Raw genomic sequence first — 47,393 nt, 5'->3', positions numbered from 1 at the left:
CCGTCGGGGGTGATGGTACGGCCGGCAACCCCGCGGCGGTTCTTACCCGCCAGTTCGGGGTTGCTCTTAATGAGGGAGCGGACTCCGTCGGCAATATTTGCGGAGGGAGAGGCGGCGGTTGCCTGCTGCTCCTCGGTGGTTTCTGCGGAGTTGGTTTTGTCCTCGGAGGAGCCCCAAGCGTACTTGTCCTTGAGGGACTTAATGTTGAAGATGCCCATCAAAAAGCCTTTTCTAATTGACGTACCCAACAGTGAACAGGGAAGCCGGAAGTGTCGGGTTGGTTGAATGAATAGTATCTATCATACCGAGTTACTTGCACCTTCAACGGTTCCTTTTCCTGTGTGTGGCGAATAACCCTACAAGTCAGTGGAAGAGCCGCAGCGTTCGTAGAAACTTCTGTTTAAAAATGACCTAAAGTACAGAAAACTCTCCAAAGCTAAAGAAAGCTTGCATGCTAGAATTATGCCTAGACTCTACTCATCACTCCTCAATTACATGGGCCCGTCTGCAATTTGTGACGGGTCGAGAAAGGCATCATGAACCTTCTCTCAAAAATCCGCTCAGAATTGGGTCAGCTTAGTTATTCCTTTAAACGGCGAAACACCCCTAAACTCTGGCGAGATCAGGTTGAAGCCATTCGTTTTCTCAAAGTCCATAACCTTCCTGCACCGCATCTTAAAGGTCCTCGTCAGGAAGTGTGGGCTGTTTCTGTCGTTAAGAACGAGCTAGATATTTTGCCCTCTGTGCTCGACCATTTTTTTGCTCAGGGAATTGATCGGATTATTGTTGCCGACAACCTCTCGACTGATGGTACTCGTGAGTACTTGCGTCAGCGAGCAAACGAGGATTCGCGACTTATCTTTGCTGAAGATAACTGCGACCGACATATTCAGTCTGAGAAGATAACCTATCTTTCGCACTTGGCTTGGCGTAGTGGTGCTCGCTGGATTATTCCTTTTGACGGTGACGAATTCTGGTACGCGGAGGATGAGAAGCTTGGTGATTTCCTACGTAATGCACCCGATAACATGGGCATCTACTATGCCGGATTCCACCACACTGTGCCTACCGTTGATTCGCCAGAGAACATCGTCGACACCGAATTGGTGATGGACGCTTCCTATCCCTTCCCGGGTAAGTGCGCTTTCCGTTCCCACCCCTTTGCCGTGGTAATCCCCGGCAACCATGATGTGTGCCGCCTCGGTGATATTGAGCAGCGACTTGAGATTGTTCACCTGCAGTACCGAGGTATTGCTCAGATTGCGCGTAAGGTACGTGTGGGAACCGAGACCTCCCGTCGTACTGGTGAGGACCTGAGCTACTTTGCACCTCACTGGGAGGCGGGTAGCAAGCTCAGCGATGCTGAAATTGCTGAGGTATGGGAGAACATTTCGCATGGCCGCCCCGATGAGCGAATCAAGTTCGTAGCGGAAGGCCCGATTGTTCATGGTAAGTTCCTGAAATGGAACTACTGGAATGAAGACGGGTCAATCCCCAAGGGAGACGCCTAATGGCGGCGCCCGCACGACCCTCCTCCAGGATTATGCTAGATTCGCTGACCGCGGTGCGCGGTCCCGCAGCACTTCTCGTGTTCGGTTACCACGTTATCCACGGTACGCAGTGGGCTAACTGGATTCCGGGCGCGCGTCTCGGTTACGTGGGCGTTTCGCTCTTCTTTATTCTTTCTGGATTCGTGCTGGCATGGTCGTACAACAAGAATGCCGGTGCAAAGAGTTTCTACCTTCGTCGCTTTGCGAGGGTATACCCCCTGCACTTCTTCTTCTACTGCGTGGCGTTGATGGGTCTTCTGCTGTTTGGGGTGTCTAACTCTGCTGGAAACCTCAACCCGCTAAGCGCTTTGCTGAACCTAGTTCTGCTACAAGCGTGGGTGCCCTCTTGGGAGGTTATCTTCTCGAATAACGCGGTGAGCTGGTCTCTCTCCTGCGAGGCGTTCTTCTACCTCATGACCCCGTTCGTGTTGAACCGTTTGGATGGTATGCGCTACCGTGTGAAAGCTGCTCTACTGGGTGGTTGGTTCCTGCTGATGGCAACGGTCTCCTACATTCTGGCCGCCCAGTCGAACTTCATGGACGTGGTGGTGTATGCCAACCCGCTTCTGCGTTCAGGCGAGTTCGCACTCGGCCTGGCTCTGGGCCTCTTTGCTCTCATGGTGCGTGATGGTTACCGCGTTCCTGTGATTCGTGGCTACCACTGTTTGGCGATGATTACTCTGGCTCTTGGGGCCATGTATGTCAGCTCAAAGTTCTACTTGCTTCAGACGGCTCATGGCCTGTTGCTGGCACCGGTTTGGGCGGTATTGATTCTTGTACTGGCTCTCTGGGATATTCGGCGTTCTACCATGCCTCGTGAAAAGAACCTGTTCTGGAAGGCTGCCGTTATTGCCGGTGAGGCGAGCTTCGCTTTTTACCTGGTGCATGAGCTGGTGCTGGCATACGTGCGATCGGCACCTTTGGCTGCCTCCGCTCACGGCGGTATAACGGGTCTGCTGTATGTCGTAATTTCTCTTATCATCGCGAGCATTCTCGCGCTTCTGGCTCATTATTTTATTGAGCGTCCGGCTCATCGATTTATTGTGAAAAAATATTCACAGAAGGTATAGGTCTTATTGTGAAGAGTGTTTACTCTAAAATTCGGGTTTTTTTCCCGGGCAAAAAGTTTAGGCTCCTGGTACTAAACGTTTTGGGTCTCTTTGCGGTATCGCTTTTTGAGATGCTTGGTGTGGCTCTCGTACTTCCTCTGGTGAACCTCGCCATGGGAACCCCACGTGAAGGCTTCATCCTGAAAGTTTCTAACTTCTTCGGCGATCCGGATACCCCCACCCTAATCGTTATCTTCGGCGTGGCTCTCGTCGCAGCGTTTGTTTTCAAGGGTGTCTTCTCCCTAATTATTCGTCGCTGGAGCCTCGGCTTTATCGCCACCCAGCAGAGCGCCGTTTCAGTGACTCTGCTAAACCGCTACATGCGTGAGCCCTACCTGGACCACCGTAAGCGCGGTACCGCCCCGGTGCTGAACTCCGTAAATGATGTGGTGGGCCAGGCCTACGGCACCTTCGTCAACGGTGTGCTTGGCTTTATCGGTGACCTACTGTCAATTATTGTGTTGATGGTAATGCTACTAGTCATTATGCCGGTGCCCGCTCTTCTCGCCTTTATCTACTTCGGCCTGGCTTCGTTCGTGCTACAGGCTCTGCTCAAGCGCAAGAATCGCGAACAGGGCGTCATCGTACTGAACGCGACTAAGGGTGCGCTGGACGCAGCTATCGAAGCTGTAGTGGGCTTCCGTGAAATCCGCATGTACGGTGTGACTGAACGCTACACCTACCGCTACCAGGAAAAGCGAATTGACTCTGTGAATGCGTCGATGCGTAGTGCTTTCCTCTCCGATTTCCCGAAGTACACCTTGGAAATCATCTTCATTGTTGGTATTGCTGCTCTCTTGGCCTTTATGAGCGCTACGCAAGGTGCTGATAGCACTGGCTACTTGCTTCTCTTTGCTGGTGCCTGCATTCGTATTTTGCCTAACTACACCCGTATGGTTGCCTCTCTTGGTAGCATCCGCGCAGGTGAACATGCCAGCGAGAAACTGTTGGAAGAGCTTGAACACCTTACTCCTGAAGAGCGTATGTTCAAGATGCCCTCTGCACCGGTCGTCCCGAAGAACCTCGACTACATCAATAAGAGCATTGAGCCGGTTAATATCCAGATTGATAATCTGACCTTCCAGTACCCTGACGGTGATAAGCCTGTGCTGAAGGACATCACCCTTGACATCCCGATGGGTTCCTCAATTGCTTTTGTGGGTGGTTCTGGCTCGGGTAAGACTACGTTGATTGATCTGATTCTTGGTCTCTTCGCGCCGACTCAGGGACAGGTTTTGCAGAACGGCAAGTCGATTCTGCAGGATTTGCCGGGCTGGCATCAGCGTATCGGCTATGTGCCGCAGGATGTTTTCATCGCTGACTCAACTGTTCTGGAAGCGGTTGCTTTTGGCCTCTTGCCCGAAGAAATTGACGTGGAACGCGTCAAGTACTGCCTCGAGGTGGCTGCTCTGACTGAGGTCATCGATTCCCTGGAGAATGGCCTGGAAACTAAGATTGGCTACAACGCTACCCGTTTGTCGGGTGGCCAGAAGCAGCGTCTGGGTATCGCCCGTGCTCTGTATCGTAACCCGAGCGTGCTCATCCTTGATGAGGCTACCAGCGCGCTGGATAACGAGACCGAGCACAAGATTACGAAGACCATCGAACGTATTTCTAAGGATATTACGGTCATTATCGTGGCTCACCGTCTGTCGACGGTTCGCAATGTTGACCAGCTGGTCTATCTCTCTAAGGGACGAATTGCTAATCAAGGCACCTTCGCTGAGGTGCAGCGATCAAACGCAGAGTTCGCTAACCTGGTGAAGCTGGGGCAGTTGCCGGATTAGTCTCATAGACTGCATATCTAAAGTAGAAGGGGCTCTCGTCACGAACGAGAGCCCCTTCTTTTGCTACAGCATGTTTATGTTGTATTTTTTACCGTCTGGAAAGGTCCTTGTTAAATACCTGTAGCCGTCTTCTCTTTGAGCAAATGAACGATTTCTTTAAACTCTTGAGGTAAAGACCCAATAGGTGTAAGAGGGCCGGTTGGATGCCAAGTGACGGTTTTATGGTTAACCTCGCCGCGCAAAAGTGCTTCCCACAGGGGGGTAGCACTTTCAATGGTTATATCACCATTACGTCTCCAATGGTAGCCCATATCTTCAGGCAGATCGGTGGCTTCCAACGCCTTAGCCCCTTGACGTAGCTTGCGAGTAAATTGTTCCTTTGAACGCCAGGGGTAGTGGATGATAGCAACTTCATTAAGCTTCTGCTTACCCGGTGCAATGACCTCATGGTTACCCATTTTGATAACGGCATTTTCCCAGCGTGAGAAACACACTTTCAGGTCCCAGTGGGGAGTTGGATCAACCCTGAGACTAGGTCCTTCAATACTGGGAAAAACGTTGTACAGCTTCGTCAGTTCGATAGTGCGCCCCTTTTGCGAGCGTAGGACTTCCGATAGCGGAGCTGAAACACCATACCAAAATTCATCAGCGTCGAACGGGATAATCCATTCAGCGCCCGCCTCCATCACCCGGTCAGCAAGCCAGGTCATTTTCTCTGATTGGTAGTAGGCTAGTTCGCGGTCCTGAATAACGTGCACAGGTAGGATCTTGCTGATTTCGAGCAGTATCTCATAGGTCCCGTCTGAAGAGCCATTATCGGCTGCTAAGATATGGTCCACACCTTGATCGAGTAGATGTCGGATTGTCTGCTCGACGATATCTGCTTCGTTCTTCACCATGGTTATGCCCCATATAAAGGGGCCGGAGGGGAGAACCGTGTGGGTAAATGTTTTGTTGAGCGAAGCGTAACGTTCTTTAAACTCAGAACTATCGCGACGCGCAATGGCTTCGCGTTTTTTAGCGTGATTAATTTTCAGCAGGAAAAGCTGGTGCTTGAGGGATTTGAGAGTGTTAATCACAGCTGCTCACCCGTAATCCAGTTTTTACCTTCGGGGTGATGCACAGCAACCCAATGAGTGCGGTGCATCTTTGGACGACTCTGATAGATATGAGCATCTTTTGGAAGAACTTGATGAATATCAGGGGAAAGGACGAGCTTTTGGGTCAGTAACTCACCGATATAGGCACCCCAATAACCGAAAGTCGTGTTGGTCAGAATCAGGTAAGGGGCACTGGCCACAAGGGCCAGGTCATCGAACATGCCGGAACCCTGCTTTTCAAAGATACAGGGTGCTACTGAGTTCAGGTGTGAGAGGTTTTCCTCGCACCACTGAAGATCATCTGATACAAAAATAATCTTTGAAGGAGTTACGGTATCCTGAAGTTTCTTCAGTGCTTCCTCCACATAGGTCACCGTATCAATTCCGAAAACCTCATTAATTTGAGGCACAGAATAGTAATCGCCACGGCGAATGTTAATGACGAGAGAATTTTCATCCACTATGTCCTGCATTCTTGCAAGGCGCTCGCTAAAGGACTCTGAAGAAAGAAGGTACTCGCGAATAAAAAAGTGCAAATCTTCTTCGCTGATATCCTTCTCAATATCCGTCGGGAAGTAGCCGCTACGGCGGGTAAAGAACGTATACTCTGACGAAGGAGCCGTAATGGAGGCAAGCTTCGGGAACTCCTCGGTCCATGCCTCCATCCCGGGACCATAGAGCAAAGATGCTTTGTCGGTGCCGTGATGGCGGAGAGTAGCCGCGCGGGCCCATAGATACAGCCAATTGCCTCCCCGGGAGATAGGGTAGGAAAGGAGAATAAATTTTTCACCGCGACGTAGAAGGTTAATATATTTCCCCAAATACTTATGGCGAATAGAGCTGTAAGCTGCAGTGACAGCACGTTTGAAAGCGGGTTGCTGAACAGTGTATACGGCGACCCTTTCTGATTCATTGATGGGTTGGATATCAGAATCCACGAGAAAGTCCCCTTTCGAATGTGTAAGATGGCGAGTTGATAGTGGGTGAGTATTTGTTACCTGTATAGGTAATCGAAAAGTGCAGCTGAAAAAGTAGTGAAGTTGTATAATCCTAGAGACGATAGCACCCACCGCTACGGTGGTTTCTATTATCCCTCTCACTCAAGAAAGATTGTAATACATGACCTTCCTTCCCCGCGTTTCTGCGGTTATTCCTTTCTACGGCGAGCCGGAACCGGTTCTTGCCATTATTGACACTCTGCGTACTCAGCAGGGCATTGACCCCGCCGATATCGAGATTATTGTCTCTGATGATGTTTCTCCCACCCCCTTCCCCGAGGTTGAGGGTGTGACCGTGGTTCGCCGCCCCGTCAACGGTGGTTTCGGTAAGGCTGTGAACTCCGGTGTTGCTGCCGCGACCGGTGAATGGGTTTTCATCCTCAACAGCGACCTGGAGCTGGATAACAGCTTCGTCTCGCGTATGCTTGCAGCCGTGGAACGCCACGGCGAGATCCTGGCTAGCCCGCAGATTATTGGCCACGACGGCAAGCAGCAGTGGGTGGCTCGCAAGTTCCCCACCGCGGCACATGTGGCGTGGGAATGGTTCACTCCGCTGGCTCGTTTCAAGCCGACCAACTGGTGGCACCGCGGTGTTGGCCACGATGTTGAGGCCTGCACCGGCACCTCGGACGCGAAGGTCGACTGGGTTATGGGTGCGTGCATGGTTGTTCCTCGTGCGACCTTCAACCGCATTGGTGGCATGGATGAGCGTTTCTACATGAACAGTGAAGAGGTGGACTTCCAGTATCGCCTCTCGAACGCTGGTGTGGATCGTTACCTGATTCCTTCGGTGACTGTAACCCACGAGGGTGGCGGATCTTCGCCTTCTGAGCGTCGTGTACAGTGGCTGACCACTGCTCGTTTCATTTATGCGGATAAGTGGGGCTGGGAGAAGAAGCTTGCTGTTGCTCTGCGTGCTACCAGCTACGCGAACTTCCTGGTGAACTCGGTACGCGGCCTGCGCAATAAGGACGTGGATGCTCGTGGCTTCCTTGCCACCGAGCTGGAGCGTATCGCCAAGGCAGAGCGCCGCGAGAACTAGACGCGAAACGTGCGGAATCTACAGCGGTAGTTCCGCAAGATTTTGAACGCGACATCACAGAAGGCACATATAGAACGTAGGAGGCGACACAGTGCACTCGAGTGTGTCGTCTCCTGCTTTCGTTGTAAAATTTCAGTAGGTATGTTTTGCCTCAAGTTCTAGGTGAAACTTTCCGTTCCTCTTCACTCCAACACATAGCACCGCACGGTTTTACCCTGCGGGTTCGTATAGCAAACGCCGACAGGATTCAATCCTCATATGACTCAGCCCAAACTTCTACTGCTCTCGCCCGCATTCCACGGGTACTGGAAGGCAATTCAGGCATCTCTGGAAGTGCACGGATACGAAGTGCGCACCCACATCTACGATGCGCCGGGTACTCTGCCCGAGCGTATCCTCAACAAGCTTGCCCACGAGCTGCCCGAGAAGTACCGCCCCGAAAGCTTCGCGGCTCAGGCAACTCGAAAGGCTATTGACGCTTTCAACGAGTTCCGCCCCGATATTGTGCTGGTCATTAAGGGCGACATGCTCTCCCGCGAATGGTGGGACCTGCTGGAAACCTCCGGCGTTCGCTACGGCACCTGGCTCTACGACGAGATGCGCCGCATGAGCTACACCGAAGAGGACCTGCACCACCTGGGTTCGCTGGCAAGCTACAGCCCGCTGGACGCGCAGCACCTGCGCGAGCAGGGCTTCGAGGTGCTCGACATGCCCAACGCCTATGACACCCACTGCCCGGTTATTCCCGTGCGTGAGGACTCCATCAACTTCGTGGGCGCCAAGTACCCCAACCGCGAGGAGACCCTGCAGGCCCTCGTCGCCGCCGGTCTGCCGGTTCGCGCGTACGGCCGTGCCTGGTCGCGTCACCCCTACGATATTCTGCGCACCAAGCAGTTCAAGGACTCCGGTGTTCCCGCCGGCCGCGACATCGACCGCTCCGAGGCGTACGGCATTATGGCGTCCTCCCCGGCAACGCTGAACATCCACAATAACCAGGATGGCTTCACCATGCGTACCTTCGAGGCGCCCGGCGTTGGCGCCCTGCAGGTGATTGACCGCCCCGACGTGGACCGCTACTACATTCCGGGTGAAGAGGTTTTGGTGTACGAGAGCATCGATGAGCTCATCGAGATTTGTACCCGCATTTTCCGTGACCCGAAGTGGGCGCGAAAGATTCGTGAAGCCGGTCAGAAGCGTACTCTGGCCGAGCACACCTTTGATCAGCGCGTCAAGATTTTGGAGCAGCTATGGGCCTAACCTATCCCCTCGACATTGATGCATGGGCCGCCTGGCAGAAGCGCCAGAATACCCTGCGTTGGGCTAAGGGCGAGGCCCGCAGCCTTATCGGACGTCTGCGCGGGGGCGCGGCTGAACAGGAAGCACCTGTTGGCGGTGTTCTCTACACCCGCGGCGCTGTACCCCGCGTGCTCATCGTGCTCGATTCTTTCTCCCCGACGAGCCGTAACTCCCTGCTGGAGCCGCTCAAGTACCTCGAGAACGTGGGCGTGGCCCTGTGGGTCCCCGAGGACGCCTCGGAGTACCTCAACGGCCAGTACGCCACCGAGCGTTACGGCCGTGATGCCTGGACCGAGCAGGAAGTGACGGGCGACCAGCTGCAGGGGCTCCTGCCCGGTGTGCGCGTGGTCCTTTCCCTCGGCCACTACCTGGCCCGCGGCGCGGCCGCCTACGAGTACTCTCGCGCGATCGGCGCTGAGTACTGGGTTGTTCAGCACGGCCTGCTGGTGCCTCAGGCACCGCCGCTACCGGTTGGATGCACCCTGCTGGCTTTCAGCGAAGCGGACGCCCAGTTCTGGGCATCGGGTCGCCGCGATGTGACCACCCATGCGGTGGGTTCGCAGCTACTCTACCTGGCGGCACAGAAAGCTGCCGGTGCTGAAGCGCAGAAGCAGAACGACCTGGAACCGATTTTCCTGGGACAGATGCACGGTGCGGAACTGCCGCGCGCATCCTTCGCGTACGCTTCCCACTCTTTCTTGAAGAAGTTTGGTGGAACCTACCGCCCGCACCCGAGCGAGAAGGACAAGCTGTCGGTGCTGACCCACAAGCTGTGGGAGAAGGAAGGTATCCGTATTGACCGCTCCGGTACCCCGCTGAACGAGGTACCGAACCCGGTGGTGTCCATCTTCTCTACCGGTGTTCTGGAGGCAGCGATCCGCGGAATCCCGGCGTGGGTATACCACCCTGCACCGCCGGCATGGCTGGTGGAGTTCTGGGACCGCTACGGCATGAACCAGTGGGGCCAGGAACCGACCCCGGCACCGGTTCAGCCGAAGAAGGAACCGGCACAGCGTATCGCTGAACTAATGATTGAAACTTTGGAGGCATAATGCGTATTCTCTGCGTCATTCCCGTGCGCGGTGGCTCGAAGGGCATTCCGCGTAAGAACCTGCGTCCTATCGCGGGTAAGCCGCTGGTTGCATGGACCATCGAGCAGGCACTGGCTGCTAAGGAAGAAGTAGCCGGCGAGCACGAGCTACGTGTTGTCGTCTCCACCGACGATGCTGAGTTGGCTGACATCGCCCGCGAGTACGGTGCCGAGGTGCCGTTCATTCGCCCGGCACACCTGGCTGAAGATACCACCGCAACCGAGCCGGTCATTGAGCACGCCATCGAGTTCTACACCGAGAACGGTTGGGAGCCCGAGGCTGTCATGCTGCTACAGGCAACCAGCCCCGTGCGTCTGCCCGGCACCCTGGCTCGTGCGGTCCGCCAGTTCGCTGAGAACGGTAAGGACTCCATGGTCGGTGTGATTCCGATTGGTCCGTTCATCTGGACCTGGCACGCAGACGGTGAGCCCACCGCGGCATTCGAGATTATGCATCGCCCGCGCCGCCAGGAACTGACCAAGGAAACCTTCCGCTACCGCGAGAACGGCTCGATGTACATCACCAAGACTCACGTGTACATGGACCACCACAACCGCCTTGCGGGTTACCCCGGCGGTACCATTGACTTGTTCATGCTGGACGAGGTCGAGGGCGTCGACATTGACGCACCGATTGACTTCTCCGTGGCAGAGCACCAGCTCACTCAGATCCTGGCCGAAGGCAAGTAACCTTCACCAGCGGCAGTACCTCGTCTGCCGCGCCCGGCTTGACCGGCACTCAGGCATTCAACTGAACACTCAAACGAAAAGGTCAAAATCGTGATTATTGAACGCAATATTGCCCCCTATGTGGTCTTCGCTGAAGACCCGATTCTCAACGCCCTGCAGAAGATTTCTGCTAACGGCCAGCGCATCATCTTCCTGGTGAACGAGTCCGGTATTCTGCGTGGTTCGCTCTCTGACGGCGACTTCCGTCGTTGGCTGATCGCTAACCCGACCGCATCCCTGGAGACTAGCGCCCTGGACGCTGCGAACACCAACCCGCAGACCGCACCGGCTGACGCTGACCCCGAGACCCTGCGCGGATACTTCGCGAAGGGCATCAACCACGTTCCGCTGACCGACGAGCGCGGTCACCTCGTGGCGCTGGCAATGGACGAGCAGGACGTTCTGCGCATTGGTAAGCACACCATCAGCGAGGATTCCCCCTCCTTCATCATTGCTGAGATTGGTAACAACCACCAGGGTAGCGTTGACTTCGCTAAGGAACTGGTGGACCTGGCTGTTGAGTCCGGCGCGGACGCTGTGAAGTTCCAGCTGCGCGACATGGACGCTCTGTACCGCCAGCGCGGCGCAGCAACCGCAGGTGAGGACCTGGGCGTTCAGTACACCCTGGACCTGCTGTCCCGCTTCTCCCTGACCGTTGACCAGATGTACGAGGTCTTCGACCACGTCAAGCAGCACGACATGGACATCATGTGCACCCCCTGGGACGCACCCTCCGTTCAGGCACTGGTTGACTACGGTATCCAGGGCATGAAGATTGCTTCTGCCGACCTGACCAACCACGAGCTGCTGCGCGACGTGGCTTCCCGCGGCCTGCCCATGCTGGTCTCCACCGGTATGAGCCGCGAAGAGGAAATCCGCGAGTCGGTTGCCCTGCTGCGTAACGCTGGCGCATCCTACGCTCTGCTGCAGTGCCAGTCCGCATACCCGGCACCCTTCAAGGACGTCAACCTTGCGTACATGGACCGCCTGGCTGAAATCGGTCAGTGCCTGGTCGGCTACTCCGGCCACGAGCGTGGCTACCACGTGCCGATTGCTGCTGTTGCTCGCGGCGCGAAGATTATCGAGAAGCACTTCACCACCGACAAGACCCTCGAGGGTAACGACCACACCGTCTCCCTGCTGCCCGAGGAATTCAAGGCAATGGTTCAGCAGATCCGTGAGGTTGAGACCGCTATTGGTTCTGCTGCTCCTCGCGAGGTGTCCACCGGTGAGCTGATGAACCGCGTGAACCTGGCAAAGTCCCTGGTTGCTACCCGCCACATCGCTAAGGGCGAGGTCGTGACCGAGGCTGATGTTGCTGTGAAGTCCCCCGGCCGCGGTCTGCAGCCGAACTACCTGCCGCAGCTGCTGGGCCGCACCATGCAGCGCGACGTTGAAGAAGGCTCGTTCTTCTTCGAGGGTGACCTGAAGGACGACCTGGTGACCCGCCGCGACTTCAAGTTCGACCGCCCCTGGGGTCTGCCGGTTCGTTACCACGACTACAAGCCGCTGATTGAAGAGGCTAAGCCGGACTTCCTGGAGTTCCACTTCTCCTACAAGGACCTCGAGATTAACATCGACGACGTCTTTGACTCCAAGCTGGACATGGGCTTCACCACCCACCTGCCCGACCTGTTCGCAGGTGACTTCCTGGTGGACCTCGCGTCCAAGGATCCTGAGGTGTGGGAGCGCTCCATCGCTGAGGTCCAGCGCACTATCGACATCACCCGTGACCTGACCCGCTACTTCACCGTAGACGAAGACCCGGTCATGGTTGTGACCATGGGTGGCTTCACCAAGGACAAGCACATCCCCGCTGCTGCACGTGCTGAGAAGTACGAGCGTATCGGTGAGGCTCTGAAGCGTCTGGACGCATCCGGCGTTCGCCTGGCTGCTCAGACTCTGCCCCCGTACCCCTGGCTGATGGGTGGTCAGCAGTACCACAACCTGTTCCTGGATCCGAAGGACACCGCAGAGTTCTCGCGTGCATTCGATACCGCACTCTGCCTGGATATCTCCCACACCATGCTTGCATGCAACTTCCTGAACATTCCGCTGTCGGAGGCTGTTGAGCAGCTGGCACCGCTGTCCATTCACCTGCACCTGGTGGACGGCACCGGCGTTGACGGTGAGGGCGTTCAGGTTGGCGAAGGCGATGTCGACTGGGCATCCCTGGGTAAGCAGCTGCGTGAGCTGGCGCCGAAGGCATCCTTCATTCCCGAAATCTGGCAGGGCCACATCAACAACGGTGAAGGCTTCTTCACCGCACTGGACCGCCTCGAAAAGTGGCTGTAGGATTAGCGTCTATGGCCAAGTCTCAGACCGTAAAAGCTCGGGAGGGTGAAATTCTGGATCAGAATTTCATTACTCCCGGGCGTTTCCGGGAGCTAGACGGGTTCCGTGGCCTGGCTGCTATTACCGTGGTGATTTATCACCTGGGTGTTCCGGCTACTCAAAATTACCCGCGAACCGCCCCCTCGCCTTACGATATTCCTCTGGGCGAGCTGGGTGTTCAGCTCTTCTTCATTATTTCTGGCTTTGTAATCCTGCTCAGCGCTATCAAGAGCGGGTCGGCACTGAAGTTCGCGGTTTCGCGTTTTTCTCGTATTTACCCGACATACTGGTTTGCGCTGGCTGTATCAGCGCTGGTGTATTTCATCTATGGAAACCCCGGACGCCATATTACGATTCCGCAGACCCTGATTAACACGACGATGTTGCAACGCTTCCTGCGTGTGGATAACGTGGATCAGGTGTACTGGACGCTGGCAGTTGAACTGCAGTTCTACGTGATGGTCGCCCTGTACCTGATTATCAGGAAGGGAAAGATTTACCGTGGGGAGCTGACTACGATTCTGCTTACCTGGTCGGTTATCGGTACGGCTCTGTGTCTGCTTTTCCACCCTGAGGCTTCTCTCGGTGGAGCACCGAAGATGATTGTGTGGGCTGCGGTTGCGGAACATTCTTCGCTCTTTAGTCTGGGCATGATGTTCTTCATGTACAGTCATGATCGAAAGTTCACCTGGCACATTCCGTACTTTGCAATTCTGGCTTCCCTCAACGCAGCGCTGATGCATGATCTTGCTCATGGAATCGGTGTGGCGCTGATTAGCCTGGTGTTCTTCATCGTTGTATACCTGAAGAACGTTCCGGTACTTGCAAAGGGTCCGCTGAATTTCTTGGGACGTATTTCCTACCCCCTGTACTTGGGCCACGCTATGGTCGGCTATATGCTGGTGGATCTGTTCTACCCGGTGGCTGGTCCCTGGGGGGCACGTATTATTGCATTGGTTTTGGTGGTTTGCTTCGCCTACCTGGTGCATATTTCCATTGAAACTAAGGTTTCTGCATCCTTCCGTTCTTTCCTCACTCGAAAGTTGACTAAGGCATGACCACTACACCAACGACTCTTTGGGTCGTTCCGGTTCCCGATTTTGGTGGAGTAGCTCGGCACGTTGTCGATATGGCACGTGCCGGGCTCCCCGGCTTTAACCTGGTGGTTCTCGCCCCCGAGGGTAAGCTGACCGAGCGCCTCGAGGAACTGGGCGTCACCGTCATCAAGGCTGAGTTCGGCCCCGACTACGGTTTTAAGACTTCCTTTGCTTCTTTGAAGAAGGCTATTGAGCAGCTTCGCCCGGAGATTGTGCACAGCCACCTCGCATATGCGGACGTCGTCGCAACCGCTGTGGTGAATGCTCTGCGCGTCCGTAGTGTAATCAAGCGTGGTACCTGCGTGCCGAAGCTCCTGACCACTGAGCACGGTATTGCCGGTAACGATTCGGTGTATCACGGCAGCTCCTGGCGTTCTAAGCTCATGGAGACCGTGCACCGTGTGCGCCTGTGGGGTACCGACCAGGCGATTGCTGTTTCTCGTTCTACCGCTGATCAGATGCGCGCCAAGTGGGGCGCTCGTGGCGTGGAGCTGGTGTATAACGGTGTGGATATCCCCGAGGTACATGCAGCTGTTGAGCAGCAGCGTATTCCCTCTGAGGGGGGTCCGCGTATTCTCTCGCTGTCTCGTCTGTCCCCTGAGAAGGGCATCGACGTGCTGTTGGATGCTTTTGCGCAGCTTCGTGCTGAGTACCCGAAGGCTCATCTTGAGATTGCGGGATCTGGCGATTTGGCATCCGAGTTGCAGGCTCAGGCTCAGCGTCTGAACCTGGGCGATTCGGTGACCTTCAGCGGCTTCGTTAACCCGATTGAGGCTATGGGCCGTAGCGACATGATTGTTCAGCTGTCGGTGTGGGAGAACTGCTCCTACACTCTGCTGGATGCTAAGGCAGCCGGCTTGAAGACGGTCGCTACCGCTGTGGGCGGCAACCCGGAGATTCTGGGCGCTGATGAGCTGGTGGACCGCCAGAGTGCAACCCTGACTCAGGATGTTCTGCAGGCTATGCGCGCGCAACTGCAGAAGGGGGAATCGGTGCCTTTTACCTGGATCTCAAACGCGCAGATGGCTGCTCAGACCGCCGAGATATACGCTCGTATTTTGGAGAAGAAATGACTGTAGCTCACTCTCAACCTGCATCTGGAACCCAGTATCCAGGTGCCGCATCGAGCAATGCCACTCGCTTTGGGCAGGCTGCGAAGGCTGAAGCAAAGTACCTTGCTGGTAGTGTGTCCAAGCTATCGATGCTCGATTTCTGGGCGGGGTTCGGCCTGATTTTTATTGGTATTACAACAGCGTTCTTCGCCATGCCAGTTGGAACTGTTGTGGTGATGGTGCTTGTACTATACAACTTGACTAAGCCTGCCAAAATCGAGAACACCTACAACGGCTTGTTCTTTACGATTCTTCTGTTGGCCATTGGCTGGGCACTATTTGAGACTTTGACGTTCAACAGCTTCCCTGTTGAATATGCGATTCGTCGTGCTGTGCGTATGGCGGTTGTGGTACTGCTTGCTCTGCAGATTGCGCAGAAGAAGATTGATATCCGTTCTCTACTGTTTGGTGTGGCCTTTGGCCTCTTGATCAACGTCATTGGCTTCTACGCGGGTATCGCACCTGATAACTATGGTGGTACGTTGACCGGTTGGCTCAATGATAAGAACCAATCGGGTCTGTACTATGCGCTTTTCGGTTTCCTCTTTGTCGCTATGGTCAGAAAGACAAGCCACCGCCTTGTCGCTATCGCTATTACTGCGGGCATGTTGTGGTTGACTGGTTCTCGTACTTCATTGGCTGCGTATGCATTCGCCGTCCTGTGGCTGTACTTCTCCTACCGTCTGAATCTCTTCGGCAAAGCTGTTCTGGCGTATCTGTTTTATCTAGGCGTGAACTACCTGGAAGATAATTTCGCGCGTGCTGGTGCTTTCGCGGATCGACTCGGTAGTGACCTATTGCGTCAGCGAATTGATGAAGGAATGTACCGCATGATTGATGTGGTTCCGTGGTACGGCGGCGGTCTGGGTACTGCACAGGTTCCACTACAAGATCGATACTTTTACTTCCATAACTCATATATGACGCTGGTCCAGGAGGCTGGATGGCTCTATATGATTGTGATTGTATCCTTGATGATTTCTGCCGCATTCATCTGGAAGCAGCCGCGTGCTCAGCGCATTGTTATTGCCGAAGCCGCAATGGTGATTATCATTATTACCTCCCAGCGTCTTGGTGAGGTGATTCTGACTGTGCCGTGGGCTATCGTGGTGGGTCTTGCACTGCTGTACCTGAACCCGGATAAGGATCTGGACGCTTCGGATAGCGGTCATCATGAACCAGGTGCTATGCAGAAGGTGCAGAGCAGTGATGAAAAACCTGAGCCGCAGAACGGCAAGCTCATCGAGCAAGAAGCTCCTGTCTCTGTACCCCCCCAAGAAACGCCTAAGAAGTTGACTACTTCTAAATCGTTTGACGTCAGTTCTATCCGTCAGCAGGCGAGGAAAGTATAACGATGAAAGAACTCTACATCGCCACCAATAACGGTGACATGGGCGGCGGCGAGGTCATGCTCCTGAACATTGCCCGCGCAGCCCGTAGCCTTGGCTACAAGGTCACTATTGTGGGTCCTTCCGAGCCGAAGCAGCTTGTAGAAGCTGCTGCGGATGAGGGGTTCCCCCGCATTGTCTTGCCGGCTAAGAACCGCGCACAGTACATGGTGGCTCTGCGTAGCTGGCACGCTCGCCATAAGGACGTTCTGTTGTGGTGCAATGGTCTGGTTCCCGCAGCGGCAACGGGCGGCCGTAAGAACCGCATCGTGCACCTGCACCAGCTGCCTACCGGTGTGAACGCGAAGCTCGTACCCTTTGCCCGCCATAAGGCGTCTGTCACCCTGGTGCCTAGCCGCTATGTGGCTCGTGCCTGCCCCGGTAGCGAGCTGTTCGCGAACTGGGTCAGTGGCGTATCCACCGAGCTGGATCACCGTGTGGGGGAGCGCCGACTTCGCGTCGGTTACCTGGGGCGTTTGACTCCGTCTAAGGGCATCGCGACCCTGTGCCAGGCGATGAGTTCCTTGAACTCTAACGGTATTGAATACGACCTGGTGATTGGTGGCGAGCCTGTCTTCGCATCTGATGAAGAACGTGCTGAGGTTGAGGACGCCCTAGCCCGTGTTGCTACGTTCAGCACGCGTTTGGGCTGGACTACCCCAGACCGTCTTTTCGGTGACATTGACATGCTTGTTGTACCTTCGATTGCCCCTGAGTCATTTGGCTTGGTGGTCGCTGAAGCGATGAGCGCGCGCGTCCCTGTGGTGGTCAGTGATGCTGGTGCTCTGTCGGAGGTGCTGGGCGGCGCGTCGTACCCGTACGTTGTGCCTGCTGATCAGCCGGTAGCTCTTGCGCAGGCCATTAAGAGCCTGGGTACTGAGCTTCGAGAAGATACGGATGCCCTGGCGGAGCGAACCTCCGAGCTGTTCTGGCGTTGGCAGGAGAATTACTCGCCTGAAGCAGGCAAGGTCCGTGTTGGTGAGATTCTGGAGCGTTTTATCCGCTAAGGTGCCTCTAAACGTATAGGCCATTCCCAACGGATATCCTCTCACTCAAACCCCGAAGGAAAATTATGACGACTACCCACCGCTACAAGGCTGCGGTTATCATTCCGTCTCGCGGTGGTGCAGATATTCTGCACTACCCGCTGGATGCGCTTGCCGCCCAGACCGAGAAGGACTTCCAAGTTATCGTGGTCCTCGACGGCGATATCGATAACAGTGAAGCTGTGCTTGACCGCTACATTGCCGAAGGCAAGCTGAACCTGACCAAGATCGTTTTCGAGGAGAACCGTGGCCGCGTGGCTGCGCTGAACGCTGGCCACCGTGCGGCTGATGCGGATGTCCTCATCCGTTGCGATGACGATCTTGAGCCGGCATCCGACTACGTCGAGGCGCAGATCCGCCTGCACCGTGATTATGACGGTGTGATTGGTACCTTGAAGAACGTGTACCCGGACACTCCCTACTCTCGTGTGTACGGTAACTTCCGCGATGCTCGATTCAAAGAGGGCGCCCTCAGTGTAGCTGAAGAAGGCCGTTGGCTGTACTGGAACGGTAACTCTTCTATCTCTGCGGAGTACTTTGAGCGTACTGGCGGCTACGACCCCGCGTACCGTCTCTACGGCTGGGAAGACGTAGACATGGGCAAGATGGTTCATGACGCTGGTGGCCGCATCATCATCTCTGATGAGGTTGAGGTCAAGCACTACGCCGAGGCTACCACCACTGCTGTGCGTGCCCTGCGTGCCCTGCACTCGGGTTCTGCCCGCACTATCTTCGTGCGTAAGCATGGTGAAGAAGCACACCCCGCCCCGAATCCGACGGGTCCGTGGGGTTTGCTGGTCAAGACCCTCGCTCGTTTCACCACGGAGAAGACCATTAAGGCTCTGGGCGATGCGAGCGATAAGATTCTGCTGAAGCTGCCCGCTAAGGCCGCTGAGAAGCTTGTGGCACTGCAGGTTGAGGCTGCATCTTACGCCGGTATTCACTACCCTGAGCGTGCTCAGAAAGTCTTTTAGGAGGAAAAGAAAATGTCACTCACTCAGCTCTTGACCTCCGCTCCGTTTACCGGGCCGAAGAACCCTGACGCGGTGCTCGCGGATATCCCGAAGAGCCTCAAGAAGCTTGCCCATCTGGCGCGCCGTTACGTGCCGCTGGTCAAGCCTGAGGCTACTGAAGAGATAGCAATTGCCCACGACTACCTGACTCAGCGTGGCGGTGCGGAGCGTGTTGTGCTGGCAATGCATCGTGCATTCCCTGACGCACCGATTTACACGACTTTGTACGACCCGGAGGGCACCTTCCCGGAGTTCAAAGATGCGAAAATCATCACCAGCCCGCTGAACAAGATTGGTTACCTACGTCGTAACCACCGCATGGCTCTGCCAATTCTGCCGATTGCTTCTTCTTTCCTGAAGGTACCGGCTGAGCGCGCTGTGGTATCGACGACCGGTTGGGCGCACGGCTTCAACTTCGCCGGCCGCAAGTTCATTTACTGCCATTCGCCGGCGCGATGGCTGTACTTGAGCGATCAGTACCTGGGCGAGAAGAGCACCGGTCCCGTGCCGCTGTTGCTGAAGACCTTGCGTCCTGCACTGATGCTGTGGGATCACTGGGCTGCTCACCGCTCGGCTGTGTATGTGGCGAATGCGAGCGTCATTAAGAAGCGTATTGAGAATGTCTACGGTAAGAAGGACGTTCCGATTTTCTTCCCGCCGCACTCGGTAGACACCACCGCACCGGTTGAGCCTATCCCAGGCCTGGAAGAGTTCACCGAATCGGACGATTATTTCCTGATCGTTTCTCGCCTGCTGCCCTACAAGAATGTTGATAAGGCTGTTGAAGCCTGCAATGAGTTGGGTAAGAAGCTGCTGGTGGTTGGTCGCGGCCCGGAAAAGGAACGCCTTGAAGCGCTTGCAGGCCCCACTGTTCGTATCGTTTCTGGCATTTCGGACGCCCAGCTGCGTTACGCGTACCGGCACTGTCTGGCTCTGCTGGCTATCTCCTATGAAGACTTCGGTATTACTCCGTTGGAGGCTGGCGCCAGCGGTAAGGCTGTGATTGCGTACCGTGCGGGCGGCTTCCTGGACACCATCCAGGAGGGCAAGACCGGCATGTTCATCAACCAGCCGACCGTGGAGCAGCTGGTGGAAGCTCTCAAGGCTTTCAACCCGACTGACTGGGACGCTGACTATATCCGCGAGCACGTTGACGGTTTCTCGGAGGCTCGTTTCATTAGCCGTCTAAAGACGTACGTGCAGGCTCTGCCCGAAGACTAAAAAGAGCTAGGCTGCTCATAGAAGAAGGCGGGGCGGTAGAAACTATAAAGTTTCTACCGCCCCGCCTTCTTTGTGTCTTCTGGGAGGCCTAGCGGGCTTCTAGGAGCCCCTTGGCTAGCAGCTCGGGGATAAACCCCTCGATCTGCGGTCCCATGGTCTCTATGGGCTGTTCATACATTTCGCAGAGCAGATCGATAGCTTCCTGTAGAGACATTGGGTCTTCAAAAATACTCCAAATAATGGAGGCAGAATCCTGAAGAACAGACAGCTCACCGTTGGCAAGATTTGCAAGATACGTTGCTGTGGGGGAGTACTTAGCGAACTCTTCAGAATGAACGTACGCGATGTTCTCGGGGATACCGTAGACGGTCTGATGGGAATCTACCGGGTTGCTCATTTTTTCACCTTGATTCCGAAACGTTCAAAGAACTTGGCACGAATTTCAGCCTTGGTGGGGGTGCGTCCCAGCTGCATTGCCAAGTGGTCCTTATTCACGAAGAAAATATTTTTGAGGGTGCGTAGCTTATCGTGCAGGGTGGTTGCTGACTGCAGACGCCCAATCCACTGAATATAGTGGGGGACGTCCTGAGAGACAGACAGCCACAGCAGGTAGTCGCGGTCGTCACGGTACTGCTCCAGACCGCCCATCGCCGCGCTATACGCCAGGGAGGAGTCAAGCTCCTCCGCACGGGCGCGCAGGCGCTGCCAATCGCTGTAGGAGAGCAGAGAGACCAGATAGTTAATATCTGCGCTGTAACGCGATGCCGCGCGGGCGCGGTGAAGCACCACGAGAAGACGCGCATCCAAATCGCTGGGGACAACGCAGGGACGGTGAGCGATCATGCGAGTCTTACGTGCCGCCCAGACACGGTCAAACGCCTTCTCATAATCGCCGTGGCGTCCCAGACCGGGGAAGAAACGATGAATGTCGGTCAGACCCCATGAAGCGTGGTAGAGCGTCATCGCGTGTTCGAACACGGAGCCTGTTTCGAAGTGGGCTTGGATACGCCATCCATCTGCCAGAAGGATCTCTACAAAGCGGTCCACGTGAGAGGGACGGACAAGCAGATCAGCGTCGGAGCTGTACCTGCCCTTGCGGTAAATTTCCTGGGAGAAAGCGTAGCCTTTGACATGCATAATATCGATGGAGTGCAGGTCGGCAATTCGCTGGAAGTAGGCGTGCGCAAGCCGAATCCGTGCCGCAAGAGGAGTGGTCTGCGGCTCCGGCGTATTGGGTGAGTGAGTGGTCACAATAGCCTTTCGGTGCACATGTATACCAGATAAGTATAAGGCGGGACGGGCAGAAAAACTGCCCATCCCGCCCTAAGTCGCTCCCTATGTTTTAGGGCGCTTATTACGTTATTACTTCTTGGTCGAGGACTTCTTTGACGACTTCTTGTCGCCTTCCTTGCCGTAACCGTAGTAGGTTGCATAGCCAACGTAGGCACTTGCGTAACCGAAGCCGTAGTAGGAGTTACCCAGACCCTTACGGGGAGCACGGTTCAGAACCATACCGAGGAGGTTAGCGTTGACCTTCTTCAGGATGTTGGAAGCTTCAGTCATCTGTTCACGGTGGCTTCGGCCGATAGAACCAACGAGAATCACGCCATCCACGGAGTGGGAGAGCAACGAAGCGTCGGTCACGGGCAGCAGCGGCGGAACGTCGACGACCACGATGAACTCTTCGGAGAGTTCGTTAATCAGCTGGCGCATCTTATCCGAGCCCAGAAGTTCGGAGGGGTTCGGGGGGATACGGCCTGCAGGCAGGACGAAGAGGTTCGACTCACCAAGCTGGTGCACAGCGTTAGCAATCTCAACCTGGCCAGCCAGAACCTGGGTCAGGCCAACCTTAGCGTCCAGCTTCAGCTTCTTAGCCACAGTCGGGCGGCGGAGGTCGGCGTCAATGAGGATGACGGGTGAACCCGCATCAGCCATTGCGCGAGCCAGCGACAGCGACACGGTCGACTTACCTTCACCGGGCACCGCGGAGGTGACGATGAACGAACGCGGGGGAGTGTCAACGTTCACGAAGCGCAGGTTGGTGCGCAACTGACGAATGGATTCCTGAGCGATGTGGTCGTCGGTGTCGCCCTTAACGATGTTGTCTTCGTTCAGGTCGTCACTGACGGGCAGAACACCGAGGACGCTTGCGCCGGTTGCCTTGGTAGCGTCGTCACGGGTACGGATGCGCTGATCCAGTGCACGGCGCAGGAAGATTGCCGCGTAGACCAGAACCAAACCGGTGCCAGCACCGATGAGCACGTTCTGCTGGTAGTTCGGAGCTACCAGCGGCGGGTTCACGCTCGCGTTATTCAGCGGAATCACGCGAACGGTGTTGCCACCGGTCGGGGTTGCGCCGGTGTTTTCGCCGTTCACCAGAGCCTGAGCGTTACCGGGGTTCTGCTCAATTTCCTTGATGTAGTCGGCAGTAGCCTGCAATGCACCGTTAGCAAGCAACTGTGCATTCTTCGGGGAAGAAGCCTTAGCGCTCACGGTAATCAGTGCAGCGTTTTCACCTGCAGTTGCGGTGAGGCTACCGCGAATTTGACCGGTGGTCATCGATAATTCGGGGTTGTTCTGCTTAATCTTCTGTGCCACGGCCTCAGAGGAGACGATAGCTGCATAGGAGCGAGCGCGCTCCTTAGCGGCTGTAGAGCCAGAGAGAACATCCACCGTACCGGATTCGCCCACGGTCACGTAGCCCGAGGAGGACGCGGCGTAGACCTTCGGCTGCAGTGATGCATAGCCGAAGCCCGCTGCGGCACCGACAACGATGCCAATAATCAGCAGCCAGAGGTTAGCCCTCGTGGTGCGGAAAAATTCCAAAATGGTCATGGTAGTGAGAATACTCCAGAAAGTTTGAGTTAGTGTACCTGCAACGTGGAGTGTTGTTGCAGGCGGTGAAGGGATACGAAAATCCCCTGGTGTTTATTAGCGGAGCAATCCGAGCAGGTAGCTACCGTAACCGCTCTTAACAAGCGGGGTAGCGATGTCGCGCAACTGCTCATCGGAGAGCCAACCATGGCGCCACGCAATTTCCTCCGGGCAACCAACTGACAGACCCTGACGGCTCTGAACAGTGCGGATGAAGTTAGTGGCATCAGCGAGTGAATCAAAGGTTCCGGTATCGAGCCACGCGGTACCGCGAGGCAGAACCTCAACCTTCAGTTTACCCTGTTCCAGGTAGACGCGGTTAAGGTCAGTGATTTCCAGCTCACCGCGCGGAGAAGGCTTAATCTGACGTGCATACTCTACAACCTTCGAGTCGTAGAAGTACAGACCCGGAATAGCGTAGTCGCTCTTGGGGTTCTCGGGCTTCTCCTCAATGGACAGTGCGTTGAAGTTCTCGTCGAACTCCACCACGCCGTAGGCGCGAGGATCAGCAACCCGGTAAGCGAAGACGGTTGCGCCGTCCTTCTGCTCGTAGGTGGCAAGCTGAGTACCCAGACCGGGGCCGTAGAAGATATTGTCACCGAGCACGAGTGCTACGGGGTCATTACCAATAAAATCGGCGCCCAGGATAAATGCCTGTGCCAGGCCATCAGGGGAAGGCTGCACCTTGTATTCGAGATTAATACCGAAACGGGAACCGTCACCGAGCAGTCGCTGGAACTGCTCCTGATCGGCAGGAGTGGTAATAATCAAAACATCGCGGATACCCGCCAGCATGAGAGTGGACAGCGGGTAGTAAATCATCGGCTTGTCATAGACCGGAGTGAGCTGCTTGCTAATACCCTGAGTGATAGGGTGCAAACGGCTTCCGGTGCCGCCGGCAAGAATAATTCCCTTCATAACTTCTTATTGTGTCATGTTTATCTCGTTGTTGAGGCATAAAAATCGCTATTTAAGTGGGTAAAATATACCGTATGGCTCACATTCTTGTTACCGGCGGTGCCGGTTTTATTGGTTCGAACTTTGTTCACCACCTCATCGATAACACTGATCACACTATTACTGTGCTGGATAAGATGACCTACGCCGCAAATGCTGCGTCTTTGGAGGGTCTTCCCGAATCCCGCTTTAAGCTCGTCGTAGGCGACATCGCCGACCGCGAGCTGGCTGACGAATTGGTCGGCAAGGCAGATGCTGTCGTTCACTACGCTGCGGAATCGCACAACGACAACTCCCTGTCCAACCCCGAACCGTTCATCCACACTAACCTCATCGGTACTTTCAGCCTTCTGGAAGCAGTCCGTAAGCACGGCACTCGCTACCACCACATCTCCACCGACGAGGTCTTCGGCGACCTCGAGCTGGACGATCCGGCAAAGTTCACCGAAACCACCCCCTACAACCCCTCTTCCCCTTACTCCTCCACTAAGGCAGGCTCCGATCTGCTCGTGCGCGCATGGGTCCGCTCCTTCGGTATTGAAGCAACCATCTCTAACTGCTCCAACAACTACGGCCCCTACCAGCACATCGAGAAGTTCATCCCCCGCCAGATCACTAACATCCTCTCGGGTTTGACCCCGAAGCTGTATGGCGAGGGCCTGAACGTTCGTGACTGGATTCACGCATCCGACCACTCTTCTGCTGTGCTGCGCATCCTGGAGCAGGGCAAGATTGGCGAAACTTACCTCATCGGTGCAGACGGTGAAGAGAACAACATCACCGTTCTGCGCACCATCCTGCGTCTGATGGGCAAGGACGAGAACGACTTCGAGCACGTGGTTGACCGCCCCGGTCACGACCTGCGCTACGCAATCGACGGTAGCCGCCTGCGTGCAGAGCTCGGCTGGGAGCCGAAGTTCACCGACTTCGAATCCGGTCTTGCCGACACTATTAAGTGGTACACCGATAACCGCGGCTGGTGGGAGCCCCTGAAGGCTGAGGTTGAGGCGAAGTACGCAAAGGCTGGCCAGTAATGACCAAGGAATTGAAGGTTACTGAAACCGAGATTCCCGGCCTGCTCATCATTGACCTGCCGGTTCACGGCGATAACCGCGGCTGGTTCAAGGAAAACTGGCAGCGCGAGAAGATGCTCGCCGCCGGTCTGCCCGACTTCAACCCCGTCCAGAACAACATCTCGTTCAACGCTTCGGTAGGTACCACTCGCGGTATCCACGCCGAGCCGTGGGATAAGTACGTTTCTGTTGCGACCGGCCGTATCTTTGGTGCGTGGGTTGACCTGCGTGCGGGCGAGTCCTTCGGCAAGGTCGTCACTGTGGAGCTGGGCCCGGACACCGCAATCTTCGTGCCCCGCGGCGTGGGTAACTCCTTCCAGACCCTGGAAGAGAACACCGCCTACACCTACCTGGTGAACGACCACTGGTCGGCGGACGCAGTATCCGGCTACAGCTTCCTGAACCTTGCCGATGAGACCGTCGCAATCGACTGGCCCATCGACCTGGCGAAGGCAGAGCTCTCCGAGAAGGACCGTAACCACCCGCGTCTGAACGAGATCAAGCCCCTGGAAGCCGACCCGATCCTGATCATTGGCGCGGGCGGTCAGCTCGGCACCGAGCTGGTTCGCCAGCTCACCGAGCAGAACGTACCCTTCCTGGCTGTGGATCGCGACCGCCTCGACCTGGGCAAGCCCGAGCAGTGGCGCGACGCATTCCGTTGGCGTTCCTTCCGCGCGGTCATCAACGCTGCAGCGTACACCGCAGTGGATCAGGCTGAAACCCCCGAGGGTCGCTGCGACGCCTGGGCAGCTAATGCCCTAGGCGTGAGCGCTCTTGCCTCCATCTGTGAAGAAGCTAACCTGCCGCTGGTTCACGTATCCACCGACTACGTCTTTGACGGCTCCTTGCCCCTGGGCGAGGAATACCCGGAGGATTACCCCCTGGCACCGCTGAGCGTCTACGGCGCGTCCAAGGCTGCCGGTGAGGTTGCCGCTGCCGCATGGCGTAAGCACTACACCCTGCGCACCAGCTGGGTTGTTGGCGCCGGCAAGAACTTCGTTGGCACCATGGCATCCCTGGCTGAGCGCGGTATCGACCCGTCCGTGGTCGCCGACCAGTGGGGCCGCCCGACCTTCACCCAGGACCTGGCAGCTGCTGCTCTGCACCTGCTCTTCTCCGGCGCTGAATACGGCACCTACAACGTGTCGAACACCGGTGAAGTCATCAACTGGGCACAGTTCGCTCGTGCGGTGTACGAGGGCACCGGCCACGACCCGGCACGAGTCAGCGACACCACCACCGAGGAATACTTCGCCAACGCTGAGCTCTTCGCTCACCGTCCGACGAACTCGGCAATGGACCTGTCCAAGCTGATTGCTGCAGGCTTCACCCCGCGCGATCACCGCGAGGCGCTTGCCGCCTACTTGGCAGAAATGGGCTCCTAATCCTCTAAGGAATTGGCTCTATATCTGCTGACAACAGCATAAAAGGCGTGAAAAGCGCCATATCACAGGTTCCCGGCCCTTGAAGAAGAGCCGGGAACCTGTACAATATTGTCTTGGCCAAGGCGGTGGAATACACGAAACGTGTAGGTCCGTAACTGACGGTGGCTGGTTGGAAAGAGATTTCTGGCGCCAGTCCCTATTCCACTTGGCGCATAACTTCTAACCAAGAAAGGGTGGACAACTCATGTCAGATACCATCAAAATTTCAGCTACCGTACGTAGCGACTTCGGCAAGGGCTACGCGCGCCGCATCCGCATGGCAGGCGACATCCCCGCCGTCATCTACGGCCACGGCGAAGAGCCCAAGCACGTAGTACTCCCCGGCCACGCAACCACCCTGGCTGCCCGCGTCCCCAACGCTATCCTCGACCTCGACATCGAAGGTGAATCACACCTCGCAATGATCAAGGACATCCAGCGTCACGCAATCCGCCCTGAACTGCAGCACATCGACCTGCTGACCGTTAAGCGCGGCGAGCGCGTTGAGATTGAGGTTCCTGTACACGTTGAAGGCGAGCCTGCTGTTGGCGCCGTTGCTAACCAGGAAGAAACCGTTCTTCTGGTTGAAGCTGACGCACTGAAGGCACCCGAAGCTTTGACCGTGAGCATCGAAGGCCGCGAAGCTGGCGCTCACGTTCTGGCATCAGACGTTGAACTGCCCTCAGGCGTAACCCTGGTTGCAGACGCTGAACTGCTGATCGTTAACGTTTCTGAGCCCGAGGAACTCGACGTTCCCGAGCCCGGTGAAGAAGGCGAAAACGCACCCGAGGGTGACATCGTTGAAGCTTCCGAGGAATCAGATCAGGCTGGCGAAGCTCACGACTCAGATAACTCAAAGCACTAGACCGCGCCCTGCGCCTAGCGCAACAATGATTTGTGGATGGCCCGCCGCTACCTCTCTTCTGAGGTGGTAGCGGGCCATACTCATAGAATGGTGTAGTCCATGAATTTTCTAAAAACCTTTTACAGCGCCGTGGAAAGGGCGAAGATATGTCTGATGCGTGGCTCATTGTTGGTCTGGGGAACCCGGGCCCGGAGTACGAGAAAACCCGCCATAACATCGGCCAGATGGTGGTTGATGAACTGGCGCGTGAAGTAGGCGGTGGCTTCAAGAAGCACGGACGCGCGCGCGCCCAGGTGCTGGAAGGACGTTTGGGTATAGGCGGACCCAAGGTAGTGCTGGCCAAGCCCCTGACCTATATGAACACCTCGGGCGGCCCGGTATCGGCTCTAGCCCAGTTCTACGATATTAACCCCGACCGTATCATCGCGGTGCACGATGAACTCGATATTCCCTTCGACACCATTAAGCTCAAGATCGGTGGGGGAGAGGGCGGCCACAACGGTCTGCGCGATATCACCAAGGCGCTGGGCACCAAGGATTACTACCGTGTGCGCACCGGCATCGGTCGTCCTCCCGGACGCATGGACACCGCAGACTTCGTGCTCAAGCCCTTCAGTAGCACCGAAGCGAAGGACCTGCCCTTCCTCATCTCAAACGCAGCGGATGCAACCATGATGCTCGTGAAGGAAGGCCTTCTGGCAACCCAGCAGCGCTACCACGGCGCAGGTTCCTAGCCGTATGACCCGTGCCGGGTAAACACTGAACTGGGTCAACACTGAACTGGGGTAATGCATGATGCGGGCCGATGTGTGAACTAGGCTCTACCTAACTATGCAAGAGCCCGGTGAGGGAATAAGCTAGAAAAGAATGACGTTATACGCTCCACGACGGGAAAACACCCGACCGTGGAGCGTATGAGCGAGAGAAGAAGGTACCCGTGGCTGAATACTCCACCCCCGCCAACACCCCGCTGAGCGACGACATTGTACGCCAGCTTCGTAAGGATTTTCCTATCCTCAACACTGAGGTTAACGGGCATCCTCTGGTCTACCTGGATTCGGGGGCGACCAGCCAGAAACCCCTTCAGGTGCTCGACGCAGAACGCGACTTCTACCTGCACGCTAACTCTGCCGTACACCGTGGCGCACACACCCTCGCGGTTGAGGCAACCGACCTGTTTGAGGACGCGCGCATCACCGTCGCCAACTTCGTGGGCGCTACCGACGAAGAGCTAGTGTGGACCTCCAACGCAACCGAGGCGCTGAACCTGATTGCCTACTCCATTGGTAACGCCTCGCAGGGTATCGGCGGTCCCGCCGCCGAGCGTTTTGCGCTGGGCCCCGGCGATGAAATCGTCACCACCGAGATTGAGCACCACGCGAACCTCATCCCCTGGCAGATCCTTGCTCAGCGTACCGGCGCGATCCTGCGCCACATCCCCTCCACCGAGGACGGTCAGCTCGACTACGCTGCTGCCGAGGGCATCATCAACGAGAAGACCCGCATCGTGGCGTTCACCCACGTCTCGAATGTGACCGGCGCGATTACCGATGTGCCCCGCATGGTCGCCATGGCTCGTAAGCACGGCGCTCTCGTTGTGCTGGATGCCTGCCAGTCCGTGCCGCACATGCCCGTAGACTTCCACGCCCTGGACGTCGACTTTGCGGCGTTCTCCGGCCACAAGATGCTGGCTCCCACCGGCATTGGCGCCCTCTACGGTCGTGCCGAACTGCTTGAGGCCCTGCCCCCCTTCCTGACCGGTGGCTCCATGATTACCCGCGTGGGTCTGCAGGATGCCGAATACATGCCCGCCCCCATCAAGTTTGAAGCGGGTACCCAGCGCGTCTCGCAGGCAGTCGCCTTCGCCGCCGCCGTGCGTTACCTGCAGCACCTGGGCATGGAGAACGTTGAGGCATGGGAGCACGAACTGGGCGCTCGCCTGGTTGAGGGTGTTCAGAAGATTGAGGGCGTGCGCCTGCTCGGCCCCGCCGACCCCTCCAAGCGTGCCGGCCTGGTAGCCCTCGCCATTGAGGGTGTGCACCCGCACGACGTGGGCCAGCTGCTCGACACCCAGGGTATCGCTGTGCGCGTGGGCCACCACTGCGCCCAGCCGCTACACCGCTGCGCCGGTGTGACCGCCTCGACCCGTGCATCCACCTACATCTACAACACCACCGAAGATGTGGACGCTTTCCTGAAGGCACTTGCCGAGGTGCGCCCCTACTTCGGGTTCTAAACGTAGACGCGTTAGAAGCTAACGCCTCAATTTTTCAGACAGACCAACTGACGGAAGAAGAACACCGTGTCTCTTGAATCCCTGTACCAGGAAATCATTCTGGAGCATTCCAAGCAGCGTAGCGGCGAGCACCTCGTAGAGGTACCCGCCGGCCACGCAAGCGCCGATAACCACCAGTACAACCCCACCTGCGGTGACGAAATCAACCTGCGCGTGGTGCTCTCTGACGAGCTGAAGGATGGCGAGAAGACCATCGAGTCGATCTCTTGGGAAGGCGACGGTTGCTCCATTTCGATGGCTGCCGCTTCCGTGCTCTCTGAAATGGCTCCCGGCATGACCACCTCCGAGCTGCAGAGCCACGTGGATGCGTTCCGCGAGATGCTGCGTTCGCGCGGTAAGGTGACTCTGGACGAAGAGGAGTACGGCGATATGGCGGCTTTCTCCGGCGTTTCGAAGTTCATGGCGCGCGTGAAGTGCGCAATGCTCTCGTGGGTTGCTGTTGAAGAAGCCACTAAGGAAGCGGCAGCCAAGAACTAACTCTTCGCTGAGAATGTAGTGGAAACGGCGGGGGAGTAGCTAGTATTTGAACGCCAATCGAAAATACCGAATGGAACCATCGACAATATATTGCATTTATGTGTAATATTTTTTGATGAACTTTTAGCGGTAAGCACCGAACGAGACCCGAGCTGAGAATCTACCCCCTGCCCTTTCTTGATATAAGTTTTCTTTGATTTAAATCAATAGGATGAAAATATGAGGCGGATACTACACCGTATCCGCCTCATATTTATATCTTTTCCTTTTTCCTTCAAAAAGGTGACTGGTAAAATAAAAGGACGAAGGGCGCCCAACCAGCACCCTCGAGAAACTCTTTTCGGACCCGCACGTTCTAAGGCAACAGCGCGAAGAAATAGGGCAATATAAGAAAATATTTTCTCAATATTGCACATTCTTCGTTTCATCTCATGCTCTCACCCTAGACCGCGGATACGTTTCTCACCCTCCGGTACTTCAACCACACCGGAATAACCATCGCCGCTACCAACCACAAGGAAGCCCTATGATTATTGGCTACGCCGCAGGCGCCTACGACCTTTTCCACTACGGCCACCTCGAGATTCTCCGCAAGGCTAAGGAAAACTGCGACTACCTCATTGCCGGCGTCGTGCACGATGACGTTCTGGAAGTGACCAAGGGTCGTCGCCCCGTCATCCCCATCGAAGAGCGTGCCGCCATCGTCAGCCACATCGACTACGTGGACGAAGTGCACGTTGAAACCAACCCCGACAAGCTCGAAACCTGGAAGCAGAAGCCCTTCAACGTCTTCTTCAAGGGCGACGACTGGAAGGGCACCGAAAAGGGCAATGCCCTGGAAGCACGCTTCGCAGAGGTCGGCGTGGAAGTACACTACTTCCCCTACACCGAGCACACCTCCAGCACCAAGCTGCGCAAGGTCGTTGACCTACTCGAAGCAGAGCACGACCTGCGCGTAGAGATGCGCCGCTTTGCTGAGCTGCTTGGCGAACGCGAATACTCCGAGGCGACCGTCGCCTCCTAACGCTCCTACCCCTTCATAGGTGCGTTAGAGCTCATAAGACTCATAAAGACACAAAGAGGATCCCCGCCGTAAGTACTTACGGCGGGGATTCTCTGCATATTGGCGGTATATCAGCTACACCTCAAAGGTGAGCGTCTCATAAGCTTTAGCGCTGTGCCAGCCACTTCTCAGCGGAGGAGCCCAGAACCTTCAGCACGCGGCCAACCTGCGGCTCAGCAGCGGCTGCAATCTTCTTGCCCACCAGTGGGATGGAGCAGGAGACTTCACCGTTGACGTCCAGGCGGGTCTGCTCGCCCTCGGGGGTCAGCTTCTGAGTAGCCTGAGCGGACACGGGCACGCCGTTGACCTTGACCTCGGTAGAAACGGTGCGGGATCCGTCAGCAGCCGGTGCGCTTACGGTGTCCATCTGGGTCATAGCAACGCCGTTGCCGACGAACTTACGAGCGATGTCCGGCACGCGCTCAGCGGGTACGGTACGCTCGGTGGTTGCGGTGAACTCGGCGGAGGTGTCACCGGAAACGGAGAAGCTACCGAACTCCACGCCAACCTCGGAGCATACGAAGCGTGCGAAATCCTCGCTAGAGAACGCCTCGATAACCTGTTCAACGCTTGCGTTGATAACGGTCGATTCCTGAACTGCCATAATTGTTCCTTTCGTAGTGCGCGAAAACCCCGCGCATTATCCCTTACTAAGGATACGGTGCGCGGGGTTTCGCAACCAATGTAAAGACGCGAATCCACCTGAGAATATGCCGTGAACAAGGGAAAACATCCACAGCCTCTCACAGGGTGGTTGGAGGATTCGCATGCCGGTCTAAAAATGTGGGAAGCGCCCGGCCGGGCACCTCCCACACCGCATCACGAGGATGCTGAGCTTAGAAAGCAAGAAAACCTTAGGCGCTGGGAGCCATCGCGTCGATGCGAGCCATCTCAGCCTTACCCGCACGGTGCGCGCGAGCAGCCTGCTTCAGGCGGCCCCAGAAGGAATCCTTACGGTGGGTCTTGCCGGCGAGCAGGTCCTGCAGTTCCTCACCCAGCTGAGCTGCGGAAATCTCCGGGGTGGAGACGTAAGGCTCAGCGGTGCGGAACAGGGAGGGGTTCGCCAGGGCAAGATCGAGCTTAGCGAAGAGATCTTCGCGGCTCTCAACGACAACAGCGTGGCCGCGCTTCTCCATCAGAGCGGTGAAGGGGACCTGGTGGTTGTCAACGACCTCATTGAACTCTGCGCGGCGCGGAACAGCCAGGGGCAGAGCGCCGGTGCGGCGTGCATCCTGGATGGAGCCGGGGCCGCCCTGAACCAGTACTACGCGTGCGGTTGCGTAGTAGTCCAAAAGCTCGGAGGCGGGAAGAAGCTTAAGGTTGTCTGCGTGCTTAATGGGCGCAGTGTGGCCATGCTGCACGAGGCAGGTGACCTCGGGGTGAGCCTCAAGATAAGCCTCAACCCAACGCAGAAGACGATCAAAAGTGTGAACGTCGGTGCCGAGGGACACCACCAAATCGTAAGTCTTAGTAGGAATACGAACGGGCGCGACGGCAGGGGTAAATACGGGCAGGTCGAACTTGGAAGTATCAACGCTGACGTGGGGGAAGTCCTGAATAGACATAGCCTATTCCTCTCTATGTATTTATCGGTAGTAACCCCGTATACCTGACGCAAAAATCCGGAGGGCATCATTGGTATACGCGGCGGCGTCGTGCCGGAGAAAATGGTGAGTAATCTCCGCATACGCTTCTCTGGCGAGTGGTTAGTTCGCTTGGATGGTGAGTCCACAGTGGAGCGCACGACTTATGCGTATCTGTATGTATTAATAAATACTATACCCTGAAAATAACGCCCTCAGCACACGCGAGGACGCTATTTTCAGGATAAATTCATCACTCTTAGAAAATGGGATGAATCACACGAGAATCAGGGAAATTCTCCTGCTGTTCCTCGCTCTGAACAATAATTCGATCAGCAAAGGTGTACAGCATCTTGCCGGTCATCGTCGGCAGAGTCGGGCGATCAAAACACTCAATATAAAGAGTCTTTACTCCAAAGAGTTTAGCCGCCACAAAGAAAGGAACGGCAACACCGGCGCCGGCAGAAACAACCGCATCCGGACGTTCCTTCGGAAAAATACGAAATGCCAAGAACAGATTACGAATAGCGTTCTTAATATTTCGGGTGGTCGGGTAATACGCCCAATAGGTCTTCTCATCAGCCAGAGAAGATTCAACATCGGGCTGCTTAAAGCTAACCCACACGCGGTCATAATCCTGCCACGCAGCAGAAGTAGCCGTCAGATGCTTCAAGTGTCCGCCACTGCTAGAAACCAGCAGAAGCTTCTTCTTCGGTGCCTGAGAGGAAGTTGCCTCAGTCATAGTGTTCTCCTAAAGCCCCAATACAAGAGAAAAATAAGAAGAGAAGATAAAGGTGAGCTGACGGGCCCGGCGGCACCTGCATCAACAGACCTATCACAATAGATCCGCCTCAGCAGGTACCACCGCACCCTACGCTCAAGGACGAAGGACGAACCCGCACAGAGGCGAGGCATCCATCAACAGAACCCCGAGTACTCGCGGTCTGATTACTCGCGATCCAGGAACACAGCCAGAGCGTTCACGCCCTCAAGCTGATCCAGCTGAGCGAAAAGCTCACGAACCTGCTGCAGAGAAGTAGCCGCAGTCACCGGAACCAGAGCCACGCCGCCAGCCTGGACGAAACGCAGCTGAGTCGACAGGGGAGTAGCGGTGCTCAGGCTAATCACCAGAGGAGTCTCGCTCTTCTCAACCAGCGACTCGGGAGTGTGGCGGGTCAGCGCGTCACGGACCGAAGCGTAATCGGTGAAACGTGCGTACTCGGTGGGCAGAACACGCTGCAGCATCTGGTATAGGTGCTCAACACCGCGGTCAGTACCGGGCAGAATCACAATGCCGGAAGCGCCAGCGCTCTTCACGTCGCCGTCGGGAGCACCAATGGTGCGCAGCAGCATGAACGCGTCATTCGCCTCAGAAGTGGAACCCAGCTCGTGAACCGGGATACCAGCATCTTCCAGACGATCAGCGTAACCAACGTGACGCATAGTGCGGTCACGACCGTACGCCAGCACAGCACCAATCAGCAGACCGGCAACAGCACCAACAATACCCATCTTCACCGGGCCAAGAGCCGAGGAAGAAGAAGGAACCTGAGCCTCGCTCATCACGCGACCACCGGTGGTGGAAGTCAGCTGAATCTGAGCGCGACGGTCCTGCAACTGAGAGAGCAGAGCCGCACGGTTGTTATCACCCTCGAGGGCCGAAATCTGCTCATCAATCTGGTGCAGAGCAGAATCAACGCTGCTCTTCAGCGACTCGGAACGAACCTGCAGGTATGCGTTCGCCATAGCGTTAGCGTAACGTGCAGCCTCCGTACCGTTGGGGCGGGTCACCTCAATATCCAGAACAGCAGTCTGGGAGGTGCCGGTCACCTTGACGGAGTTCATCAAGCGGCTGGTCAGCTGAGCCTCAGAGAGGGTATCGCCATTAGCAATCAGAGACTTTGCCGCGTTCTGTGCAACCTCGCGAGAGGATGCAACGCGAGACTCGGTCGCAATATCCACCTTCGCGGAGTTAGCGCTACCGGTACCGGCGGGATCAACCACCAGCGGGTAAACAACCAGCGAAGCCTTAGAAGTGTACTTGCTATTGGTCATGTAGCCGTAGACGGCACCCGCCACAGCGAAAACCACAACCGACAGCAGAATCAGCAGACGGTGTCGGAAAATGCGACGTACCTGGTTGCCAAGGGTAACCGAGGAGGTATGAGAGGTGTTATCCATGAGGACATCCTAGAGGAAGAGAAACGGACACTAAATATCGGAGAAAAACGTAGAAGAAGCGGAAGGCTAAGACTTCGCGCGGCGGGCGGAAAGGAAACGCTCAATACCGAGAGCCTTACGGAAGCGGTACAGTACCGCACCGTACACCGGAACGAGCAGCACCACGTACACGATGACGCCCAGCACGCTCTGACCCAAGAAAGCCAAAGACGCCAGAGCGCACACCGTCGGAACAGCCGCACCCAAGAAGAGTGACGGAGCCATCTCGCGAACCGAAGCGCGAATACCAACGAGGCGGAATACCTGGTAGCTCGCCAGGAAGGTGTCAATCAGCAGAGCAGACGCCCACGCCGTCACCGCACCGTACAAGCCCCAAACCGGAACCAAGGTGAAGTTCAAGGTCACAGCCACCACCAGCGAGGAGAGTTTGTTCAACAGCTGCCAGCGGCTCTTACCGCTCATCAGCAGAACGGACTGCACGCCACCGGCGCTCATCGACAGCATCGCCGCCGGGCAAATCACCCAGAGAATACCGGCGCCAGCCTCAAAGCCCTTACCGAAGAAATGCAACAGCACCGGACCAAAGAACGCCAGGGAGAGGTAGAACGGCCACGACAGAGCAGTCAACACGCGAGTGGTCGACAAGAAAATCTCTCGAGCACGATCTAGCTGACGGGTAGCCAACGCCGCACTAATCGACGGTCCGGTCACCACGCGTCCGGTGTGCTCAATCATGGTGCCCACACGAACACAACGGTTCACAGCACCATAGATACCACCGGCAGCGGCACCCAAGAACGCCGTCACCACCAGCACGTCAATCCACTCCAGGATGGTTTCCACAATGGTAGCGACACCGCGTGCAGAGCTGAAACCCCAGAACGAACGGAACGTCTCAGGCGGAGAATCCTCAGAAGAAAGAACCTCCACATGCTCCTCGGAAGGGAACGCCCGCTCCAAAAGCCACAGGGCAACCACCGCAGTAATCGCCACCGGGATGGTCCAGGCGTACACCAAATCCATGAGCTGACCCGAGAACAGAACAACCAAACCCACCGCCGCAAAACGCAGAGTGGGAAGCAGAACATTCTGCAGGAGCGTAAAGGTCACCACACGATGCAGGCCACGCAGAGCGCCGAAGAACACCGTCATCAGCGCCGCTATCAGCACGAAAGCCGAACTGACACGCATCGCCGCCTGATACTGGGGAGCCATCGGCACAATCCCGGTGTAGATGTACACACCCGCCACCAGAAGCACCGAAGTCACCAGCGAAGGAATCAGACCGTAACGGATCAGCTGCGGAAGCACACCGTAACGACCCAGCGCACGCTGAGCACTCATCGTACGAACCAAGCCCGTATCCGCGCCGAAAGTCACCAGCGAAATCGCAATCGCGAACAACGCCATCAGACGGAAAAACTCGCCCGAACCCTCAGCACCAATACCGTTCGACACCACCATCGTGGTCACGAACGCGATACCCGCGCCGTACATCACGCACAGAGAAGCAAGAGAGCCGCTCTTTGCCAGGCTGGGCTGCTTAGCCTTTCCGGGAGCTTTCTTAACCGGCACGCTCTTCGCGGATGCGCTATCTGCCTGAGCACCTGACGCGGAAGGCTTAGCCTTCTCATTCGGAGTCTTTTCTTCCTGCGCCTTTTCTACAGACTCAGCAGTAGCCGAGGCAACCCGCCGGGAACCGGACAGATGAGCACCCACTACAGCGGTAGCGTTTGCCGCTGAGGAACCAGCAGTCGAAGTACCTGACTCCGAAGAACCCGCCTCCAAAGAATCGGGCAGTAACTCTTCGGAAGCAAAGCCTCGAGCCGGAGGCACAATCGACAGCGCCGTGGTCGCAGGAAAACGACCGGAACGGATATCGTCCACCGTCGGAGCAAACTCATCGGCAGAAGACTCAGCCAGCGATTCGCCCTGCTCCACTACCGGCTCGATGTACTCGCCGCTCTCACGCAGACGCGCACGGCGGCTAGGATGACCACCCGTCGAATACGCATCCTCGAAAGATGAAACCGCAGAAGTATCTAAACCACGAGGGGACTGATTCTTCGTCATAGCCCCTCACCATCCCGAATGGAACGAATGCACGCCATCGATGCGAGCATCAGAATGGTCATCTGAGCAATATCGAAGCTGTAGAAAATAAAGACGACGCAGCACGCGACCGGCACGCTATGCAGCCAGTACCCGGAGGTGGTCTTCACTCGTGCGCCGCCTGCTACAGTGCACACCATGAAGAGCGCGAACAGCGCCAGACCCACGAAGCCGAAGCAGAACATCAGAGTCCACAGGTACCCCTGGGTACCCATTGACACGCCAATGCTCGGTTCCATACGCGGAGTGCCGTAACCAATAATCGGGGACTCCAAGGTCGCCTTCCAGGTGGCGCGGTAGAGCGCCGCACGGCCACCGGTGGAGTCAGAGTAGTCCTGACGACCCAGAATGTTATCCACGGTGCCCGACGCAAAGAGCGCCACAACCACAGCCGTAATCGCCGCAACACCCGTACCCACAGCACGCCAATTAGCCGCAAGGAACTGACGCAGCAGTACGTACGCTGCGCTGATACCTAGACCAATGAACATGCCGCGGTTACTGGTCGCAATCGCAGGCACAGTAGAAAGCGCCATACCAATCAGCAACGCAATACGCAGCCAGATGGAATGCAGGCGAAGCAAGCACGCCAGCATCACCGGGGTGAGCAGAGTGTACGCCAGACCCCAACTATTCGCGTAGGGGAACGGCGCGGAGGGGCGAATATACGCCTCGGGAGCGCCCCACGGGCGCTGAACCTCAGCCAGGGGAGGAAGCATGTAGTCACGCACCAGCGGATTCTGCATAAAACCAGAAGGCATGATGAAGCTCATCGGGGTACGCAGACGGAACTCAGGGAAGAGAACGCCGCCGTAACCCAGGACAATGAGGGTCACCCACAGGGTCGCCAGACCGCCCAGCAGCCTATTGATGCTAATAGAGGATCGCGCGTTGTAGTAGTACAGGGCGTAAATACCTGCACTGAGAATATTCACAAAGCGCAGACCCCAACCAATAATGTCGGTGGAACGGGTCAGCGCAAGCGCCGCAACAACAACCCACACGCAGAACGCGCCCCACACCCACAGGGAACCGGGCACACGCACATTACCTCGAATAATGAGGTAAAAAAGCATGATCGCTGCCAGTACCAGCGGTGCAATCTGAAGCACACCCAAAGCCCACAGCGCCGGGAAGCCGTACAGCAATGCCAGCAGAGGCCAGGCCGGGAGCTTCTTCTGCGCCGTAGACAACGGGCGGATGCGTGCGCGGGCACGCAGAATACCGCTGGGCGGAGTACTATCCGATCCGGCGGAATCCTTCAGCCCCGTAGGCGAAGTGCCCGGAGAGGAAAGAACGGAAGAGGAAACCATGTCTGTGCGATACCTGGTTAGAGACCTCGACCGGTCTTCTGGACGAGATCAAGAAGAGTGGCGGGCTTAATAAGACCGGTGGACACAACATACGCCGCCCAAGCACGAAGCTGCATGGGGTCGCGGCGCAGAGCCGCGCGAGCGTACGCGCGCGCCTCCTTGTTGTTGCCCAGCGACGCCTGAGCGTACGCAATCTGACCGGCGATACGTGCCAGACCCTTGGGATCCTGCTCGAATTCAGGGAACTTACGCAGAATGTAGCTCAGACCGTCAACCATGGACTGCCACTTGCCGGAGAAGAAGGAAGGGCGGTCCCAGAGCACCAGAATCAGCGGCTCGGGCACGCTCAGTACATCGCCGTGGCGGGTTGCGCGTAGCAACAGGTCGTAGTCTTCACCGTAGGCGGCGGGCAGCTCCTCATCGACCAGGCCGATGCGGGCAGGCTTACCATCAACGCCGAGCAGATCCTCGCGGGAGTACAGCATGGCGGAGGGGTGAATTTCGGTAATGCGCGAACGCAGGAAGTCCGCGAAGGTTGCGCGCTCGGGTGCCAGGCGTACGATGTCCTGACCGCCGGAGCGGACGGTAATACCCGAAGAGATAGCGGCTGCTTCGGGGTTTTCGCGCCAGAGAGCGACCTGCTGGGTGAGCTTGGAAGGCATCCAGTAGTCGTCGTCATCGCAGAAGCCAATCATCTCACCGCTGGAGGCGATGATGCCGCTATTGCGGCCGCCAGCCAGACCGCCGGAACGGGTATTGGAGACAATCTTCAGGGCACGGTTTTCGCCGACCTCAATGTCCTCGAGGCGGTCGGGCTCAACACGGTCAAAGACAACAACAACTTCAACGAAACCGCGGTAGCTCTGCTCAAGGATGGAGCGGACAGCCACGCGCAGCAGTTCGGGGCGCTTGCCGTTGGTTGCGATAACGGCGGAAACAGCAGGGGTGCGAGAGGTGAAGTGCATCATTGGGATTCTCCTTACTCAGCGGGGGTCGCGAGGCTAACGTATTTGCGACGCATGGACAGCAGGACGGTTGCGGCGTTAGCCAGCAGAAGCAGCGCATAGACGATGACGAATACCGGGCCGAAGCCAAGGAAAATGTAAATCCAGCAGAGGGTGCCAGCGTCCATGTGCAGGTTGATGAAGGAGCGCAGGGGGCCACCGGTCGGGGGAGCGGCGGTCTTGCGGTTATTGCGCAGCTGCTCAGCAAGAATCTGGCTCATGAAGTGACCTGCGGTCAGCGCGGTGAAAATCATCGGCATCGCAATGATCCAGCCGTTGAATGCGCTGGAGCCGGTAAAGGAGTAGTGCGCCGGGTACAGCAGGAAGGAGAGCAGGGTTGCCATGTGCACGGAAGGCACGCGGATGGAGTCGACCACGTGGTCGAGCCACTCACCGGCGGGGGAGGACGCGCCGGTCACGCGAGCAACCTGGCCGTCAGCGGAGTCCAGACCGTAACCGAGCGCGAAAAGCAGGGCAACGCAGATACCTACACCAACGCTGGGCGGGCAGGTAATCAGAACGATGAGGCCTGCAGCGGAACATGCAGCGGAAATCGCGGTGACGCCGTTGGGGGTGATGCCCAGAGCGACAGCTGCCGCGGCGAAGTAGCGTGCTACTCGGCGGTTGACCCAGCGGGTGTAGGCGGGAACGCCAATGCCGGGCTTCTGCGCTGCTTCAAGAGAGCGCAGGGTGTGAGAAAACTTCGCAGAAAATCCCGATGCGGGCGCGGAGTTCGGGGCGTGAGGTGCCTCAGAGGTGGACATGCACATTCCTTTTTAATCGGTGAGAGGAGTGAAGGAGAGTGAATTACTCCCTTTCGGGGTGGTTGCGAGAAAGTCCGGAAGTCTCGCACGCGAAAAAAGAGGTGGTTGGTCCCTTTTTTCACGTACACCACTATATAGATATTTTACAACGAGATGAAGTGCAACAGGGGGCGTGTGGTCAGGGTCAACAATTGTGTCGTAAAAACCCTCTGACAATGCGCTTTGGTGCAGATTTGCGGGATCCTTCGGGTAGGCTTGGTGTGCTGTTAGAGGGGGTTATCGGCGCTTTGTTCTCGTGAATTGTGGATTTAGAAAACATTTCTGAACATTGTGCAGAGAGGCACATGACAGAAGCACAAATAATGGGAATAAATGATGCAAAAAACACGGAAAAGTGGGGAATATACGCAAATGGGGTTTGATTTCCTGAATCATTCAGAAAATCAAACCCCATTTAGCTGAGATTATCTAGAAGGTATTAGTTCCTTCGAGACTGCATCGGAACGCGGGTTCCGACTCCGTTATTGACGATGCGTCGCTCGCCCTGGCCGGCTGCCGCGTTGTTCGCGTTGTCGACCACGGGCTGCTCAGCCTCGTGTGCGGCGGGAGCATCCGCCTCCTTGTCAGCTTCCTTCTCGGCAGGCTGCTCAGCAACCGGTGCCTTAGCGATTGCCTGCATGTCGAAGCTTACATTCGGGCGAACGTTTCGTCGACTGATGCCCGGATGAACCTCAACTGCGATGAGGTTCTCGCCAACCTTCAGCTTGGAAGAAGGAACGGTGAAGGTCACCGGAGTCTTCTGAGCCGTAGCGGTATCAATCGAGCTCGATGCAATCGCGCTATTCCACAGCTTTCCACGAGTGTCAAAGTTGGAACGACCAACCTCTTCACCGTTGACACCCACCGCAATAGCGTCATCCGCGTAAGTGGTCAGCACGAGATCACGGCTGGCCTGCTCACGAGTGAGCTGGATGGTGGTGTAGGCGTAGATATTGTGGCGGGAACGCACGAGCGGAACCTTAACGGAGGTGTTGAGGTTACCAGTACCGACCCCAATCGGGGTCTTGCCGGTCTGCCATGCTTCCTGCGCAATATCTTCCAGGCTGAAGTGGAAGTTGTACTTCCAACCGTACTTACGGTTGGGAGCCTGGGTAGAGACCATGTACTTCCAATCCGAGGCGTAGGGCAGAACAATCTGGTCCTTAGCGGCTTCTTCCTTCGGATTCTCAGGCTTGGGATCGGCGGGCTTAGGCTCCTCAACCTTCGGGTCCGGATCCTGGACCTTCGGTACCTCAGTAGTCGCTTCTGCACTCGGGGTAGCGCTTGCCGAAGCACTGGGGTCAGCGCTCGCGGTCGGGTCAGCACTTGCCGTGGGGTCTGCAGTAGCAGTCGGGTCAGCGGTAGGCGTTGCGGTCGCGGTCTCCGTGGGGGTAGGAGTCGGTCGCACCGGAGCTACCTGGACCGGAGTGGACGCAGAGTAGTTATCCGAGCTATCCACAGCGCGCACAAAGTAACGTGCGTTATCGGTGTGGTCAATCTCGAACTTCGTACCCGAAGTGCTAGCAATGACGCGGTCATCACGCAGAATCTGGTAGCGGACACTACCGGTATCCTGTACAGCATCCCAGGTCAGAACGTCCTTATCGTCCTTCAGCTCAACCTGCAGGTTCTGCGGGGTAGCCGGAGGAGTCACATCGCGGGCCTCAAAGCGCGCAAAACCGACGGTATCCTGAGTACCGTGAACACCCAGCGAACGGTGAATATCGCCGCCAACCCACAGGGTGCCCTTCGAATCCACGAAAGACTCCCAGATACCGAATCCGTGGTCACCCTTAATAGCAGGGGAGAACTCCGGCAGCATCTTACCGCTGTCCTTATCGAAAGCAGCAACCAGCTTGACCGAGTGAATCACGCTCGAACCGCCCACGGGGGTCCGCTTGTTACGCGAATCCTGGTAGAGGAAGTCGCCGCAGTGGCAGGCGCCGTAGATGGTGTTACCGTGCAGGTGCAGATCCTGGAAGTCTCCACCATCGCGGGTAATCGCGGTGTAGGTGGGGGTCAAGGACGCCTTATCGTAACGAGAGATGAGGTGCTCAGTACCGCCCACCCAGACGCCGGTACCGGCATCCTGGACGTCGAACTGGAAACCCCAAATTTTGGTTTCATTACGCAGGTCAGAGACATTAGCGCCAGCAGGAATCTCAGACTGCTGGTACGCCCACGGGCTGCCCTTCTGCATATGCTGAGTAATATCAGCCACGCGGTAGGCAAGGCCACCGTTGAGCCAGGTGAAGTAACCGGCTACGTAAACATGAGAGTTATCAGCGGAGGCGCTAATACCGTTGACAGTACCGTTGAACACCTGGCGCCAGTTACGGTCTATACTCACAATACCGGGCACACCGTTAGAAGGCTCGCCCAACTTAAAACGGGCAATATTGCGCGAATACGCCTCACCCGCCTTTTCACTTTCATAAATGTGGGTAAAGGTGCCGCCAATATACACGTAGTCACCCTGACGGTGAATGGTCTTCACCGTCATGACCTCGGTACGAATGCGATCTTCGACTTTAACCTGGGCCCATTCAGGGGCAACTTCACCGGTTGTGGCGTCAACAACGACGAAGCTCTCATGCTTCTCACCGTTAACAAGCTTGAAGTTACCGCCAACAGCCAAACGGTTATTCGGCAGAGCCTCAACAGCCTTCACCTGACCGTCAACAGTCAGCTTAAAATCGCGGCGCAACTCGCCGGTCACCGGGTCAAAAGCAGCAATATTAGATTGCGCAACACGCTCACCGGTAGAGGACTCAAGGTACTCGAAGTCGCCACCAATAAACACGCTGGAGGTGCCGTTACCGTGATCGACCTCGGTAATGGCCTCAACGTAGGTGTTCATTTCGCCGGTTTTACCGGAGGCGGTCCTGGCGCTGGTTCGCCAGCGCCAATCCGCCGAACGGCTATTGGGCAGGGCACGACGAGCGCTCGCCGGGGTACCGGAATCCGGGATAGCGCCCAGGTTCAAATCATTCTGGGTCAGCTTCGGGCGCAGGAACATCTGGGTGTAACCGAAAGAGGCCTCACCGTTGCTTTCCTTACCGTAGATGTAGGAGTTCCGCGCATCGGTGATTGCCGGCTCAGAGCCATCCTGCGAAATGGGAGAGTTTGCACCGTAACGGAAACCCATACGGTAATCCTGGGACGCCAACTCATCAAACATCAAAGTCTTGAAGCCGTTGTTCTGTCCACGCAGAATGTGGTCTTCCCACGTGCCATCAGGCCAGTCCCTGCGGCCATTTTCATTGTAGGAAGAGAACTCGTCAGGGTTCGTGACGATCGCATTAGACCAGACAGCGTTCGAACGCAGAGCCCAGGTCCACTCGGAGGTCTGGCGGCGATCAACCGTCGCCTCCTGCCACTTGGTGCCCGAGGTGTTCAGGGCACGGCGGAAACGATAACCATCAGGCAACTGATCGGGGCGGGTGCCGTTGAGCAACTGCGAAATGGTGGTACCCGAAAGCTGAATCGGGGTCTTCGCGGCGGGCAGGGAGCTCAGAGCTTTGCCCTGTTCAAGAGTCATACCGGAAGATGCGGGTGCGGCATCGCTGTAGAGCTGCGAAGTGTCACCCTGACCTTCATAGTTTTCAGTCCAGCCGTCGCGGCCCTCACCAATCTTGACCCAGCCGCCACCATCAGTTTCCTGATCGCAGTAGAACTGAGTCGGCTGACTCATCGAAGGAGTGTACAGCCAATAGGCGCCGCTCTTTGCCTCGGGGTTAGCCTGCTTGGCTTCCCAACAGCTAGCGGCAGCACGCTCGGAGGTCGTGCCATTGTAGAAAGCAGAGTCCCTTTTTTCCGCAGTCTGTTCGACAGCGGTACTCGGCGTAATAGCGGGGATAGCTACGGGCAAAGCCAACGCCGTAGCAATGCTCAAGCAAAGAGTTGAGCGAGTTATAGCAGAACGTGAAAAGCCAGAGCCCGTCATGCCAAGGTGGGCTTTCATAATATCTCCAAATGAATGCCAAGAAATGTTATCGAGTGCGCATCAACATTAATGCGCTATGGATGATAATGCGCGGGTTCCAGCGAATCATAGCTGGAAACCGGCATCTTTAATTAGACCCTAACAATCAGGATTGTTCGGGAAATCATGGGTCGCAATCTTCCACTGACCATCGACCTGAACGAGGGTGTAAATATTGAGTGAACGCTTCGGAGAATTGTCATCCTTAACGGGCTGATTATTCTCGTCATAGATCTTCACAGAGGAAGAATCCATGCATACTTCCAGCATGCGCGCGGGCTGACCCTTGTACTGGGTTTCAGTCATACGGGGAGTGCCCACGACAGTGGAAGAACCTTCATAGTGCCAGCCAGCCAGTGCGTACTCGGAAGCCTGCACGGCAAACTCAGCGGCAGCGGAATCAACAGCCACGGCCTCGATGGAGCGAATCGTCTCATCATCGAGAACAGCGCGGGCCCGCTCAACGTTCTGTTGCTCAGCCTCTTCGTCGCTGGTCGGATCAGCGGCACGCTCAGGCGAAGCCTCAGCAGAGGGGGCTGCCTTCACCTTGGTCAGAATGGTCTCAAAAGAGTTAACCAGTTCGGTAGTCTTCTTAACTTCTTCAGCGTCAACAGGTACGGAAGAAGCGTTCCTCATCTCTTCAGCGCCAGTGTAAATCTCTTCAAGCTTCTGGCCGTCAGAAGAGGTCGCCTCACTCTTTGCCCCATCCTTTGCCTCAGCCGAAGCCCCAGAGGAAGCATTGGCGGATGCTTCTGCGGTGCCCTGCTCAGAAACCTGGGGGGAAGCGCTCGAAGACTTGTTTGAGGAAGCATGCGCCGACGCGGAAACGCTCGCGGACGCAGAAGCAGGCGAAGAGCTATCGGAGCTCGGGTTTTCAGTAGCGCAAGCGCTCAGGACCAGGGTGGATACCGCAACGGTACCCAAGGTGCCCAGAAGGCGGGACCGGGAGGGGTACTTGAAGAACACTGACATGGAAGCCTCTTTAGTGGTTGGAGTGAGAATGACTATATTCCGGAAGATAATACCTCGCACGAAGGTAAGGCACCTAAAGGCTAACACGCAAAGCTGGGAAAATACTTAGACCCGCAAAAATAACGTTTTTATAAATGATGAGAATAAGCCCTAACTAATGCTCTATTTTGACTCGATTAGAAGGTAAGTATATATCTCTGCATGAAAAAACCTTCATGTAAATGAATGAAATAGATTCACTATGTGCAAAAAAATCCCGGGCTGGTTTAAAACCAGCCCGGGAGAATAGGGCGAACATCACTAAAATTATTTGTCATAAAAGTGAATATCGCCCTGATGAGGGGTTATGCCGCCTGAGCAGCCTCGGTACTTGCCGAATAGTTATCCGCAGTATCTACCGCACGCACATAGTAGCGGGCGCCGTCGCGGTGATCCACCGAATAGCTCGTGCCCGTAACCGTCGCAATAGGACGATCATCGCGCAGAACCTGATACTTCACCCTATGCTCGGAAATACCCGACCAGGTCAGCTGATCCTTGGAGCCGTTCGTCGTAACCTTCAGGTTGCTCGGGGGAGCCGGAGGCGTTACATCGCGAGGTGCATAACGTGCGAAACCAACGGTCTGCTGCACGCCGTTAGCACCCAGCGACTTACGGATATCGCCACCAACCCACAGAGTGCCGGTGGAATCCACGAAGGACTCCCACACACCGTAGCCATACGCGCCGTTCATAATCGGGGCGAACTCCGGCAGCATCTTGCCGCTGTCCTTATCGAACGCAGCTACCAGGCGAATGGTCTGAGCATTAGTCGCGTTCTCCCACTCCGAATAGACAGTGTCTGCGCCCTGGAAGAGGAAATCGCCGCAGTGGCACGCACCGTAAATGGTGTTACCGCTCAGGTGCAGATCCTGGAAGTCGCCACCCTCACGAGTAATCGCACTGTCTGTGCGACGCATGCTCGACTTCTCGTAACGGGTAATCATATGCTCGGTGCCACCCACCCAGACGGAGGAACCAGCATCCTGAACATCGAACTGGAAGCCCCACATCCTGCGCTCGTTTTTCAAATCCCAGGTTTGGGCATTCTTGGGGGTGTATGAAGGACGGTGGTGCCAAGCCACCGGGTTCGTGCTACTGCCTTGCATATGAGCGAGACGGAACGCCTCCTGGTTATTCAGCTGGGTGAAGTAACCAGCGACGTACACATCGGCATTGCCCTCAGAAGCGCTCACGCCGTTAACTGTGCCATTAAAGACCGGACGCCAGTTCCAGTCCACCTCACCGTTGCTCAACTTAATGCGAGCCAGGTTCCTCGCATACGCGTAGGTGGGGGAGGTCTGGCCCTTCAAGTGAGTGAAGGAACCACCAATGTACAGGTAGCCATCACGCACGTGCAGGGTCTTAATCTGTACCGGTACGGAAGCAATGCGGCTAACCACGCGGATATCCCAGTCCTTAGCAACCTGACCGGTCTGCGGATCCAGAATTACAAAACCGTTGTAGTACTCGCCGTTCACCTGGTCGAAAGAACCACCCACAGCAAGCAGGCCGTTCGGCAGAGCCTCAACCGACTTCACCTGACCGTTAATCTTCGGGCGGAAGGAACGGCGCAGCTCGCCGGTACCCACCTCGTAACCAGCCAAGAAAGCCTGCTCAACCTTCTCACCGCTTGCCGACTCAACGTACGCGAAATCGCCACCGGTAAAGACAGCGCCACCGACCTCGGTGATAGCCTCAACCTGGGTGTTCATCTCACCCTTCTTGCCGGTACCGGTCTCAGTGCTGGTACGCCACTTCCACTTCTCGGAGTAGCTATTGGGTAGCGCGCGGCGGTTACTTGCCGCAGCGCCCTGCTGGCCATAATCATGCAGACCCTTAGCCACCAAATCGTTCTGAGTCACCTTCGGGCGCAAGAACATCTGAGTAAATACCAGGGGAGTGGTCGAATCATCCGCCGGGCGGTAAATATACGCCGAAGGACGGTTCATCAGGTAGGTCTCGGTCCACCATGTAATCTTGGCGTTGCGACCGTAGGTGAAGCCCAGCTTGTAGCCCTGCGATGCCTTCTCTTCGAAGTTCAGGGAACGGAAATCATCAGAATCATGGGTGAAGATGTTACCAGCCACCTGACCACGGTTGGCGTAGTCATAACGGTTACTGTACTGCCAGGTGTTTTTGACCGAAATATTTGACCAGAACATCTTTGAACGCAAAGTCCAAGTCCATTCGGTACTGGAATCACGGTGAGCCTTAAAATCCTGCCAGGTAGTGCCCTCAACGTTCATCGCGCGATGGAAACGCACGCCATCGGGCAAATCCTGCGGACGGGTACCGTTCAGTAGCGCGTTCACGGTCACGCCGGAGAGCTGCACCGCATCAAAGCCGGTCGGGTTCTTATACAGCTGATCGGCATTACCGCGACCGTAGTAGTTCTCAGTCCAGCTCTCACGACCGCGGCCAATCATAACCCAGCCGCCGCCATCAGTTTCCTGATCG

The 47,393-nt window shown here is 56.4% G+C and carries 38 protein-coding genes and 1 pseudogene; 21 read left to right on the top strand and 18 right to left on the bottom strand.

The window, feature by feature from the left end; genetic code table 11:
- A pseudogene (locus HMPREF2842_RS08110) lies at window positions 1-218 on the bottom strand (phosphotyrosine protein phosphatase); the annotation flags it as partial.
- Between the two features lie 318 nt (window positions 219-536).
- Between HMPREF2842_RS08110 and HMPREF2842_RS08105 the strand changes: the two are divergent.
- Genes HMPREF2842_RS08105 through HMPREF2842_RS08095 form a run of 3 tightly spaced genes read left to right on the top strand, consistent with a single transcriptional unit; the run spans window position 537 to window position 4,446 of the window.
- A complete protein-coding gene (locus HMPREF2842_RS08105) occupies window positions 537-1,511 on the top strand; it encodes a glycosyltransferase family 2 protein (protein WP_005506913.1) in 975 nt (324 codons plus the stop codon).
- A gap of 32 nt (window positions 1,512-1,543) precedes the next feature.
- Window positions 1,544-2,620, top strand: coding sequence for an acyltransferase family protein (locus HMPREF2842_RS08100; protein ID WP_070667129.1), 1,077 nt, complete (start codon window positions 1,544-1,546; stop codon window positions 2,618-2,620).
- Between the two features lie 8 nt (window positions 2,621-2,628).
- The gene (locus tag HMPREF2842_RS08095) at window positions 2,629-4,446 is read left to right on the top strand and encodes an ABC transporter ATP-binding protein (protein ID WP_049352061.1); all 1,818 of its coding nucleotides are present in this window, start codon (window positions 2,629-2,631) and stop codon (window positions 4,444-4,446) included.
- Between the two features lie 110 nt (window positions 4,447-4,556).
- Here the strand turns inward: HMPREF2842_RS08095 and HMPREF2842_RS08090 are convergent, their stop codons facing one another.
- Together HMPREF2842_RS08090 and HMPREF2842_RS08085 are read right to left on the bottom strand one after the other, a co-directional pair.
- Window positions 4,557-5,525, bottom strand: a complete 969-nt coding sequence (locus tag HMPREF2842_RS08090) for a glycosyltransferase family 2 protein (RefSeq protein WP_070644109.1) — start codon at window positions 5,523-5,525, stop codon at window positions 4,557-4,559.
- Window positions 5,522-6,484 (bottom strand): alpha-1,2-fucosyltransferase, encoded by a 963-nt coding sequence (locus HMPREF2842_RS08085; RefSeq protein ID WP_070644106.1) that lies wholly within the window; start codon window positions 6,482-6,484, stop codon window positions 5,522-5,524. The genes HMPREF2842_RS08090 and HMPREF2842_RS08085 overlap by 4 nt, the downstream gene beginning before the upstream one ends.
- Before the next feature lie 181 nt (window positions 6,485-6,665).
- On the opposite strand from HMPREF2842_RS08085, the gene HMPREF2842_RS08080 reads away from it, so the two are divergent.
- From HMPREF2842_RS08080 to HMPREF2842_RS08030, 11 genes are all read left to right on the top strand, one after another.
- On the top strand, window positions 6,666-7,586 hold the full coding sequence (locus HMPREF2842_RS08080; protein WP_049355023.1) for a glycosyltransferase family 2 protein: 921 nt from the start codon (window positions 6,666-6,668) through the stop codon (window positions 7,584-7,586).
- Between the two features lie 258 nt (window positions 7,587-7,844).
- On the top strand, window positions 7,845-8,843 hold the full coding sequence (locus tag HMPREF2842_RS08075) for a CgeB family protein (protein ID WP_070634159.1): 999 nt from the start codon (window positions 7,845-7,847) through the stop codon (window positions 8,841-8,843).
- The gene (locus tag HMPREF2842_RS08070; RefSeq protein WP_070634158.1) at window positions 8,834-9,934 is read left to right on the top strand and encodes an RNA-binding protein; all 1,101 of its coding nucleotides are present in this window, start codon (window positions 8,834-8,836) and stop codon (window positions 9,932-9,934) included. The genes HMPREF2842_RS08075 and HMPREF2842_RS08070 overlap by 10 nt, the downstream gene beginning before the upstream one ends.
- Entirely contained in the window at window positions 9,934-10,662 is a 729-nt protein-coding gene (locus HMPREF2842_RS08065) for an acylneuraminate cytidylyltransferase family protein (RefSeq protein ID WP_070600619.1), read from the top strand. The genes HMPREF2842_RS08070 and HMPREF2842_RS08065 overlap by 1 nt, the downstream gene beginning before the upstream one ends.
- Window positions 10,663-10,752: 90 nt before the next feature.
- Entirely contained in the window at window positions 10,753-12,996 is a 2,244-nt protein-coding gene (locus HMPREF2842_RS08060) for an N-acetylneuraminate synthase family protein (protein WP_049355027.1), read from the top strand.
- Window positions 12,997-13,007: 11 nt separating this feature from the next.
- Entirely contained in the window at window positions 13,008-14,093 is a 1,086-nt protein-coding gene (locus HMPREF2842_RS08055) for an acyltransferase family protein (RefSeq protein ID WP_049355028.1), read from the top strand.
- Window positions 14,090-15,205 carry a glycosyltransferase gene (locus HMPREF2842_RS08050; RefSeq protein ID WP_070644102.1) on the top strand — a complete coding sequence of 372 codons (1,116 nt, stop codon included), beginning with the start codon at window positions 14,090-14,092 and terminating at the stop codon, window positions 15,203-15,205. The genes HMPREF2842_RS08055 and HMPREF2842_RS08050 overlap by 4 nt, the downstream gene beginning before the upstream one ends.
- Window positions 15,202-16,596, top strand: a complete 1,395-nt coding sequence (locus HMPREF2842_RS08045) for an O-antigen ligase family protein (RefSeq protein ID WP_070644099.1) — start codon at window positions 15,202-15,204, stop codon at window positions 16,594-16,596. The genes HMPREF2842_RS08050 and HMPREF2842_RS08045 overlap by 4 nt, the downstream gene beginning before the upstream one ends.
- A gap of 2 nt (window positions 16,597-16,598) precedes the next feature.
- Window positions 16,599-17,639 (top strand): glycosyltransferase family 4 protein, encoded by a 1,041-nt coding sequence (locus tag HMPREF2842_RS08040; RefSeq protein ID WP_049346739.1) that lies wholly within the window; start codon window positions 16,599-16,601, stop codon window positions 17,637-17,639.
- Window positions 17,640-17,704: 65 nt separating this feature from the next.
- A complete protein-coding gene (locus tag HMPREF2842_RS08035) occupies window positions 17,705-18,652 on the top strand; it encodes a glycosyltransferase family 2 protein (protein WP_049352040.1) in 948 nt (315 codons plus the stop codon).
- Between the two features lie 12 nt (window positions 18,653-18,664).
- The gene (locus HMPREF2842_RS08030; protein ID WP_049355031.1) at window positions 18,665-19,912 is read left to right on the top strand and encodes a glycosyltransferase; all 1,248 of its coding nucleotides are present in this window, start codon (window positions 18,665-18,667) and stop codon (window positions 19,910-19,912) included.
- A gap of 88 nt (window positions 19,913-20,000) precedes the next feature.
- Here the strand turns inward: HMPREF2842_RS08030 and HMPREF2842_RS08025 are convergent, their stop codons facing one another.
- From HMPREF2842_RS08025 to rfbA, 4 genes are all read right to left on the bottom strand, one after another.
- Window positions 20,001-20,309 carry a PqqD family protein gene (locus HMPREF2842_RS08025; protein ID WP_070644096.1) on the bottom strand — a complete coding sequence of 103 codons (309 nt, stop codon included), beginning with the start codon at window positions 20,307-20,309 and terminating at the stop codon, window positions 20,001-20,003.
- Complete coding sequence (locus HMPREF2842_RS08020; RefSeq protein ID WP_070644323.1) at window positions 20,306-21,163, bottom strand: nucleotidyltransferase family protein; 858 nt, start codon at window positions 21,161-21,163, stop codon at window positions 20,306-20,308. Before HMPREF2842_RS08020 ends, HMPREF2842_RS08025 begins: the two co-directional genes overlap by 4 nt.
- A gap of 111 nt (window positions 21,164-21,274) precedes the next feature.
- The gene (locus tag HMPREF2842_RS08015; protein ID WP_049346727.1) at window positions 21,275-22,747 is read right to left on the bottom strand and encodes a tyrosine-protein kinase domain-containing protein; all 1,473 of its coding nucleotides are present in this window, start codon (window positions 22,745-22,747) and stop codon (window positions 21,275-21,277) included.
- 96 nt (window positions 22,748-22,843) lie between these two features.
- Window positions 22,844-23,704: a glucose-1-phosphate thymidylyltransferase RfbA gene (rfbA, locus tag HMPREF2842_RS08010; RefSeq protein WP_049346725.1), complete on the bottom strand. Its 861-nt coding sequence runs from the start codon at window positions 23,702-23,704 to the stop codon at window positions 22,844-22,846.
- Between the two features lie 74 nt (window positions 23,705-23,778).
- On the opposite strand from rfbA, the gene rfbB reads away from it, so the two are divergent.
- The 7 genes from rfbB to HMPREF2842_RS07975 all read left to right on the top strand — a co-directional run bounded on the left by rfbB (window position 23,779) and on the right by HMPREF2842_RS07975 (window position 30,902).
- The gene (gene rfbB / locus HMPREF2842_RS08005) at window positions 23,779-24,777 is read left to right on the top strand and encodes a dTDP-glucose 4,6-dehydratase (RefSeq protein WP_044142793.1); all 999 of its coding nucleotides are present in this window, start codon (window positions 23,779-23,781) and stop codon (window positions 24,775-24,777) included.
- Window positions 24,777-26,201 (top strand): sugar nucleotide-binding protein, encoded by a 1,425-nt coding sequence (locus HMPREF2842_RS08000; RefSeq protein ID WP_049350006.1) that lies wholly within the window; start codon window positions 24,777-24,779, stop codon window positions 26,199-26,201. The genes rfbB and HMPREF2842_RS08000 overlap by 1 nt, the downstream gene beginning before the upstream one ends.
- Window positions 26,202-26,445: 244 nt before the next feature.
- On the top strand, window positions 26,446-27,105 hold the full coding sequence (locus tag HMPREF2842_RS07995) for a 50S ribosomal protein L25/general stress protein Ctc (RefSeq protein WP_012904012.1): 660 nt from the start codon (window positions 26,446-26,448) through the stop codon (window positions 27,103-27,105).
- A 146-nt stretch (window positions 27,106-27,251) separates the two neighbouring features.
- A complete protein-coding gene (pth, locus tag HMPREF2842_RS07990; RefSeq protein ID WP_012904011.1) occupies window positions 27,252-27,839 on the top strand; it encodes an aminoacyl-tRNA hydrolase in 588 nt (195 codons plus the stop codon).
- Window positions 27,840-28,042: 203 nt separating this feature from the next.
- Window positions 28,043-29,341 carry an aminotransferase class V-fold PLP-dependent enzyme gene (locus HMPREF2842_RS07985; protein WP_049341601.1) on the top strand — a complete coding sequence of 433 codons (1,299 nt, stop codon included), beginning with the start codon at window positions 28,043-28,045 and terminating at the stop codon, window positions 29,339-29,341.
- A gap of 66 nt (window positions 29,342-29,407) precedes the next feature.
- The gene (gene sufU / locus HMPREF2842_RS07980) at window positions 29,408-29,878 is read left to right on the top strand and encodes a Fe-S cluster assembly sulfur transfer protein SufU (RefSeq protein WP_005506960.1); all 471 of its coding nucleotides are present in this window, start codon (window positions 29,408-29,410) and stop codon (window positions 29,876-29,878) included.
- Window positions 29,879-30,404: 526 nt separating this feature from the next.
- A complete protein-coding gene (locus HMPREF2842_RS07975; RefSeq protein WP_012904009.1) occupies window positions 30,405-30,902 on the top strand; it encodes an FAD synthase family protein in 498 nt (165 codons plus the stop codon).
- A gap of 145 nt (window positions 30,903-31,047) precedes the next feature.
- Here the strand turns inward: HMPREF2842_RS07975 and HMPREF2842_RS07970 are convergent, their stop codons facing one another.
- From HMPREF2842_RS07970 to HMPREF2842_RS07920, 11 genes are all read right to left on the bottom strand, one after another.
- Window positions 31,048-31,545 (bottom strand): DUF2505 domain-containing protein, encoded by a 498-nt coding sequence (locus HMPREF2842_RS07970; protein ID WP_012904008.1) that lies wholly within the window; start codon window positions 31,543-31,545, stop codon window positions 31,048-31,050.
- Between the two features lie 250 nt (window positions 31,546-31,795).
- Window positions 31,796-32,506 (bottom strand): glycosyltransferase, encoded by a 711-nt coding sequence (locus tag HMPREF2842_RS07965; protein WP_012904007.1) that lies wholly within the window; start codon window positions 32,504-32,506, stop codon window positions 31,796-31,798.
- Window positions 32,507-32,783: 277 nt separating this feature from the next.
- Window positions 32,784-33,266: a PssD/Cps14F family polysaccharide biosynthesis glycosyltransferase gene (gene pssD, locus HMPREF2842_RS07960; protein WP_049327955.1), complete on the bottom strand. Its 483-nt coding sequence runs from the start codon at window positions 33,264-33,266 to the stop codon at window positions 32,784-32,786.
- A gap of 206 nt (window positions 33,267-33,472) precedes the next feature.
- A complete protein-coding gene (locus HMPREF2842_RS07955; RefSeq protein WP_070644093.1) occupies window positions 33,473-34,705 on the bottom strand; it encodes a Wzz/FepE/Etk N-terminal domain-containing protein in 1,233 nt (410 codons plus the stop codon).
- Window positions 34,706-34,771: 66 nt separating this feature from the next.
- Window positions 34,772-36,778: a lipopolysaccharide biosynthesis protein gene (locus HMPREF2842_RS07950; protein ID WP_070594037.1), complete on the bottom strand. Its 2,007-nt coding sequence runs from the start codon at window positions 36,776-36,778 to the stop codon at window positions 34,772-34,774.
- Window positions 36,775-38,130, bottom strand: a complete 1,356-nt coding sequence (locus HMPREF2842_RS07945; RefSeq protein WP_049350001.1) for an O-antigen ligase family protein — start codon at window positions 38,128-38,130, stop codon at window positions 36,775-36,777. The genes HMPREF2842_RS07950 and HMPREF2842_RS07945 overlap by 4 nt, the downstream gene beginning before the upstream one ends.
- 17 nt (window positions 38,131-38,147) lie before the next feature.
- On the bottom strand, window positions 38,148-39,098 hold the full coding sequence (locus tag HMPREF2842_RS07940; RefSeq protein WP_070644091.1) for a glycosyltransferase family 2 protein: 951 nt from the start codon (window positions 39,096-39,098) through the stop codon (window positions 38,148-38,150).
- An 11-nt stretch (window positions 39,099-39,109) separates the two neighbouring features.
- Window positions 39,110-39,898, bottom strand: coding sequence for a CDP-alcohol phosphatidyltransferase family protein (locus HMPREF2842_RS07935; protein WP_070644088.1), 789 nt, complete (start codon window positions 39,896-39,898; stop codon window positions 39,110-39,112).
- A 478-nt stretch (window positions 39,899-40,376) separates the two neighbouring features.
- On the bottom strand, window positions 40,377-43,808 hold the full coding sequence (locus HMPREF2842_RS07930) for a fibrinogen-like YCDxxxxGGGW domain-containing protein (protein ID WP_246823239.1): 3,432 nt from the start codon (window positions 43,806-43,808) through the stop codon (window positions 40,377-40,379).
- 213 nt (window positions 43,809-44,021) lie between these two features.
- Window positions 44,022-44,894 (bottom strand): hypothetical protein, encoded by an 873-nt coding sequence (locus tag HMPREF2842_RS07925; RefSeq protein WP_070594041.1) that lies wholly within the window; start codon window positions 44,892-44,894, stop codon window positions 44,022-44,024.
- A gap of 344 nt (window positions 44,895-45,238) precedes the next feature.
- Window positions 45,239-47,393 (bottom strand): fibrinogen (locus HMPREF2842_RS07920; RefSeq protein ID WP_070644081.1); only part of this gene is annotated, 2,155 nt, incomplete at its 5' end.

It is taken from the genome of Rothia sp. HMSC069C10, from assembly GCF_001812205.1.
GTDB classification, from domain to species: domain Bacteria; phylum Actinomycetota; class Actinomycetes; order Actinomycetales; family Micrococcaceae; genus Rothia; species Rothia mucilaginosa.
Note: the sequence above shows the minus strand (reverse complement) of the source record. Positions and strands in the feature narration are given on the sequence as shown.

Bases quoted from the DNA above. Each gene is read 5' to 3' on its own strand.
- HMPREF2842_RS08105 (WP_005506913.1), top strand. From the start codon at position 537: ATGAACCTTCTCTCAAAAATCCGCTCAGAATTGGGTCAGCTTAGTTAT.
- HMPREF2842_RS08100 (WP_070667129.1), top strand. From the start codon at position 1,544: ATGCTAGATTCGCTGACCGCGGTGCGCGGTCCCGCAGCACTTCTCGTG.
- HMPREF2842_RS08080 (WP_049355023.1), top strand. From the start codon at position 6,666: ATGACCTTCCTTCCCCGCGTTTCTGCGGTTATTCCTTTCTACGGCGAG.
- HMPREF2842_RS08075 (WP_070634159.1), top strand. From the start codon at position 7,845: ATGACTCAGCCCAAACTTCTACTGCTCTCGCCCGCATTCCACGGGTAC.
- HMPREF2842_RS08070 (WP_070634158.1), top strand. From the start codon at position 8,834: ATGGGCCTAACCTATCCCCTCGACATTGATGCATGGGCCGCCTGGCAG.
- HMPREF2842_RS08065 (WP_070600619.1), top strand. From the start codon at position 9,934: ATGCGTATTCTCTGCGTCATTCCCGTGCGCGGTGGCTCGAAGGGCATT.
- HMPREF2842_RS08055 (WP_049355028.1), top strand. From the start codon at position 13,008: ATGGCCAAGTCTCAGACCGTAAAAGCTCGGGAGGGTGAAATTCTGGAT.
- HMPREF2842_RS08050 (WP_070644102.1), top strand. From the start codon at position 14,090: ATGACCACTACACCAACGACTCTTTGGGTCGTTCCGGTTCCCGATTTT.
- HMPREF2842_RS08045 (WP_070644099.1), top strand. From the start codon at position 15,202: ATGACTGTAGCTCACTCTCAACCTGCATCTGGAACCCAGTATCCAGGT.
- HMPREF2842_RS08040 (WP_049346739.1), top strand. From the start codon at position 16,599: ATGAAAGAACTCTACATCGCCACCAATAACGGTGACATGGGCGGCGGC.
- HMPREF2842_RS08035 (WP_049352040.1), top strand. From the start codon at position 17,705: ATGACGACTACCCACCGCTACAAGGCTGCGGTTATCATTCCGTCTCGC.
- HMPREF2842_RS08030 (WP_049355031.1), top strand. From the start codon at position 18,665: ATGTCACTCACTCAGCTCTTGACCTCCGCTCCGTTTACCGGGCCGAAG.
- HMPREF2842_RS08025 (WP_070644096.1), bottom strand. From the start codon at position 20,309: ATGAGCAACCCGGTAGATTCCCATCAGACCGTCTACGGTATCCCCGAG.
- HMPREF2842_RS08015 (WP_049346727.1), bottom strand. From the start codon at position 22,747: ATGACCATTTTGGAATTTTTCCGCACCACGAGGGCTAACCTCTGGCTG.
- rfbA (WP_049346725.1), bottom strand. From the start codon at position 23,704: ATGAAGGGAATTATTCTTGCCGGCGGCACCGGAAGCCGTTTGCACCCT.
- rfbB (WP_044142793.1), top strand. From the start codon at position 23,779: ATGGCTCACATTCTTGTTACCGGCGGTGCCGGTTTTATTGGTTCGAAC.
- HMPREF2842_RS08000 (WP_049350006.1), top strand. From the start codon at position 24,777: ATGACCAAGGAATTGAAGGTTACTGAAACCGAGATTCCCGGCCTGCTC.
- HMPREF2842_RS07995 (WP_012904012.1), top strand. From the start codon at position 26,446: ATGTCAGATACCATCAAAATTTCAGCTACCGTACGTAGCGACTTCGGC.
- pth (WP_012904011.1), top strand. From the start codon at position 27,252: ATGTCTGATGCGTGGCTCATTGTTGGTCTGGGGAACCCGGGCCCGGAG.
- HMPREF2842_RS07975 (WP_012904009.1), top strand. From the start codon at position 30,405: ATGATTATTGGCTACGCCGCAGGCGCCTACGACCTTTTCCACTACGGC.
- HMPREF2842_RS07970 (WP_012904008.1), bottom strand. From the start codon at position 31,545: ATGGCAGTTCAGGAATCGACCGTTATCAACGCAAGCGTTGAACAGGTT.
- HMPREF2842_RS07965 (WP_012904007.1), bottom strand. From the start codon at position 32,506: ATGTCTATTCAGGACTTCCCCCACGTCAGCGTTGATACTTCCAAGTTC.
- pssD (WP_049327955.1), bottom strand. From the start codon at position 33,266: ATGACTGAGGCAACTTCCTCTCAGGCACCGAAGAAGAAGCTTCTGCTG.
- HMPREF2842_RS07955 (WP_070644093.1), bottom strand. From the start codon at position 34,705: ATGGATAACACCTCTCATACCTCCTCGGTTACCCTTGGCAACCAGGTA.
- HMPREF2842_RS07950 (WP_070594037.1), bottom strand. From the start codon at position 36,778: ATGACGAAGAATCAGTCCCCTCGTGGTTTAGATACTTCTGCGGTTTCA.
- HMPREF2842_RS07945 (WP_049350001.1), bottom strand. From the start codon at position 38,130: ATGGTTTCCTCTTCCGTTCTTTCCTCTCCGGGCACTTCGCCTACGGGG.
- HMPREF2842_RS07940 (WP_070644091.1), bottom strand. From the start codon at position 39,098: ATGATGCACTTCACCTCTCGCACCCCTGCTGTTTCCGCCGTTATCGCA.
- HMPREF2842_RS07935 (WP_070644088.1), bottom strand. From the start codon at position 39,898: ATGTCCACCTCTGAGGCACCTCACGCCCCGAACTCCGCGCCCGCATCG.
- HMPREF2842_RS07925 (WP_070594041.1), bottom strand. From the start codon at position 44,894: ATGTCAGTGTTCTTCAAGTACCCCTCCCGGTCCCGCCTTCTGGGCACC.